52 protein-coding genes (2 of these 52 only partly in view) are annotated in these 57,671 nt (G+C 36.2%); 32 read left to right on the top strand and 20 right to left on the bottom strand.

Features of this window, described 5'->3' with window-relative positions:
• Nucleotides 1-2,002, bottom strand: the 5' portion of a protein-coding gene (gene fusA / locus JOE44_RS12980; protein WP_245169782.1) for an elongation factor G. 65 nt of this gene lie to the left of the window's left edge; 2,002 of the gene's 2,067 nt are visible here — the first part of the coding sequence; the start codon lies at nucleotides 2,000-2,002; its stop codon lies beyond the left edge, outside the window.
• A 626-nt stretch (nucleotides 2,003-2,628) separates the two neighbouring features.
• On the opposite strand from fusA, the gene JOE44_RS12975 reads away from it, so the two are divergent.
• From JOE44_RS12975 to JOE44_RS12935, 9 genes are all read left to right on the top strand, one after another.
• Nucleotides 2,629-3,297: an HAD-IA family hydrolase gene (locus JOE44_RS12975; RefSeq protein ID WP_209785912.1), complete on the top strand. Its 669-nt coding sequence runs from the start codon at nucleotides 2,629-2,631 to the stop codon at nucleotides 3,295-3,297.
• Between the two features lie 8 nt (nucleotides 3,298-3,305).
• Nucleotides 3,306-4,130: a phosphoribosyltransferase family protein gene (locus JOE44_RS12970; protein ID WP_209785911.1), complete on the top strand. Its 825-nt coding sequence runs from the start codon at nucleotides 3,306-3,308 to the stop codon at nucleotides 4,128-4,130.
• Nucleotides 4,120-4,677: a TerD family protein gene (locus JOE44_RS12965; protein WP_047377805.1), complete on the top strand. Its 558-nt coding sequence runs from the start codon at nucleotides 4,120-4,122 to the stop codon at nucleotides 4,675-4,677. Before JOE44_RS12970 ends, JOE44_RS12965 begins: the two co-directional genes overlap by 11 nt.
• A 2-nt stretch (nucleotides 4,678-4,679) precedes the next feature.
• The gene (locus JOE44_RS12960; protein WP_209785910.1) at nucleotides 4,680-5,855 is read left to right on the top strand and encodes a toxic anion resistance protein; all 1,176 of its coding nucleotides are present in this window, start codon (nucleotides 4,680-4,682) and stop codon (nucleotides 5,853-5,855) included.
• A gap of 16 nt (nucleotides 5,856-5,871) precedes the next feature.
• Entirely contained in the window at nucleotides 5,872-6,819 is a 948-nt protein-coding gene (locus JOE44_RS12955) for a hypothetical protein (protein ID WP_209785909.1), read from the top strand.
• Nucleotides 6,820-6,887: 68 nt separating this feature from the next.
• Entirely contained in the window at nucleotides 6,888-7,496 is a 609-nt protein-coding gene (locus tag JOE44_RS12950; RefSeq protein WP_209785908.1) for a TerD family protein, read from the top strand.
• An 85-nt stretch (nucleotides 7,497-7,581) separates the two neighbouring features.
• Complete coding sequence (locus JOE44_RS12945; protein ID WP_209785907.1) at nucleotides 7,582-8,625, top strand: TerC/Alx family metal homeostasis membrane protein; 1,044 nt, start codon at nucleotides 7,582-7,584, stop codon at nucleotides 8,623-8,625.
• A gap of 381 nt (nucleotides 8,626-9,006) precedes the next feature.
• Entirely contained in the window at nucleotides 9,007-9,534 is a 528-nt protein-coding gene (locus JOE44_RS12940) for a TetR/AcrR family transcriptional regulator (RefSeq protein WP_209785906.1), read from the top strand.
• A gap of 3 nt (nucleotides 9,535-9,537) precedes the next feature.
• Nucleotides 9,538-9,951, top strand: a complete 414-nt coding sequence (locus tag JOE44_RS12935) for a nuclear transport factor 2 family protein (RefSeq protein ID WP_209785905.1) — start codon at nucleotides 9,538-9,540, stop codon at nucleotides 9,949-9,951.
• 176 nt (nucleotides 9,952-10,127) lie between these two features.
• Here the strand turns inward: JOE44_RS12935 and JOE44_RS12930 are convergent, their stop codons facing one another.
• Nucleotides 10,128-11,135 (bottom strand): catalase, encoded by a 1,008-nt coding sequence (locus JOE44_RS12930; protein WP_209785904.1) that lies wholly within the window; start codon nucleotides 11,133-11,135, stop codon nucleotides 10,128-10,130.
• 287 nt (nucleotides 11,136-11,422) lie between these two features.
• On the opposite strand from JOE44_RS12930, the gene JOE44_RS12925 reads away from it, so the two are divergent.
• From JOE44_RS12925 to JOE44_RS12905, 5 genes are all read left to right on the top strand, one after another.
• Complete coding sequence (locus tag JOE44_RS12925) at nucleotides 11,423-11,857, top strand: FKBP-type peptidyl-prolyl cis-trans isomerase (RefSeq protein ID WP_105684271.1); 435 nt, start codon at nucleotides 11,423-11,425, stop codon at nucleotides 11,855-11,857.
• A gap of 141 nt (nucleotides 11,858-11,998) precedes the next feature.
• Entirely contained in the window at nucleotides 11,999-12,949 is a 951-nt protein-coding gene (locus tag JOE44_RS12920) for a hypothetical protein (RefSeq protein ID WP_209785903.1), read from the top strand.
• Between the two features lie 65 nt (nucleotides 12,950-13,014).
• Nucleotides 13,015-13,425 carry an Rrf2 family transcriptional regulator gene (locus tag JOE44_RS12915; RefSeq protein WP_209785902.1) on the top strand — a complete coding sequence of 137 codons (411 nt, stop codon included), beginning with the start codon at nucleotides 13,015-13,017 and terminating at the stop codon, nucleotides 13,423-13,425.
• Between the two features lie 58 nt (nucleotides 13,426-13,483).
• A complete protein-coding gene (locus JOE44_RS12910) occupies nucleotides 13,484-14,137 on the top strand; it encodes an NAD(P)H-binding protein (protein ID WP_105684268.1) in 654 nt (217 codons plus the stop codon).
• 15 nt (nucleotides 14,138-14,152) lie between these two features.
• On the top strand, nucleotides 14,153-15,328 hold the full coding sequence (locus tag JOE44_RS12905) for an MBL fold metallo-hydrolase (RefSeq protein ID WP_209785901.1): 1,176 nt from the start codon (nucleotides 14,153-14,155) through the stop codon (nucleotides 15,326-15,328).
• Nucleotides 15,329-15,487: 159 nt separating this feature from the next.
• Here the strand turns inward: JOE44_RS12905 and JOE44_RS12900 are convergent, their stop codons facing one another.
• On the bottom strand, nucleotides 15,488-16,516 hold the full coding sequence (locus tag JOE44_RS12900; protein WP_209785900.1) for a M23 family metallopeptidase: 1,029 nt from the start codon (nucleotides 16,514-16,516) through the stop codon (nucleotides 15,488-15,490).
• 224 nt (nucleotides 16,517-16,740) lie between these two features.
• On the opposite strand from JOE44_RS12900, the gene JOE44_RS12895 reads away from it, so the two are divergent.
• Nucleotides 16,741-17,781 carry an NAD(P)H-dependent glycerol-3-phosphate dehydrogenase gene (locus JOE44_RS12895; RefSeq protein ID WP_209785899.1) on the top strand — a complete coding sequence of 347 codons (1,041 nt, stop codon included), beginning with the start codon at nucleotides 16,741-16,743 and terminating at the stop codon, nucleotides 17,779-17,781.
• A gap of 76 nt (nucleotides 17,782-17,857) precedes the next feature.
• Here JOE44_RS12895 and JOE44_RS12890 read toward each other — a convergent pair whose 3' ends face one another.
• From JOE44_RS12890 to JOE44_RS12880, 3 genes are read right to left on the bottom strand one after another with little or no spacing between them, the layout of a single operon-like run.
• Nucleotides 17,858-18,628, bottom strand: coding sequence for a hypothetical protein (locus JOE44_RS12890; protein WP_209785898.1), 771 nt, complete (start codon nucleotides 18,626-18,628; stop codon nucleotides 17,858-17,860).
• 11 nt (nucleotides 18,629-18,639) lie between these two features.
• Nucleotides 18,640-19,461 carry a hypothetical protein gene (locus tag JOE44_RS12885; RefSeq protein WP_209785897.1) on the bottom strand — a complete coding sequence of 274 codons (822 nt, stop codon included), beginning with the start codon at nucleotides 19,459-19,461 and terminating at the stop codon, nucleotides 18,640-18,642.
• A 10-nt stretch (nucleotides 19,462-19,471) separates the two neighbouring features.
• Nucleotides 19,472-20,575: a hypothetical protein gene (locus JOE44_RS12880; RefSeq protein WP_209785896.1), complete on the bottom strand. Its 1,104-nt coding sequence runs from the start codon at nucleotides 20,573-20,575 to the stop codon at nucleotides 19,472-19,474.
• Nucleotides 20,576-21,087: 512 nt separating this feature from the next.
• Here JOE44_RS12880 and mqo point away from each other — a divergent pair.
• The 3 genes from mqo to JOE44_RS12865 all read left to right on the top strand — a co-directional run bounded on the left by mqo (nucleotide 21,088) and on the right by JOE44_RS12865 (nucleotide 23,930).
• The gene (gene mqo, locus JOE44_RS12875) at nucleotides 21,088-22,593 is read left to right on the top strand and encodes a malate dehydrogenase (quinone) (RefSeq protein ID WP_105684261.1); all 1,506 of its coding nucleotides are present in this window, start codon (nucleotides 21,088-21,090) and stop codon (nucleotides 22,591-22,593) included.
• A 67-nt stretch (nucleotides 22,594-22,660) separates the two neighbouring features.
• Nucleotides 22,661-23,062: a hypothetical protein gene (locus JOE44_RS12870; RefSeq protein WP_105684260.1), complete on the top strand. Its 402-nt coding sequence runs from the start codon at nucleotides 22,661-22,663 to the stop codon at nucleotides 23,060-23,062.
• A 1-nt stretch (nucleotide 23,063) separates the two neighbouring features.
• Nucleotides 23,064-23,930 (top strand): AadS family aminoglycoside 6-adenylyltransferase, encoded by an 867-nt coding sequence (locus tag JOE44_RS12865; protein WP_209785895.1) that lies wholly within the window; start codon nucleotides 23,064-23,066, stop codon nucleotides 23,928-23,930.
• Between the two features lie 2 nt (nucleotides 23,931-23,932).
• On the opposite strand, the gene JOE44_RS12860 is transcribed toward JOE44_RS12865, so the two are convergent.
• Nucleotides 23,933-25,513, bottom strand: coding sequence for a GMC oxidoreductase (locus tag JOE44_RS12860; protein ID WP_209785894.1), 1,581 nt, complete (start codon nucleotides 25,511-25,513; stop codon nucleotides 23,933-23,935).
• Nucleotides 25,514-25,643: 130 nt separating this feature from the next.
• Here JOE44_RS12860 and JOE44_RS12855 point away from each other — a divergent pair, with 130 nt between their 5' ends.
• From JOE44_RS12855 to JOE44_RS12840, 4 genes are all read left to right on the top strand, one after another.
• On the top strand, nucleotides 25,644-26,261 hold the full coding sequence (locus JOE44_RS12855) for a DUF1684 domain-containing protein (protein ID WP_209785893.1): 618 nt from the start codon (nucleotides 25,644-25,646) through the stop codon (nucleotides 26,259-26,261).
• A 4-nt stretch (nucleotides 26,262-26,265) separates the two neighbouring features.
• Complete coding sequence (locus JOE44_RS12850) at nucleotides 26,266-26,739, top strand: GNAT family N-acetyltransferase (RefSeq protein WP_245169781.1); 474 nt, start codon at nucleotides 26,266-26,268, stop codon at nucleotides 26,737-26,739.
• 73 nt (nucleotides 26,740-26,812) lie between these two features.
• Nucleotides 26,813-27,622: a glucose 1-dehydrogenase gene (locus tag JOE44_RS12845; protein ID WP_105684255.1), complete on the top strand. Its 810-nt coding sequence runs from the start codon at nucleotides 26,813-26,815 to the stop codon at nucleotides 27,620-27,622.
• 117 nt (nucleotides 27,623-27,739) lie between these two features.
• Entirely contained in the window at nucleotides 27,740-30,409 is a 2,670-nt protein-coding gene (locus JOE44_RS12840) for a glucosidase (protein ID WP_209785891.1), read from the top strand.
• A gap of 15 nt (nucleotides 30,410-30,424) precedes the next feature.
• Here JOE44_RS12840 and recO read toward each other — a convergent pair whose 3' ends face one another.
• Genes recO through JOE44_RS12820 form a run of 4 tightly spaced genes read right to left on the bottom strand, consistent with a single transcriptional unit; the run spans nucleotide 30,425 to nucleotide 35,073 of the window.
• Nucleotides 30,425-31,111, bottom strand: a complete 687-nt coding sequence (gene recO / locus JOE44_RS12835) for a DNA repair protein RecO (protein WP_105684253.1) — start codon at nucleotides 31,109-31,111, stop codon at nucleotides 30,425-30,427.
• Nucleotides 31,111-33,363, bottom strand: a complete 2,253-nt coding sequence (locus JOE44_RS12830; protein WP_209785890.1) for a T9SS type A sorting domain-containing protein — start codon at nucleotides 33,361-33,363, stop codon at nucleotides 31,111-31,113. The genes recO and JOE44_RS12830 overlap by 1 nt, the downstream gene beginning before the upstream one ends.
• Nucleotide 33,364: 1 nt before the next feature.
• Entirely contained in the window at nucleotides 33,365-34,315 is a 951-nt protein-coding gene (locus tag JOE44_RS12825) for a metallophosphatase (protein ID WP_105684251.1), read from the bottom strand.
• Nucleotides 34,315-35,073: a 5'-nucleotidase C-terminal domain-containing protein gene (locus JOE44_RS12820; RefSeq protein ID WP_209785889.1), complete on the bottom strand. Its 759-nt coding sequence runs from the start codon at nucleotides 35,071-35,073 to the stop codon at nucleotides 34,315-34,317. The genes JOE44_RS12825 and JOE44_RS12820 overlap by 1 nt, the downstream gene beginning before the upstream one ends.
• A gap of 107 nt (nucleotides 35,074-35,180) precedes the next feature.
• On the opposite strand from JOE44_RS12820, the gene dapA reads away from it, so the two are divergent.
• The 4 genes from dapA (at nucleotide 35,181) to JOE44_RS12800 (ending at nucleotide 37,994) form a co-directional block, all read left to right on the top strand.
• Nucleotides 35,181-36,053: a 4-hydroxy-tetrahydrodipicolinate synthase gene (dapA, locus tag JOE44_RS12815; RefSeq protein ID WP_105684249.1), complete on the top strand. Its 873-nt coding sequence runs from the start codon at nucleotides 35,181-35,183 to the stop codon at nucleotides 36,051-36,053.
• Between the two features lie 120 nt (nucleotides 36,054-36,173).
• The gene (locus tag JOE44_RS12810) at nucleotides 36,174-36,677 is read left to right on the top strand and encodes a GNAT family N-acetyltransferase (protein ID WP_209785888.1); all 504 of its coding nucleotides are present in this window, start codon (nucleotides 36,174-36,176) and stop codon (nucleotides 36,675-36,677) included.
• 296 nt (nucleotides 36,678-36,973) lie between these two features.
• Nucleotides 36,974-37,555, top strand: a complete 582-nt coding sequence (locus JOE44_RS12805) for an AraC family transcriptional regulator (RefSeq protein WP_105684247.1) — start codon at nucleotides 36,974-36,976, stop codon at nucleotides 37,553-37,555.
• Entirely contained in the window at nucleotides 37,548-37,994 is a 447-nt protein-coding gene (locus JOE44_RS12800) for a response regulator (RefSeq protein WP_209785887.1), read from the top strand. Before JOE44_RS12805 ends, JOE44_RS12800 begins: the two co-directional genes overlap by 8 nt.
• Nucleotides 37,995-38,616: 622 nt before the next feature.
• On the opposite strand, the gene recG is transcribed toward JOE44_RS12800, so the two are convergent.
• The 6 genes from recG to JOE44_RS12770 all read right to left on the bottom strand — a co-directional run bounded on the left by recG (nucleotide 38,617) and on the right by JOE44_RS12770 (nucleotide 47,567).
• Nucleotides 38,617-40,716, bottom strand: a complete 2,100-nt coding sequence (gene recG / locus JOE44_RS12795) for an ATP-dependent DNA helicase RecG (protein WP_348635072.1) — start codon at nucleotides 40,714-40,716, stop codon at nucleotides 38,617-38,619.
• Between the two features lie 144 nt (nucleotides 40,717-40,860).
• Nucleotides 40,861-41,394 (bottom strand): thioredoxin fold domain-containing protein, encoded by a 534-nt coding sequence (locus tag JOE44_RS12790; protein WP_105684245.1) that lies wholly within the window; start codon nucleotides 41,392-41,394, stop codon nucleotides 40,861-40,863.
• Nucleotides 41,395-41,435: 41 nt separating this feature from the next.
• Nucleotides 41,436-42,947 carry a peptide MFS transporter gene (locus JOE44_RS12785; protein WP_209785885.1) on the bottom strand — a complete coding sequence of 504 codons (1,512 nt, stop codon included), beginning with the start codon at nucleotides 42,945-42,947 and terminating at the stop codon, nucleotides 41,436-41,438.
• 23 nt (nucleotides 42,948-42,970) lie between these two features.
• The gene (locus tag JOE44_RS12780; RefSeq protein WP_209785884.1) at nucleotides 42,971-43,960 is read right to left on the bottom strand and encodes a PDDEXK nuclease domain-containing protein; all 990 of its coding nucleotides are present in this window, start codon (nucleotides 43,958-43,960) and stop codon (nucleotides 42,971-42,973) included.
• 62 nt (nucleotides 43,961-44,022) lie between these two features.
• The gene (locus JOE44_RS12775) at nucleotides 44,023-45,777 is read right to left on the bottom strand and encodes a peptide MFS transporter (RefSeq protein WP_209785883.1); all 1,755 of its coding nucleotides are present in this window, start codon (nucleotides 45,775-45,777) and stop codon (nucleotides 44,023-44,025) included.
• Between the two features lie 134 nt (nucleotides 45,778-45,911).
• Nucleotides 45,912-47,567 (bottom strand): peptide MFS transporter, encoded by a 1,656-nt coding sequence (locus JOE44_RS12770; protein ID WP_105684241.1) that lies wholly within the window; start codon nucleotides 47,565-47,567, stop codon nucleotides 45,912-45,914.
• Nucleotides 47,568-47,711: 144 nt separating this feature from the next.
• Here JOE44_RS12770 and JOE44_RS12765 point away from each other — a divergent pair, with 144 nt between their 5' ends.
• Nucleotides 47,712-48,536, top strand: coding sequence for a GLPGLI family protein (locus tag JOE44_RS12765; protein WP_209785882.1), 825 nt, complete (start codon nucleotides 47,712-47,714; stop codon nucleotides 48,534-48,536).
• A gap of 38 nt (nucleotides 48,537-48,574) precedes the next feature.
• On the opposite strand, the gene JOE44_RS12760 is transcribed toward JOE44_RS12765, so the two are convergent.
• Nucleotides 48,575-49,285: a hypothetical protein gene (locus JOE44_RS12760; RefSeq protein ID WP_209785881.1), complete on the bottom strand. Its 711-nt coding sequence runs from the start codon at nucleotides 49,283-49,285 to the stop codon at nucleotides 48,575-48,577.
• Between the two features lie 8 nt (nucleotides 49,286-49,293).
• Entirely contained in the window at nucleotides 49,294-51,423 is a 2,130-nt protein-coding gene (locus JOE44_RS12755) for a S9 family peptidase (RefSeq protein ID WP_209785880.1), read from the bottom strand.
• A 136-nt stretch (nucleotides 51,424-51,559) separates the two neighbouring features.
• Here JOE44_RS12755 and JOE44_RS12750 point away from each other — a divergent pair, with 136 nt between their 5' ends.
• The 4 genes from JOE44_RS12750 to JOE44_RS12735 all read left to right on the top strand — a co-directional run bounded on the left by JOE44_RS12750 (nucleotide 51,560) and on the right by JOE44_RS12735 (nucleotide 55,342).
• On the top strand, nucleotides 51,560-52,033 hold the full coding sequence (locus tag JOE44_RS12750; RefSeq protein ID WP_209785879.1) for a hypothetical protein: 474 nt from the start codon (nucleotides 51,560-51,562) through the stop codon (nucleotides 52,031-52,033).
• 12 nt (nucleotides 52,034-52,045) lie between these two features.
• The gene (locus tag JOE44_RS12745) at nucleotides 52,046-52,234 is read left to right on the top strand and encodes a DUF6496 domain-containing protein (protein ID WP_209785878.1); all 189 of its coding nucleotides are present in this window, start codon (nucleotides 52,046-52,048) and stop codon (nucleotides 52,232-52,234) included.
• A 364-nt stretch (nucleotides 52,235-52,598) separates the two neighbouring features.
• Complete coding sequence (locus JOE44_RS12740) at nucleotides 52,599-54,203, top strand: sulfatase (RefSeq protein ID WP_209785877.1); 1,605 nt, start codon at nucleotides 52,599-52,601, stop codon at nucleotides 54,201-54,203.
• 23 nt (nucleotides 54,204-54,226) lie between these two features.
• Entirely contained in the window at nucleotides 54,227-55,342 is a 1,116-nt protein-coding gene (locus JOE44_RS12735; protein WP_209785876.1) for a formylglycine-generating enzyme family protein, read from the top strand.
• Nucleotides 55,343-55,344: 2 nt separating this feature from the next.
• Here the strand turns inward: JOE44_RS12735 and glgP are convergent, their stop codons facing one another.
• Nucleotides 55,345-57,009: an alpha-glucan family phosphorylase gene (gene glgP / locus JOE44_RS12730; RefSeq protein WP_209785875.1), complete on the bottom strand. Its 1,665-nt coding sequence runs from the start codon at nucleotides 57,007-57,009 to the stop codon at nucleotides 55,345-55,347.
• A gap of 204 nt (nucleotides 57,010-57,213) precedes the next feature.
• Between glgP and JOE44_RS12725 the strand changes: the two genes are divergently transcribed.
• A protein-coding gene (locus tag JOE44_RS12725; protein WP_105684235.1) for a hypothetical protein crosses the window boundary here: on the top strand, nucleotides 57,214-57,671 show its 5' portion. The gene runs 340 nt beyond the window's last position; only the first 458 of its 798 coding nucleotides appear in the window; its start codon is at nucleotides 57,214-57,216; its stop codon lies off the right edge, out of view.

The raw sequence follows: 57,671 nt of genomic DNA, 5'->3' as shown, positions 1-57,671 counted from the left end.
TGGAAGCTCTTCCGCTTGTCAGCGTTCTCAGATCAGAAATATATCCGAAAGTTGAAGCTAACGGAACTTCCGCTGCAAAAATCTTTCTTCCTGATTTTTCATCAATAGAAGTAATTATTCCTCTTCTTCTGTTGATATCCGCTGTGACAGCTCCCGTATATTCCTCAATACTTTGGATCTCAACCTGCATGATAGGTTCCAAAAATTTAGGACTGCATCCTTTTGCAGCTGCTTTGAAACCTTCTCTCGCTGCAATTTCAAAATCAAATGCTGCAGAATCCTGAGCGTGGAAAGAACCGTCCAGAAGAGTGATCTTCATATTTTCAAGAGGATATCCCTTCAATGGCCCGTGTTCCATGGCTTCTCTGAATCCTTTTTCAACAGAAGGAATAAATTCAGTAGGGATAACTCCTCCTTTGATCATGTTGATGAATTCCAATCCATATTCATGATCATCCCTTGGTCCTATTTCAAAAGTGATATCAGCAAACTGACCGCTTCCTCCGTTTTGTTTGGAAAGCTTTTCCCTGTAAATTCTGGTTTCCGTTAAGACCTCACGGTAAGAAACTTTTGGTTTTCCCTGATTAATTTCAATACCATGGTTCAGACGGATTTTCTCCAAAGTAACCTCAAGATGAAGTTCTCCCAATCCACTTAATAAAGTTTCTCCGGTCTGCGGATCTCTTTCAACCACCAAAGAAGGATCTTCTTCCTGAATTTTTGCCAGCACCAAACCGAAAGATTTCTCATCACCATTGGTTTTCGGTTCAATAGCGACTCTAATAACGGGAGTTGGAATCGTAATCGCTTCCAGTAATATCGGTTGGTCCGAAGAAGATAAAGAATCTCCGGTTTTGGCATCCTTTATTCCTGTTAAAGCAACAATATCTCCTGCTTTAGCTTCTTCCATGGATAATGTTTTATCGGACTGCATTTGTAAAATTCTGGAAATCCTGAAACTTTCACCCGTTCTTACATTCAGTAAGGTATCTCCGGATTGTATCGCTCCGGAATATACACGAAGCATAGCCAGTCTTCCCATATGTTTATCGATCACGACTTTAAAAACAAGTCCTGAAAAAGCAGCAGCTTCATTTCTTTCCAATGTTACCGTTTCTTCCGTATAAGGATCCGTTCCCTGTAGGGCAGCAAGCTGATCAGGAGCCGGAAGATAAGTTACGACAGCATCAAGAAGAGGCTGAATCCCTTTGTTTTTAAAGGCAGAACCACAGAGAACAGGTACAGCTGATCCGGATCTGCAGACTCTTTGTATAGCTCCTGAGATCATTTCAACGGTGATACTTTGTTCATCATCCATAAAGATCTCGAAAAAAGTCTCATCATATTCTGCCAAAGTTTCCAGTAATATCGTTCTGTATTCCTCTGCTTCAGCAATAGAATGATCTGGGATTTCTTTTTCCACGATGGTTTCTCCGTTTTCATCTGTCCAGTTTAATGCTTTCATTTTGACCAAATCAATGACCCCTTCAAAATGTACTTCAGCTCCAATCGGAATCTGAAGAGCAAGAGGAACGGCATTCAGTTTAGTTCTTATCTCATGAAGAACAGCGAAGAAATCGGCTCCAATTCTGTCCATTTTATTGATGAAGCAAATTTTGGATGTTCCGTGTTTTTCAGCCTGGAACCAAACATTCTCAGTCTGTGGCTGTACTCCTGAAGAAGCACAGAAAACAGCAACAACGCTATCCAGAACTCTTAGAGAACGTTCCACTTCCACGGCAAAATCAATGTGTCCAGGAGTATCAATAATGTTGATATTATACACATTATTATCTTTTTTCCATTGAGTAGAAATGGCAGCAGAAGAAATTGTAATCCCTCTGCTTCTTTCCTGAATATCCTTATCCATGGTGGTATTTCCATCATCTACATTACCAATTTTATGAATGAGTCCTGTGTAATAAAGAATTCGTTCCGATAAAGTTGTTTTTCCTGCATCTACATGTGCTATGATCCCTATATTTCGTGTGTTGTATTTCATTTTGTTTGATTTAAATTGTTGATTTTTAGATCTGTGTTGAGAAAAGATTCTGAAAAAAATGAGCACAAAATACACTCCGGACTTATGAAGCCGGCAAAACATTTTTGTATTTTGTATCAAAGGGAAATTTTCAGAGATCTTAACAAAAAACAGAAGTTCTTTGAATTGTTAAAGTCTGAAAATAGGGCAGCAAAAAAGACCTATCCGAATAGACAGGTCTTCAATATATTTTTGGGTATAAAAGATCTATAGAACTATTCAGATAAATATTCAGTGCTGCCAAAGAACACAGCTCTGACAGGATTACTTAAGTTTATAATATTTATCATTTTTGTTGACATTGTTGATTGTTAATCGGTTGCGAAATTATAATTTTTTTTTGATTTTCAAAGAATTTTTAAAAATATTTTTTGTGGATTGATAGTAAACACTTCGTCAATCAACTTCTGTGAACCTGTCAAAATCATGGGATTTCATAAAAATATCTTAAAACAGATATGTAACGTAATGCTTTTATGATAAATATTTTATCTTTGGGAAGAATAGTATTGTAAACACTTTTTGATTATTAAAAAATTTTAAATCTTTTTCAAGAAGCTAAATAAAAACTTTTAACTTAAAACCTATTGAAAACAGATATCGACATCCACAACCACTGTCATTTTTCCTTTGACCTGTGGCTCACTTTAATCAAATCTCATCCTGAATTTAAGGCAAAAAGAGTTGAGCTGTTCTCCTCATTTTTCAACGTAGAAAAACCGATAGAGGAAGTTGCGAAAACCGTAAAATATTATGATGATCTTTGTAATACCATCAATGAAGTTACTGGAGGGAATATAGATACTTTTGAAATCTATCTGATGATTCTTGGTGCTCTGGATGTAGATGTAAAACGATTGAATAAGGAAAAACTTAATGCGTTTTACAGTAAAAGCGAAGATTTATTTCTGGAATATAAGCCGGTTGTAATTTTTGAAAATATCCACGATTTTTTTGAGGATATCAAAAATCAAGGAAAGACAATTAATATTCTGAGTAATACAGGCTTTATCAAAGGAAAAACAATGAGGAAATTTCTGATCCATGAAAATCTGGATCAGTACATAGATTTTCATATCTATTCTGATGAAATCAACTGTTCCAAACCGAATCCGCTTATTTTCCAGGAAGTGAAGAATAAGCTTAAAGATCAGGATTTGCCGCTGCATCAGATCCTGCATATCGGAGACAATCCGGTGGCAGACTATCAGGGAGCAAAAGACTTCGGTTTCAGTGCACATTTACTTAAACACTAAAAATAAACATGAATAAAAGATACAGCTTACACCACATTCATTCGGCGGATGAGTTCACTTTCTCCCCTGCGGAATACAGCTATTTCAAATATGGCGATAAGTCGTATGCTGAAAAATTTGCCAAAGAATTATTCGATGGATTTATTTCTGAAAATGAGGAACTTTTAAATACCGATAAAGAGATTGTTGTGCTGCCAAGCCCTTATATGGCTATTCCTACGGCATCCAACTTTTTATGCTTTTACTTTAAAAAACACCTGGATTTTTATCTGTTTCAGAAAGGAAAGAAGTCAAGTATTTTATCTAAGATCAATCGTAATCATACGTATATCACAGATTACGGCAATCTTAATTTTGAAGATCGTAAAAATCTGATCGCAAATGATACTTATTACATCGATAAAGATTTTTTGAGAGGAAAACTTTGTATTTTTATAGACGATATAAAAATCACTGGAAGTCATGAATATACGGTCAACAGAATTTTGAATGAATATGATGTGGAGGCGGACTTTATGTTCATGTATTATGCTGAACTGATGAATTTTGACCTTGATCCTAAAATTGAAAACTTTTTCAATTACTATGCAGTAAAAAATGTGAACCATGTTGCAGAAGTGATGAATAAAGAAAGTTTTCAGTTCAATACAAGGATTGTAAAATATATTTTAGGACTGGAATCAAGTAATTTTGATTATCTTACGTCTAAAGTAAAAAGAGAACAGATGGACCTGCTTTTGGAGCTGGCGATCAGTAACAATTATCATTTAATAAAAGAATACGAAAATAACATCAATACTTTAACACAAACGGAATTATATTATGGCTATTAACTTACAAAAAGGACAAAGAGAAAATATTAACGCACCTAAATTCACTGTAGGTTTAGGATGGGATATCAATAATACTTCTACAGGAACAGGGTTTGACCTTGATGCCTCTTTATTTTTGCTTGGGGACGACAAAAAATTAGTTTCAGATAATCACTTTATTTTCTATAACAACCTTGAGTCTCCGGACAAATCTGTAATCCATACAGGAGATAACCTTACAGGAGAAGGAGCAGGTGACGATGAGCAGATCAAAATTGATCTTACAAAAATTGATGATGCGATTAAAGAAATTACAGTAGTAGTAACTATTCACGAAGCAGATTCAAGAAAACAAAACTTTGGACAGGTAAGAAATTCTTTCATCAGAATTTTCAATACAGATACGAATGAAGAGATCTTAAAGTATGAATTAGATGAAGATTTCTCAATCGAAACGGCTGTAGAATTCGGAAGAATCTACAACAGAAACGGAGAATGGAAATTTGAGGCTGTAGGTGCAGGACAGAGAGACGGCCTTGAGAAGTTTGTATCAATTTATCAGAAGTAATCATGGACAATCAGGAAAATCAACCCATAGATCCGCTGGGATCAATAGAACCTCTTAAAACCTTTGAACCTACTCCAATGGTTCCGCCAACACCGGCTCAGCCTGTTCAAAATGCAGCGCCGGCAGTGCTTGTGGATAGAGAAGGGAATGTAAATCTGACTCAGCTGCAGTCAGAAGAACGTGAGAAATATGAAGTTCTTGCAAACTCTATTGACGAAGCCAATCCAGGTTCTATCGTGAATTTCGGGGCAGAACTTCAGAAAACATTAACCAATCAGAGTGACAGCTTCTTAGGAAATGTAAGAAGATCCAACTCAGGAGAAGTAGGAGGGCTTATCAATGATCTTTTGGTGGAGCTTAACTATGTAGATGTAGAAGAACTTAACGGAAATAAAGTAAAAAGTTTCCTGAGCAAATTACCCTTCATGAAAAAGGTAATGACTCAGGTAGAAAACCTGTTTGCTAAATACGATAAGATCATCAACAATATCGAACAGATTTCTTATAAAGTAAATGCAGGAATCATTACTTCTACAAAAGATAATGCTGTCCTTCAGACCATCTTTGAAAGCAATGTGAATTCTATTAAGCAGATTGAAGGTCTTGTGATTGCAGGAAATATAAGAATGGAAAGAGCTGCTGCAGAACTTGCACAGATGGAAACGAATCCTCAGAATTTTCAGGATTATCAGATTGCTGATAAGAGAGATTTCATTGCAAGATTAGACAGAAGAATGGCCGATCTTAAAGTGGTGCGTGTGATCATGATGCAGTCGCTTCCACAGATCAGACTGGTACAGAATAACAACGTTTCTATTGCTGAAAAAGCACAGACTATTCTTACCACTACACTTCCTGTTTGGAAAAACCAGCTTTCACTGGCTGTAGCAATGTACAGACAACAGCAGAATATTGAGATCCAGCAGAAAGTATCTTCTACTACAGAAGAAATCTTAAGAAAGAATGCAGAGCGTCTTGGCCAGAATTCAGTGAATGTTGCCAGAGCAAACGAACAAACTATTGTATCTGTAGAAACATTGAAAGAAACAACGTCAATGCTTATCAATACACTGAATGAAGTGAAACAAATCCAGAAACAGGGAGCAGATAACAGAAGAAAACTGGATCAGGATCTTCAGACATTGGAGCATGAACTTAAAGCGAATGTCAGAGGTTAATTTATAGAATACTAAGGTGGGGGATGATGCAGCAACCATATTGTCGCAAAGCAAAAGAAGATTAACAAAGCTTAAGCTTCTCGCTAATTTTTTTGAACATATTGATATCATATCAATTTATATCAAAACAGATATTATCCACAATCTGTTCCAGGAAAATACGGCTTTGGATTACAATAAACTGGAACTTTTCCACCTGCAGTATACGGACAGCCTCATAGAACTTCTGACTAAAATTAAAAAGCAGAAGGAAAATGATATGCTGGCGGTCATCAATGAAATTAACATCAACAGTAAATATATTTCAGGTTTTGAAGAAAGACAGGTAGACAGTTTTCAGACCGACAGGAAAATGTACAGCGGTGTATTTTCCCAACATCTGAAAACGTTGTATAAAGATCTTACGGAAGATAGTTTTACAGCCAATTGGGATAATGTATTATACTTTCATAAAAAATATGCTCAGGAATTTTACAGAACGGAAGCAGATGAAACACTGTTGAAATCCGATTCATTTCCCGCATATCAGTATAAAGATTACTCTATTGAAAGAAAACTGTTAGGAAGGCTTAATATACAAGGGTTTAAAGTCCGTTTTGTATGTGGTTACCTCATTGGAACCCATGATTATGAACTTTTCAAAATCTTTCAGTCTGATGATCATTTTATTTTCAGTGTTGACGAAAAGAAATTGTATCTTTTTGACAAAGAACTGGACAAGCTGGATATTTCTGAAAATCAATCGAATCAGAGTTCCATTATTGATCAGCTGAAAAGTAAAAATGAACTGCTGGAACACAGTATGAACGAAAGAAAACGTACGTTGCCGGCAGAAGTGGAAGGGGTTTTGAAAGACTATATCAAAAACCTGGAAAATATGGATATTATGAGCAAAATATTTGATTTTGACGAAGAAACAAATATTCTGCGGGCAATGCTTAATTTGAATTTGAACAATAACTAAGACGAAATTTGAAAAGCAAAGAAGATTCACTTTTTTGCAAAATGTAAATAATAACTAAACATAAAAAGATGGCTATCAACTTACAAAAAGGTCAGAGAATTAACCTTAAAAAAGAAAATGGTGCTGAACTTTCCCAGGCTTGTGTAGGAATCAACTGGGGAGCAATTGAAAAGAAAGGATTTTTTGGAACTAAAAAAGAAGCAGTAGACTTAGATGGAAGCTGTATTTTATATGATTCAAACAAAAACGTTACTGAAGTAATCTATTTTGGAAATCTTAAATCCAGAAATGGATCTGTAAAACACAGTGGAGACGACCTTACTGGTGACGTAGATGGAGATGACGGATTGGATAACGAAGTAATCACAGTAGACTTCAGCCAGCTGGAGCCCAATGTAGAACATGTGGCAATGGTTTTGAACAGCTACAGAGGTCAGGATTTCGGAACTATTCCTTTTGCTTCTATCCGTATCTATGAAGGAACGCCTACCAATGTGAGAGAAGTTTTTGCAAAATATGATATTGCCAATGATGCTTCTTTCAACGGGCATGTTGCCATGGTAATGGGTGTTTTCTATAAGAGAAACGGAGAATGGAAATTCAACGCTATAGGAGATCCTACAGCAGATAAAAAACTGGAGCAGACGATCCAGACGGTGCAGATGAATTATCTATAATCAATTGTAAATCAAAAGATAAATAAAATAGCAATATTTGTACTCTGTACATCTATTGCTTTTATCATATAATAACATAACTCAAGTGGAACATCAAAGTATTTTAGAACTGCACCCAGGTCTGGTGTGGGGATTTGCAGTAACAGTCGTTATCATGCTGCTCCTGGACTTAGGGGTATTTAATAAAAAAAGTCACGAAGTATCTTCCAAAGAAGCTACCATATGGTCTATCGTGTGGATCTCGCTTTCAATGGTTTTCTCAGGAGTGGTATATTGGGTATTCAATACCGATGGAAGCCCGGAAAGCCATGCTTTGGCAATAGAAAAATTCACACAGTATCAGGCTGCCTATTGGATTGAAAAAGCCTTGTCTGTGGATAATTTATTTGTATTTATCCTTGTTTTCGGGTTCTTTAAAGTTCCGAAATACCTTCATCACAAAGTTCTTTTCTGGGGAATCATTGGAGCTTTGATCTTCAGAGCTATTTTCATCTTTGCTGGAGTTGGATTGATCAATCTGACTTATCTTCCTGAGATGAACATCTTCGGTGAAGCCGTAAAAATCAACGTTGTAATGACATTATTCGGATTGTTCCTGGTTTATGCGGGAATCAAATCATGGGGTGATGGCGGCGATGATGACGATGAAGACTATAGCAACACAGCAGGAGCAAGACTGATCAAGAGTTTCTGGAAAGTTTCCGATAACTATGATGGAGATAAATTCTTTACCATTCAGAACGGAATCAAAATGGCAACTCCTCTTTTAGTGGTAGTAGGTGTTATTGAATTTACTGACGTTCTTTTTGCGGTAGACTCTATTCCGGCTATTTTTGCAATTTCAAATGATCCATTCATCCTTTATACATCGAATATCTTTGCTATTTTAGGATTAAGATCATTATATTTCCTGTTAGCAAACTTTATCCACATGTTCAGCAAACTTCCATATGGATTGGCCATTATCCTTTCCTTCATTGGAGTTAAAATGCTTATTGCACCATGGATTCACATTCCATCTCCGGTTTCGTTGGGAATTGTAGGAGGAGTATTAGTGATCTCTGTTCTCTTATCGATCATCTTCCCTGAAAAAGAAGAAGAGAAGAAAGAAGAATTAGAAGAAAAATAATTCTATTTAAAAATATATAGAAAGCCTCCTGAATTGAATTCCGGAGGCTTTTTTTGTTTTGCAATTTTTTTGTTAGAAGAACGCAAAGGCGCAAAGAAGATAAAAATTATGCTGCTTTTTAAGACGCAAGAAAATCAAAGATTTTCAGCAAGGATAATTACTTATATTAATTATTTGCATTATTCAAAGCCATATTATTAGCGGTATTCAATTTTATCGAAGATGAAATCCTTGCGCCTTTAATATGTGATATTTATAAAAATTTAGCGCCTTTGCGTTTTCCAATCTTACTCCCAATAAAAATATTTTAAAAATAAAAACAGACAGACTGGTCTGTATGTTGTTTTTTTTCATACATTTGTTCCAGAAAAGAAAAGCAATATGAAATCTCCAAGAGAAAGAATTATAGAAACCACATTTCAATTGTTTGCAAGACAAGGCTATAATTCTACAGGAATCAATCAGATTATTTCCGAAGCAGAAGTTGCCAAGGCAAGTTTCTATCAGTATTTTAAATCCAAAGAAGACCTATGTGTGGAATTTCTGAATGTGAGACATGACTATTGGTTCAATGAACTCAATATTTTTTTAGCAAAAGAAAAAGATGCAAAATCCAAAACCATCAAAGCTTTCGATTTTTTAGTTTATATGAATGAAAAGGAAAGCTTCCGGGGATGCAGCTTCCTGAATATTCTGTCAGAAATCCCAATGGATAATAGTAAAATCCTAAGTGTTATTCAATCCCATAAAGCAGACCTGAGAAATTTCTTTTTAGAATTATTGAATGATGATGAGCTTTCAGATCATATTTATATGCTTTTTGAGAGCAGTATAATAGAAAGCCAGCTTTTTAAATCAAATGAATTAATTGTAAAATCAAAAAAAATAGTCACCAATTTAATACAATAAATCATGGAACAGAAACATCCGCTTCCGCCTTTCACCCTTGAAACGGCACTGGAAAAAATTCAATTGGCAGAAGATGCCTGGAACAGTCAGGATCCTGAAAAGGTTTCCAAAGCCTATACCATCAACAGTGAATGGAGGAACAGAGACACCTTCGTGAATGGAAGAGAAGATATTGTAGCATTTCTCCAGAAAAAATGGGAAAGAGAGTTTAATTATAAGCTTAAGAAAGAATATTGGGCTCACACAGAAAATCGTATTGCTGTTCGTTTTGAGTATGAATATCAAACCAAAGATGGAAGCTGGTTCAGGGCATATGGAAATGAAAACTGGGAGTTTGATGAAAACGGTCTGATGGCAAAAAGATATGCAAGCATCAATGACCTTGCTATCAAAGAAGAAGACCGAAAGTTGAGATAAAATAGAGCAGGCTGTCTTAAAAGTGTCATTCTTCCTTCGTCAGAAATCAAAGATTCGACGTAGTCAATGACATAGACCAAATTATTTGACTTTTGAGACAACCTCTTTTATTTGAGAACAAAACCTTTACATCTGCATGTAAATTCATCACTCATGATTTATAATTCATCATTACTTTAACTGTTTTTCCCATGCAGCAGTTTGTTAATCTTCCTCCTCGTCTGCACGGAAACTTTATAAGCTTCATCGCGGAGTTTCTGTATTTTTCCTACAGGCTGGAAGAATATTTTACTTTCAAAAGGATTGAATGAAAGTAGCTCAGTCGTACAATTATGTGAATCCAACAATGAATTTTTATTGATTCTGACTTCGCCGATTTTGATAAATGGAGAGTTTTTCCATTCAACATTCAGCCTGTTGATGGGTTGGTCTTTTAAATCATTGCAAATCTGTATCAAAACATCTGCTGCAAAATCATTCGTTTGCAGATAATTTTTTAAAGAATCCTTGACCTTCTGCTTTCTTCCAAAATTTTTATCCACAGATTGAGGACATAGCTTTATTTTGATAATCTGGTCTCCCAAACGGTAGGCACCTACAGAATAATAATCAAAGGACAGAATAAAATCATTTCTCTTCCCGATAAGTTTTATCATATTGCGGAGTATATCCCCAGTGAATAAAGAAGGAATCATTTTAACCATCTGAATACACAAAGGGAATACTTTTCTCCATTGCTTCATATAAAGCTGGTTAATTGCTGTAAACAACTTCAAAAATGTAGAAACAGAATTAATAGGGAACAAAGGAAAATTGACCAATGGATAATTGGCAAGCAATCCACCGTTCTCATCCTTGATCTGTACAGCAAACCCATAAGCCGGAATATCTTTCTTTGAGTTTTTGATTTTCAGCTGAGCATTAGAGAAACGTATGGTAAGGTCAAACTTTTCCTTATCGAAAAAATATTGCAGCGATTCCGGAATATCGGGTTCTATCCAGAATGTTCCCTTTGCTACCGCATACGTTTTAGCATGGGCATTTCTGGTCGCATAATTGACATCACTGATGGAAGAGGATTGTTCAACAAAATCCGCAATTGTTTTTTTATTGATTTCCAGAAGTTTTTTTTCCTCCTCATTCAGTTCATCAAACTTCTTATTATATTTTAATGGATTTGGCATTTAGTTTTTAAAATTCAATTATAACGCCAAGTTTTGAAATCTGTGTTAAGCAAGTATTACAATTATTTGAATTTTGTGGAAAAGAAGATTGTTAATAAAAAATTATAAGTCAATATGATTGTATAATTTTAACTGATAATTCATTTAAGTTGTTGATTAATAGTGTTTAATAAGAATGAATTAATAAGATCTTGTTTGATGTTGAAAGACTTGATTTTTTGAGTTTCCATCCTCGAGCTTCCATCTTCCAAGCTTAAAAAAGCCTTATCTTTGTAAAAAATTATAATATGGGAGTAGCAGATATGTTATTTAAACGTAAAAAAGAATTAGCAGAAAAGAACCTGAAAGATGGTAAAGAATATATGGAAGAGTATGGTAAAAGAGAAAGCGTTGTGCAGTTACCAAGCGGCTTGCAATATGAAATTATTACTGAAGGTGATGGAGCAAAACCAGGTCCTAAATCTACTGTAAAATGCCACTATCACGGAACTACCATTTCCGGTAAAGTGTTCGATAGCTCTGTAAAAAGAGGTACACCTGCATCTTTTCCTTTAAACAGAGTAATTTCAGGTTGGACAGAAGCACTTCAGTTAATGCCGGTTGGAAGTAAGTGGAGATTGATTATTCCACCGCATTTAGCCTATGGAGATCAGGAAATCAGCAAAGAAATCGGACCCAACAGTACTCTTATTTTTGAAGTTGAATTGCTGGATATTAAATAATCCTTCTTAAAAATAGATTAAAAATTTACCTGATTTCAGGTAAATTTTTTTATTTGTGTTATATTCGTATTGATAATTGTAAAGAAGAAGAGGAAAATGAAGGAGATACAATATATCAATCCTGCACAAAAAAATGACTGAATGAAAAAACTTTTTTACCTTTTGATTGTTTTCGGGCTTCTTACTTCCTGCGTTTCCAGGAAGAATCAGGCTATTCAGCAGAATATTCTTACGTTGAAAGACAGCTACTGCAAGGCTCCGTTCAAATATAACTACAGTAATAAAGTTCCCTCTCACAATTCTGATTCCATTTTAGCGGCCAATAAAGAATTAAAAGAGATTTTTTCCGATCAGAGTATCCTGATATTAAATGCACTGGATAACCTGGATGAGGTTCATGAAATTATTGATCTTAAAAAAGACTCGTCCCTTGCTTCCCAGATTAAAGTTTTACAGCTAAAGACAAAAATAAACAGTAAAATAACGATTGCTCTTACGGAATTGGATGCTGTGGCCGCAGAATTTGACTGTGAAGGAGAAAGAGTAGCACAGATCGGAAATTATGTGGATAACCTAAATTCGTCAAGAAATAATAAACTGATCCTTTATTCCATTATTGCCGGAGCAGCAGCTTCCATAGCGGGAGGAATTGTACATGATGAGGGCTGGAGTAATGCTATTGACATCGGCGGAGGGGTTCTGGGAGCGGGTTTTGGTCTGGCGACCCTTAATCCAAAAGGGAAAAAAGTGGAGTTTATCCATCAGAGAAATCTTTTGAGAGATATCTGGAGAGAAAAGTTAGAATCTCCCAATTTTCCTCCTTTCATCTGGTATATGTACACAGAGAAAAAATTTTCGAACAGAGAAGAACATTCCATTATCGGGAATATGAAAATGAGATGGCTTCACTATCAGTTTGATGACAATAAAGAAACGGCAGATACATCTGTTATTTTCAGTGATGGCGGATTTTACAGGGCAGATGATCTTCATAACCGTGCGGCCATGCTTAATCAGATGCAGTCTGCAACACGTACCATCAATCAGAACATCAATTATTTATTACTTGATCTGGATAAATTAATCCTTTAAGAAAAATTTAACTGTAATAAATTTTGTTACAATTAAAAAATGTGTATATTTGCACTGTAATTACAATGAACAATACAAGATTTGCTACGGCAGTACATATTATGACCTTATTGGCCAAAAGTCCTCAGGAGTGGCTTACTTCTGACTGGATGGCGGGTAGTATCAATGTGAATCCGGTGATCGTCCGAAAGGAGATCAGTGTGTTGAAAGAAGCAGGCCTGATTATCAGCAGACAGGGAAAAGAGGGAGGAAGCCAGCTTGCAAAAAATGCAGATGTGATTACAATTTCTGAGATCTATAAAGCCGTAAAAAATACAGAAGTATTAGGGAAAAAAAATCAGAATCCTAATCCGGCATGCAGTGTTGGAAAAGAGATTAACAATCATTTAAATACTTTATTTGAAGAAACAGATCGTTTGGTGGTAAACTTTTTAGGAGACAAGTCATTACAAGAATTCACTGACCAGTTCGGATAAAATTTTTTATCTTTAAATGTAACAAAATTTATTACAATTTAATTAAAAATAAAACATTATGAAAAAAGTAGCAGTAATCGGTGCAACAGGATTTGTAGGAGCACACGTGGTATCAGAATTAGCAGACAGAGGATATGCTGTAGAAGCATTGGTAAGAGATGCATCCAAAGTAAAAACACAGGAAAATGTAACCGCAAAAAGCATTGATGTCAACAACGTAGATGAATTGGCTGAAGCACTGAAAGGAAGCGATGCCGTAATCAGTACATTCAATGCAGGATGGACGAATCCTAATCTTTACAACGATTTTTTAAATGGTTCTGAAAATATTCAAAAAGCAGTAGAACAATCAGGAGTAAAAAGACTGATCGTAGTAGGAGGAGCAGGAAGCCTTTATACACCGGATCATGTACAAATTGTAGATACTCCGGATTTCCCTGAAGCTTACAAGCCGGGTGCAACAGCAGCAAGAGATTATTTAAACAAAATCAAAGAAAATAATACGTTGGACTGGACCTTTTTCAGCCCAGCTGTAGAAATGAATCAGGCGAACGTAGGGGAAAGAACAGGAAAATACAGAACTTCACTGGAAACTCCGGTATTTGATGAAAACGGAAGAAGCCGTCTATCTGTAGAAGATGTAGCTGTAGTTTTGGTAGATGAATTAGAGCAGAACAATCACATCCGTGAACGTTTTACAGCAGCTTACTAACATAAAAAGACAGAAATGATACAAAAGAAATTATGGTCGTTATTGGCCTTATTAGGATTTATCAGCATTTTCGCAGGGAATCTTAAAGTGAAAGTTTATAATCCGGGAACCAAAGCTATTTTTCCTATTACTTCTACCATTATTTATGGAGATAAAGATGCCATACTTGTAGATGCTCAGTTTCAGAAGCAGTATGCCGAGCAGCTCGTGAAAGAAATAAAGGCAACAGGGAAAAATCTGAAAACCATTTTTATTTCTCACAGTGATCCTGATTTTTATTTTGGACTGGATGTTATCAAAAAAGCCTTTCCTAGCGCAAAGATTATCTCAACTGCTCAGACAGCCTATTTGATCTCAGCTTCAAAAGATGATAAAATGGGCGTGTGGAAACCACAGTTGAAAGCAGATGCTCCATCAGAAATTATTGTTCCTGAAGCAGCTGTTGCAATTCCTGATCTTGAAGGTCATACAATTGAAATCAGACAAAATCCGGAAGATCCGGCACACAGTTTTCTTTGGATTCCTTCCATTAAAACTATTGCAGGCGGAATTTCAGTTTCGGTAGGTTCACATCTTTGGATGGCAGATACACAGAATGTAAAAGCAATTGATCAATGGATCGGGCAGATTGATGCTATGAAAGCATTGAAACCGGAGCAAGTTATTCCTTCCCACTTTGCAGAACTTTCTACGTCACCAAAATCTCTTGATTTTGTGAAAAGCTATCTGGAAAACTATAAACAGGCAGTCACTGAAAACAAAACGTCTTCTGCTGTTGTAGATTTTATGGTTAAAAAATATCCTGATCTCCATGGAAAAGATGAGTTGGGAATGGGAGCAAAAGTTTTCTTTGGCGAAATGGCTTGGGATCTGAGATCTCCATATCCGGCAATCGGACATCAAGTGGAAGTGGATTTTGGAGCTGTAAAATTCCTTCTTGATTTTAAAGATAACAAAACAATGACGTTTACAGGAACAGCCGGAAGTTCAAAAAACAGTACTGATACTGTAGAATATACGGCTGTAGAAGTAGCAAAAAATGTTTTTATGGTCTATTGGCATGAGCCACACCTTGGTTTTAATGTAACCCATATTCAGGATTATAATAAAAATATTATCTATTCAAATATTGCAGGTCCTGATGGTACTTTTACCCATCCGAAAGGAACTCTTAAGATTTTGAACCATTAAGATTTTTTGAATGATTGAAGCTGATTTAAGGAAAATAAAAGAAAGACTCTGCTTAAAGCGAAGCTCATCTTAATATTCTTACAACCTTAATAGAACCTTAATGGTTTAAAAATTTCATCATCAACAAAAAAGGCCGTTCTATGTGAACAGCCTTTCTTTTTATAAATTCATAAACAATTTCGGATTAATCGGAGTATTGTTTTTGTGTACTTCATAATGCAGATGAGGTCCTGTAGATCGTCCTGAATTTCCGGATTTGGCTATTACCTGACCTACTTTTACTTTATCATTTACCTTAGAAACAAGTTGTGATAAATGTCCGTATAGCGTAGCCAATCCATTTCCGTGAGAAACAATCACGCAGTTTCCATAACCTCCTTTCTGTCCGGAAAAAATAATGGTTCCGGCGGCGGCGGCTCTTACATCAGAGCCATAGGCAACAGCAATGTCCAATCCTTTGTGGAACTGCATCTGATCAGCTTCAGCAGGGGCATTGTTTTTTTCAGCAACCGCTGTTTTGGTTGTTGTGGCTCCGGCAACCGCTTTTGTTGTAGTAGAAGCTGGGGCAGCAGCCACTGGAGCCGCTTTTGGAGTAACCATCACTTTTACTTCCCTTTTGTTTCCATAGCTGTCGGTAAGCTCGATAATTTTCTCAACAGGTTCAGCTTTTACTTCAGGTTTTGGAGCTGCAGCAACTGCCGGTTTAGCTTCCGTTGCAATACTTGTTTTTACAGAAGCAAAAACAGTTTTGAATGGAATAGGATTTTTTCTCACTCCGAAATTGGAAGAAATATATCCGTCAGTAGGCATTCCTAATGGAACCTGCATCAGTTTTTTCTGAAGATCCATCAGATACTGGCTGTATCGGTTAGCTTGTTTGGAAAGATAAATAGAATTTGAAATACTGTCCTGGTTGAGCATCATCAGTTTTTCATTGGTAATGTCTTTGGACTTCAGGAAGGAGTTGAGTTGAGCAACAGTCTGATCTACAAGGGTAAGATCAGTTTTCATTTTTAAATAATCTACACTGTCTTTTTCAGTGTTTATTTTTACAAGGTTCACTTCGTAGGTTTTGTCATCTCTTTCGGAAAAGAGCTTTGCAATGAATACACCTTGTGCAAAAACTACTAGTAAAAGTCCTCCCAGGAGAATGTTTACGTTCTTCTTGCTGTTTAGAAATTTTTTCATATTTCTTCTCTTAGTAAGTTAAAACGGTTTTGAAGCTGCAAATTTAATTAAAAATAACCTTTGTGAGTTATTTTTAATTAAAATTCAGTTTTTTCTGTATTTAACGGCTAATTAGCTATTTAATTGTGTTGAAGTGTTAATTTTTTCAGAAAATGGCTTTTATCATAGTTTCAAAGCCCGCGTTACGTCTTTGTTTTAATATCTTTGCAGTTCACATTCCAATTATGGCTAAAAAGAAAATTATTTCAGAATCTTCGAATCCAAAAAAGAATAAAAAGGATATTTCTGTAGGAGTTGTAGGGAGCGGAAGTTTTGCAACCGCTATCGTAAAAATGCTTGTTGAAAACTGCAAAATAGTACACTGGTGTGTAAGAAGTGAATTTGTAAAGGGAGCCATTGAGCTTCGCGGACATAACCCAACTTATCTTACAGCAGCACATTTTAATCTTAAAAGTTTAAAACTGACAACAGATATTAATGAACTGGTTTCTGCCTGTGACGTTATTGTGCTGGCAACTCCGTCTATCTATCTGTCTGATACACTGGATAAGATGACCTGTGATTATTCAGATAAGATCTTTATTTCTGCAATTAAAGGGATTATTCCTAAAGTAAATGATGTGGTAGCGCATTATCTGCGTGATGAATTTAAAATTGGTTTTAGAAACCAGGCCGTTATTGCAGGCCCTTGTCATGCTGAAGAGGTGGCTATGGAAAGACTTTCTTATCTTACTATTGCGACAGTAGAAGATGAGATTGTTGAAAAACTTGAAGGAATCTTCAGTTCAGACTTTATCAAGGTACACACAAGCAAAGATATTTTAGGAAATGAATACAGTGCAATCCTTAAGAATATTTTTGCCATCGGGGCGGGAATAGCAAGTGGATTAGGGTATGGGGACAACTTTACAGCAGTATTTGTTTCCAATGCTATCCGTGAAATGGAAACTTTCCTTGAAGCAATCTACGAAGCACCTAGAGATGTGAATGAAAGCGCTTATCTGGGTGACCTTTTGGTAACAGCCTATTCACTTTTCTCAAGAAACAGAAACCTTGGAAACCTGATTGGAAAAGGATATACGGTAAAATCTGCTATTCAGTCTATGAACATGGTAGCAGAAGGATATTACGCTGCTGATTCCATTTATCAAACAGCGAAACAAAAAAATCTTAAACTCCCGATTATCGATACAGTCTATGCTATTCTGTATGAAGGTAAAAATGCTGAAAAGCAGTTTAAAAAGCTGACTGCAAAATTGAATTAAAAAACAGGACCTTAGAATTAAGGTCCTGTTAAACATAAATAATTAAACTTAAGCATTTCCCATGCTTAAGTTTTTTTTATAGACTCATCTTAGTAATGACAAGTGCTAATGATGATCTCACATTCAGATTGCTGGCTGTAAAGCCGTTTCCTGAATCAAATTCAAATTTCTGACGAATAGTGGTTGGAGAAGCTAAGACTAAAAAATAACTTCCCTGATAAAATGTAAAAGAACTGGATAGCTGACACATTCTGTTGGTTTCCGTGATGGTTGCGCTGGTAGCAGAATTAATCAGATAAGATCTTGTACAGGTGAAATTCTGGCCAAGATACTGGGTATTAGCTGTTCCGTTGTTGTTATTTGCATTACTGGAATCCACAGAATACCGTACAATATAAGTTCCGGCGGGCAGCGTAATCGTGGAGTTATCTGCACCTAGTGAAGCTCCTGTAATTTTATTTGAAGTTACCGTAAAGTTCCCTAATGTATTATTCGTGCTTCCGGTAGGGATAAGTACTCCCGAACTGATAAGCAGAGACATGATCTGAGGTTCAGAACCTGAAACGATAATACGCTGCCATTGATTTCTTACCCAAACATAATATCCTTTGGGAAAAGTAGATGCTCCTCCGCTATTGTAGATGATAAGTCCATCTGCAGGATTGGCGATAGGAGTTGAAGTACTGTTCAGAGCAAGCAGGTCATATTGCGGAAAAAGAACCCCTTTATTGGAAGAATTAATGTCCAGAACGCTGCTGGCATTCGGTGTATTTGTATTGATACCAACTTGTGCATTTGAGAAAATACTCAACAGTATCATACAGGCTATGTAAATAGATGTTTTCATTGTGCAATAGATTATTGATTAAGTGCTGATCTTTGAATGTCAACTTTAGCATTCGTAATGATTATTTCTCCGTTATTAGGAGCTGTTCCTCCTGATCCGTTCTGATAAGTTCCTCCTGCATCATGAGCAATGGCAGGAACTAAAAGAATTGGAGCTGTTGAAGTAGTTACAAAGGAGAAGCTCATATTCAGCGTATGAGTCTTATTACTGGCAATCGATTGTGCATTAATGCTAATGGTTTTCCCATACTGATTTCCGGTAGACGGGTCAATAAGTTTTACAAGATACTGATGCAGATGAACAGAAGTTCCCCCGATTCCGGCAGTACTGCTCTCAAGAGCTGTTCTGATGTTCAGGCATACATTCACCAGATAACCACTGTTTCCGGGAAGAGTGATGACTCCTGTAGAGGTATTGTATAAAGCTCCGATATCATTGGATACTACAGTAAAAGCAGCATCATTGAAATTTTTGTAAGTCCCGTTGGCAAGGCCTCCCAATACAGCATAATCAGTAGTACGCTGAAGCATCATATAACTTACCAGATTATAAGTATCGGAAAGCTGGGTCCATCTGCTGTTTTTCCAGATATAAAGACCTGGACTGATAGAATTTCCTTTATTGTACACAACCAGTCCTTCTGCCGGATTATTTACCGGTGAAGTATTACTCAATATGTCTACAATATCCACTCTTGGAAGAAGCACTCCCTTGTTGGTAGATTGTGAAACTTCAAGAACCGCAGAGCTGTTCACTGAAGATTTCCCAATAGCAACCTGTGCATATATGGTCTGAGCTATAATCAATAATAGCAGCATGTAATATTTTTTCATATTCATTCTTTTAAAGCTGAGATATTTTAATATAAGAACCGGTTGGGATCACATTCACAAGATCGTAGAATGTACTGTTCTGCATTCTTCCAAGGTTTAATCTGAGCCCTCCTATAATATTGGCATTGGCATTAGCAGGAACCGTGTAATAATAAGACCAGGTGGCAAGATGATTGGTATTGATCTTAGAAACAATAGGAACTTCTTTTCTAGTAGCCCCTCCTCCGGTAAAGGTATTCGTTGTATTATTATAGGTATCGTTGATAAAATCTATAAAATATCCCATCAGGTAATAAGAGCTTCCTGAAAGTGGAGCTGTCCCTCCCTGTCCCGATGGATTTTCCTGAGGTGAATTTAAATTCAGGTTAACCTCTACCAGATAATTTCCTTGTGGAAGAATCAGGGAATATCCTCCGGCAGTGTTCGGAAGAACTTTGAATCCGCTAATGTTTGAAACTCCGGAAACGGCTGGATTATTAACCATAAGCTGAGTGCTGGCACCGGCTATAGCATTGTCTAGAGCAGATAAAGATCCGGTAAAATCAAGATAGGCAACCTTTGGCGTATTTTGAGCATCAATGGTGCTTTGCCATGTATTGTTTGTCCCATTAAAAAAATGAAGAGCCTTGTTGTTGCTGTTGGTCCCTCCATTAAATCCAATGAGCGCATTGGCAGGAGAGGCAACAGGACTCGTTGTGCTGCTTAGGTTAGCAATATTCAGGTTGGGAAATAATAATCCTTTATTACCTCCGGAAACGGTTACTGTAGGAGCTGTAGTGTAGCCACTGCCTCCGTTGTTAATGGTGATACCTGTAACCTGACCATTGGAAATGGTCGCTGTAGCACGGGCTTTTGATCCTCCGTTAACAATAGATCCTCCTCCAAAGAAATTGATTGTTGGTACAGCAGTATAGCCACTGCCTCCGTTGCTGATGGTAATCCCGGTAACTGCTCCTCCTGAAATGGTGGCTGTAGCTGTGGCTGGGGTTCCATTGAAGTTCTCAATGTGCAGAATAGCACTGGGGTCTGGTGTGGACGTGTTAATTCCTACACTTCCGCTTTGGGCAAAAGCCACTGTCGCGAATAGTGTACTCACGAAGTTAATGATTTTCATCTTTAGTATGTTTACGAAATAATTTTAATTAAATACTTATTGGAATATGTATTAAATCAATTGAAAGGTACGTAAAAAAATCAGCCATGCAATATGTTATGTATAGAATTATATCTATAATATTATGTATTTATCAATCAATAGTGAGATTATTTAAATTTAATGTAATGATTTATCACTTATTGTTGATAAAGTGTGATGGCGTAAATGGTTATGGTTATAGTGTTTAATATGATGAACTTAAATAAACTTAAATTTTTATAAAATTTCATCCCTGAAAAAACAATCAATTAGTTACCATTCAGTGAATTAAAAAAAATAAAAATTTAACATTTTTGTAAACAAATGTTTTACATTATCAATCATTTCAATAATAGTTTATTGAAATTTTCCATTGTTTTTTGTTGTGTGTTAAAGAAGTATTTTTGAGTGAAAAAATAACGTGTTAAAATCGTTAAACGCGTTCTGGTTTTTAAAACTTTTCCCGAAATTTGAAGTAAAATTTTAAAATTATGTCACAATCGCTTACAAGCAGAACACCGAAACCTAAATACGACGTTGTACTGATAGGCGGAGGAATCATGAGCGCCACTTTAGCAACGCTGCTTCATGAATTTGATCCAAATCTGGAAATTGCAATCTTTGAAAGACTTGGAAGGTTTGCCAAAGAAAGTACTGCAGCATGGAACAATGCCGGAACAGGGCACTCCGCATTTTGTGAGCTAAATTATACGCCGGAAAAACCGGATGGATCTATTGATATCACCAAGGCAGAAAGCATTGCAGAACAGTTTGAAATTTCAAAACAATTCTGGGCTTATCTGATCACCAAAGGGTATATTCATGAGCCGAAAGAGTTTATCAATTCATGTGCCCATATGAGCCTGGTATTCGGAGAAAAAGATGCTGAATATCTTAGAAAACGTCATGATAAAATGGCAGAATCTGTACTCTTCTCAGGAATGGAATTTTCTACAGATCATGATAAACTGAGGGAATGGATTCCTTTGGTGATGAGTAAAAGAAATCAGTCTGAAGTAATGGCAGCAACGAAGATGGATATGGGAACGGATGTTAACTTCGGAACATTGACAAGAAAAATGGGAAGACACCTTCTGGAAGATTCTAACGTAGAGGTTTTCTTATATCATGAAGTAAAAGACATCAGCCCCAGAGAAAGTGGTAAATGGGAAATGAAAGTGAAAGACAGGATTCATAGCCATAAACAAGAGGTCGTTGCTGACTTTGTATTTATCGGGGCAGGAGGATATGCACTTCCGTTACTGGACAGTTCAGATATTAAAGAAAGTGAAGGATATGGAGGTTTCCCGGTTTCAGGGCAATGGCTGGTAAGTCATAATCAGGAGCTGGTAGAAAAACACCATGCTAAAGTATATACACAGGCTACGGTGGATGCTCCGCCAATGTCAGTTCCACACCTTGATCTTAGAATCATTGATGGTAAGAAAGCTCTTCTTTTCGGACCTTTTGCAGGGTTCTCAACCAAATTTTTAAGAGAGGGAAGCTATCTCGATCTTCCTGAAAGTGTGAACACCAAAAATTTAAAATCACTTTTCGGAGCATGGTGGCATAATATCCCTCTTACGAAATATCTTATCCAGCAGGTTGCGATGACGAAATCTCAGAGAATGCAGCATTTAAGAGAATTTATCAAAGATGCCAAGGAAGAGGACTGGGAATTGAAAGTAGCAGGACAAAGAGTTCAGATCATCAAAAAAGATGAAAAAGATGGTGGTAAACTGGAATTCGGGACTGAAGTGGTTGTGAATAAGAGCGGAACGATTGCGTCTTTATTAGGCGCTTCACCGGGAGCATCTACAGCAGTATATGCCATGCTGAATGTGCTGGAAAAATGTTTCCCGGAAAAACTGAATGGAGAATGGAAAGAGAAATTGCTTGAAATGATTCCTTCCTACGGACAAAAACTGGCCGCAAACCCGGAACTGACCCATGAAGTAAGGCATTATACAAAAGAAAAATTAGAATTAGAATATTAACATCACTAATGAGCAATGAGGAATAAAGGCTATTACTCATTGCTCATTACTTATTACTCATAAAAAGGTGGAAGAAATAATTGTAAAACCAGTTATTGCAAAGGAAATCCTGGAATCTCTTCAGGCGAAAACAGAAGAGGAGAAACAGGTTATTGTACACTGTTGTTTTCCCGCATCACCATTTTTAGGAAACCTGATCAGGATCTGGCATTCAACCTATCTTTTTGATAACCAGTCTGAGCATAGAAGCAAGCTGATTCATGCGGAAAATATTTCAATTTCTCCCTACTGGACACCGGTTCCTTTTATGAAAGACTTTTGGTTTACCCTTATATTTTCCGGGCTTCCTAAAGACTGTAAAAGTTTTGATCTGAAAGAAGTTATTCATGAGGAAGGAGGCTTTTTTGTAGAATCAATCAAAAGAAATTCTTCTGATGTGTATCGTGTGAAAATATCAGAATCCTATTAATATGAAAGTAAGGGAAGAAAAATTAGAACAGATTATTCATTGGGCTGAAAACAATCCGGATATCCGTGTTGTTCTCCTGACCAGTTCATTGGTAAACCCTTACGCTCCTGTAGATGATTTTAGTGACCTTGATATAGAACTTGTTTTTGAAAACAGAACAACCTATGAATCCGGAAATGAATGGATAAAACTTTTTGGTGATCCTATTTCCATGATTGAAGAAGATGATCGTGTTTTTGAAGGAAAGCATGCAATGAAAATGGTTTTGTATAAAGATCATGTGAAAGTTGACTTTAAGCTGTATCAGGTAGCAGAATTTATAGAAGAAATCAATCAAGAAACTCTTCCCGAAGATTGGGATGTAGGGTATAAAGTTTTACTGGATAAAGATAACCTGACTGAAAACCTGAAGTCCCCGACATATCAGTCAGTCATGATTCAGAAGCCAACGGAAAAAGAGTTCCGGCAGCTGATCAATGACTTCTGGTGGGATACAACCTACGTTGCAAAGTGTTTGAAGCGCGGAGATATTTTTTATGCTAAATTTATGTCTGAAAATATTCTTCGTACAGATTATCTCGTCCCTTTAATTGAATGGTTTATTGCAGGAAATCATAACTGGAATACTATCACAACCAATAAACACGGAAGACTTTTCAAAAAATACTTATCTCAGGAACTATGGAGTACGATAGAAGCTACTTTCTCTGATAGCAATATTGAAAAAAACTGGCAGGCCTTGTCTGCATATGCAGATCTGGTACATGAGCTGGGAACTTCACTGGCTGAAAAGTTTCATTTTATCTATCCGGAAAAGCTGGAAAATGAGATCAGAAACTATCTTAAGGAAGTACAGACAAAGTCTTAATTTCAGGCAAATTCATTCTGTCTGATAAGGTTTTCAATACAGTATTCTGCAATAGCTGTAATGGTAACAAACGGATTGACACCAATAGTTCCCGGAATTAAAGACCCATCCAGAACATACAGATTCTCATGATCTTTTAGTTTTCCATATTCGTTGGTAGCTTCACCTAAAACGCACCCGCCAAGCGGATGATAACAAATATCTGCACCAAAGCCGTTATTGAAAAGTAAATGACTTCTGGTTCCTCCATTAGCCTTATTCATTTTTCTGATAAAGTATTGAGCATTTTCTTTCATTTTGGCAGTATTGCTTTCATTCCAGTTCAAGGTAAGAGATTTGTTGGCTGTATTGTAAGCAACTTCTCCCTTTTTATCAACCCTGTTGATCAGCAGATACAAAGCTGTAGCGACATCCATTCCCATAGGTAAAGGAGCAATTTCCGTGAAAAACGGATGCTCAGGATCATCCCAGTTATCAATTCCTCCCACAGGAATTGTGGATTGCTTAGCTCCCGTGCCTCCTGATAAAGGTTTTACCCAATTTCGTCCCGTCATAAAGTTTCCGTTATTTCCCCAGTTTTTACCAATCTTTTCATGGACAGGAAATCCGTTCTCTGCATGGGATTGCAACAGAAGCTGTAATGTTCCCATGGTTCCTGCGGAAAGAATCAGTTTTTTACAGTTGAAAACTTTCTGAGCAACCAGAGCTCCGGAGGTATCAATCTGCTGCACATTTAATGTATAGCTTTTATCATCATTCATTTGAATAGTCTGCACACAGTGAAGATCAAGAATCTCCAGATTTCCGGTCTCAAGAGCTTTTCTGAGATAGGTTTTATCTAAACTGTTTTTCCCATAGTTGTTTCCGTAGATCACTTCAGTATTAAGAGCAGAACGCGGGACTTCATTCCTGAATTCTTTTTCCATATACTTAAAATCATACACATTGGGAACTCTTATCGTCTTGAAACCAGCCTTGTGAGCCTCTTCTTCACCTACCCGTGTGAACTTATAATAAGGACAGTCTTTCAGAAACTGTTCATCAATAACATTTACTTTAAGTTCTTCCCGTACCAGAGGGAAGTAATGATGGTAAAACTTTTCCGCATCAAGATCTGGGAAAACTTCTTTGAAATAACTTTCTTTGGGAGTAACGGCCATTCCTCCATTCACCAGAGAACCTCCGCCAACACCTCTTCCTACCCAGATATTAATATGATCAAAATCCAGACGGTCCAGTATTCCTGTAAAAGGAGTCAGAGAGAAAATATTCATAAAAGGAGCAATGCTTTTCTTTTTCAGCCATGCAGAACTTTTCCCGGGTTTCAGCAGATTGGAAAAGGGAATTCCTGCTTTTTCCCAGTTAAGACCCATTTCAAGGATGATTACTTTTTTTCCGGCTTCACAAAGACGCAGGGCAGATACAGCACCTCCGTAGCCACTGCCAATAATGATAATCGGAACATCATCGTATTCCTTTATCTCATTGTTTGTTCTTGCTTTAGCGTGAAGTAATTCGGATTGAAGAAAATAAAATCCTGATATCGCCAAAGCACTGGTCTTAATGAAGCTTTTTCTGTCCATGAGCTTTGTTTTTCAAAAAGTATGCTAGAGGTGCAGGCTCGTATTTTATTTATTACAGATTATATTTTTTATTACAATTTTAACTTTTATTGTTTCGGAAATTCATAGTTTTACTTATAATTTTAAATTCATGAAAAAATATATAATACTCTTTTTACTGCTTCCGTTATGGGCTTTTTCTCAAAAAAAGATATCAAAAGAAGAAAAAGAGGTACAGAAATTTCAGAAAGAACTGAATGCAGAATATTTCAATCCAAAAGAAACTCCATTAAGAGAAGATAACCTTAAAAACTTTAAAGGACATCCTTTCTTTCCTTTTGATGCCAAATACAGAGTTACGGCACAATTTGTCCAATCAAAAGATACCCAACCCTTCGATCTTCCTACGTCTTCAGGAAAAACAAAGTCGTATCAGGAATATGGAAAAGCAACATTTACACTGGATGGAAAGCCTTATACCGTTACTTTATACCAGAGTCTGGATTTGATCAAACAGGACAAATACAAAGATTATCTTTTTCTTCCTTTCCGTGATGCTACCAATGAAAAAGAAACCTATGGAGGAGGGAAATATATGGATTTAAAAATTCCGAAAGGAAATACGATAGTGCTTGATTTTAACCAGTCATATCATCCTTTCTGTGCCTATAACGCTTACGATTACAATTGCCCTATTGTTCCTGAGGAAAATAAACTTCCCGTGGAAATCCGTGCCGGGGTAATGTATGAAGATGTCTACCATCACTAATATTATGATACACTTAGAATTCTTTAAACAGGAAGATCTCTCTGGGATAAGCTATGCTCTGGATGAAAATCAGATGCGCTTTACTGCAACTGCCCAACAGGCTTTACAAAGCATCAGTGAACGTAATGATGAAGACGCATTTCCGGTGACCATATTTGAAAATGATGCAGCCGTTGGTTTTTTTGTCCTTGATTTTGGGAATGATAAACTTGAGCTTACCGATAATAAAAATTCAGTTTTATTACGCTCTCTATCTGTGAATCCTCAGATGCAGGGAAAGGGAATTGGGAAAGCTGCCATGCTGGAAGTAGGTGATTTTGTCAGAAAGCACTTCAATACCTGTGATGAAATTGTATTGGCAGTAAACCAGAAAAACAATTCTGCTTATCATATTTATCTTCAGGCTGGATACATTTATGATGGCAAAACCAGAATCGGAAGAAGTGGTCCCCAATACCTGATGTACAAAAAACTTTAATAAAATTTTAAAATCATAATTTTTTATCTGCTGATATCTTTCCATAACTTTGAGTAACATCAAATTACAAAACATGGAAATATCACTTCAAAATCAGGTGGCTGTAGTTACAGGAGCTTCCAGTGGAATTGGTTCAGGGATTGCAAAATCATTAGCATCAGCTGGGGCAACAGTCATTGTTAATCATTCTTCGGAGAGATCTGCTGAAGAAGCTAAAACCGTTTTAAAAGAAATAACGGATGCAGGAGGAAAAGGAATGACCTATCAGTGTGATGTATCCAAGGAAGATCAGGTGGTCAGAATGTTTCAGGATGTTGTTTCTGAGTTTCAAACCGTTGATATCCTGATCAATAATGCAGGGATTCAAAAAGATGCAAAATTTACTGAAATGACTTTGGATCAATGGAATGCTGTCATAGGCGTTAATCTGACGGGACAGTTTCTATGCGCAAGAGAAGCCATTAAAGAGTTTCTTAGGAGAGGAATAGATCCTTCACGTTCTGTGGCTTGTGGAAAAATCATTCATATCAGTTCAGTACACGAAATTATCCCTTGGGCCGGACATGCTAATTATGCATCCAGTAAAGGCGCCGTAAGAATGCTCATGCAAACCCTTGCTCAGGAATATGGAGCAGATAAAATCCGTGTGAATTCTATTTGTCCGGGTGCCATCCAGACTCCTATTAATCAAAATGCATGGAGTACTCCGGAAGCCCTCAATTCCCTTCTTACTCTGATTCCTTATAACCGAATCGGACAGCCGCAGGATATCGGAAACCTGGCAGCATTTCTTGCCAGTGATCTTGCCGATTATATAACGGGAGCCAGTATTTTTGTGGATGGTGGAATGACCACGTTTGAAAGTTTTTCTACGGGAGGGTAGAGGAATTCAAAGTTCAAAGTTCAAAATTTAAAGTTTAAAGTTTTGAGGTTGTTCTCAGAGCTTGAATCAAATGTATAGTACTCATTGCTCATTATTCATTACTTATAATTATCGCTTATGTCAGAAAAACAGAGAATTTCAGATGTTTCATGGAAAAAATGGGGCCCCTATGTCAGTAACCGTGAATGGGGACTTGTTCGTGAAGACTATAGTGAAAACGGAGATGCCTGGAATTATACTGGTCATGATACGGCAGAAGCCAAAACTTACCGCTGGGGCGAGGAAGGAATATGCGGAATCTGTGATGATCTCCAGAAGCTGATATTTTCTGTGGGATTCTGGAACAAAAAGGATAAGATGGTCAAAGAACGGTTCTTTGGACTGACGAACGGGCAGGGAAACCATGGTGAAGATGTAAAAGAATACTTTTATTACATAGATTCCACTCCTACGCATTCCTATATGAAAATGCTGTATAAGTATCCTCAAAATACTTTCCCCTATGAAGAGCTGATAAAAACAAATGCAGCAAGAGGAAAAGAAGAACCGGAATATGAATTGATTGATACAGGGATTTTTGATCACAATGAATATTTTGACATCTTTATTGAATATGCAAAGGAAAGCCAGAATGATATTCTTGTCAGAATAACAATAGTCAATAAATCTGAAAAAGAAGCTCCTCTTTTACTATTGCCGACAGTTTGGTTCAGAAATACATGGAATTGGGGATATGATGACTACAAGCCTCAATTGTCTGCTGAAGATTCTGATCATATTAATGTCAGCCATAAGGATATTGAGATAAAAAATGTGTATGCAAAACAATCTTTAAAGACCCTGTTTTGTAACAATGAAACCAATAATGAAAGGCTTTACCAGTCTTCCAATGAATCAAAATACTGTAAAGACGGGATTAATAATTTTGTGATGACAGGAAATTCCCAGTCGGTCAATCCTCAGAATACCGGAACAAAAGCTTCTTTTTTCATTGATGAGGATTTTCAGGCCGGAGAATCTAAAATATTTGAATTCAGACTTACAGATAAGGATATAAGAGAACCCTTTAAAGATTTCGATGCTCTTTTTGAACAAAGACAGAAAGAAGCAGATGAATTTTATGCAGAAATCCAGAAAGGTATTTCTTCCGAAGATGAAAAACTGGTACAAAGACAAGCTTTTGCAGGAATGTTGTGGAACAAAATGTTTTACCACTATAATGTTGAAAAATGGCTGAAAGGAGATCCTGCAGAAATGCCTCCTCCAAAGTCCAGAGAGAAAATAAGAAACTACGACTGGAAGCATCTTAATAATGAACATATTATTTCCATGCCTGATAAATGGGAATATCCGTGGTATGCCACCTGGGATCTGGCGTTTCATACCATCAGTTTTTCACTGATAGATCCGGATTTTGCAAAACATCAGCTTAAACTTTTCCTGTTTGAATGGTATATGCATCCTAACGGACAGCTTCCTGCTTACGAGTGGAATTTCAGTGATGTGAATCCTCCGGTACATGCATGGGCCGTATTCAGAGTATTCAAAATTGATGAATACTTAAAAGACAAACCTGATCTGGAATTTTTGGAAAGTGCTTTCCAGAAGCTGTTGATGAATTTCACCTGGTGGGTTAACAAAAAAGACCTTAATGGCAACAATATCTTTGAAGGCGGCTTTTTAGGGCTTGATAATATTGGTGTTTTTGACCGGAATACTGTTTTACCAAACGGAGAACAGCTGGAGCAGTCGGACGGTACGAGCTGGATGGCGATGTTTGCCCTGAATATGATGAGAATTGCTTTGGAACTGGCTCTCTATAACAATGTGTATGAGGAAATGGCGATGAAGTTTTTCGAACACTTTCTGGCTATTGCCCATTCACTGGACAATATGGGTGATGAAAATTTCAGCCTTTGGGATGAACAGGATGAATTTTTTTACGATGCCATAGCTTCCAATGATGGAACACATATGTACCTGAAGTTAAGAACCATTGTAGGATTGATTCCAATGTTTGCCGTTGAGGTTATCGATGATGAAATGATTGAAAACCTTCCCAATTTCAAGAAAAGAATGAAATGGGTACTGGATAATAAACCGGAACTTGCCTCTTTGGTTTCAAGATGGGAAGTGAAAGGGCAGGATTCCAAACACCTTTTATCTTTACTTCGGGGACACCGTTTGAAAAGACTGCTAAGCCGGATGTTGAATCCGGATGAGTTTTTAAGCGATTATGGGGTGAGGGCTTTGTCCAAGGAATATGAAAACAATCCTTATACATTACTGCTGAATGACACGAATTATAGTGTAAAATATACACCTGCAGAAAGTGATAGCGGACTTTTTGGAGGGAACAGCAACTGGCGCGGTCCGGTATGGTTTCCTATCAATTTTCTTATTATTGATAGTCTTCAGCGTTTTTTCTTTTACTATAGCCCTGATTTTTTAGTGGAATATCCTACGGGAAGCGGAAACTATTCAAATCTGGATCAGATTGCAGATGCTTTAAACAAGAGGCTTGCCAAGATATTTTTGAAAGATGAAAATGGAAAAAGACCCGTTCATGGCCAGTATGAAAGATTTCAGACAGATCCGGATTTCAAAGATTATATCCTGTTCTATGAATATTTTCACGGTGATAACGGTCGTGGAGTAGGAGCTTCCCATCAGACAGGATGGACAGGACTTATTGCCAAAATTCTACAACCCCGGTTTTCCAAAAAAGAAATGGCAGAATCCGAAACGGAAATGCCGGATGATGTTGAAAAAACAAAAGAAAAGTAAGAAGACTAATGGGGCTTATTCAAATATCTGTTGTATAACCTCCAGTGAGGCGGGAGTTTTGAAATCCGTAATATGATAATGATAGTATACCAAAAGACTGTCAAGGAAATCTTTTCTTAAAGACGAATGGATTTTTGTGGAGTAAAAATCCTCTGCACAAAGGGCTTTTTTCCACAGCGTGGAAATTTCCTCATTGAAAAGCTGATGACATATTCCCGGGGAAAAAGTTCCCGTTTCAGGATCTAAAAACCTGCCTTCACTCAGCAAAGGAGCAACGCCCTGTATTTTTAAAAAAGCCAGCAAAAACAGAAGGTGTGCCTGATAATTTTTATGAGTCAGTTCACTGATAAAATGATTGATACCGGAATAGATCGGAATATTTTTATTCTCATACTTCAGAATATGACTTAGAAAATCTGAGATAAAGAAAATCACAGTATTGACCCTTATATCGGTGTAAATATCATTGTTTTTTACCAGTTCAAACTTTGAAACAGACGGTATACCGTTGCCTCTTGATGGATTTACAGAAAAATTAAGCTGGCTCAATGGCTGAAGCAGGGCTTTCTTTTTATTCTTTTTGGAATAAATTCCTTTCAGAAAATAGCTTTGAAAACCCTCTTCTTCTGTAAAACAATGCAATACAGCATCATTTTCTCCATATTTTATAAACGAAAGTAAAAAACCGTTTTGTGAATTCATTAATTAACCACTCCTATTTTGGCGGTAGCTTTATCAGACCCGTCTTCATTTGTCATCAGGACAAAATAAATCCCTGATGCTACTCTTGTTCCTTTCTGGTTATTAAGATCCCATTCATAATAACCTCCTCTTGCTACTGCAGAGTGAACTACATTTCCTGCAGCATCCACAATTCTTATATTGGTTTTTTCTGCCAGACCTTTAATCGTAACTTTTCCTTTGAAATTGGAATAAACAACAGGATTAGGGTACACCATAACGTCCCCGAAATTAGAGGTCACATCCGCAACATCTCCCTGATAGGTTACAATACCATTATATGTTACAAAATATACTTTCCCTGTTTTTTTATCAACTTTTATATCAGTAACACTATTTGTAGGAAGAGGTGAATTTTCCTTTGTAAAATGCTTTATGGTTCTCTGACCATCGGCAGAAAGGTAATAAACTCCACCGCCGTCAACAGATACCCATTTATAATCACCGGCATCTACTGCAATCTGCAGAATTGCTGATTCTCTGAAAAGTTCTTCACCCAAACCATTCTGCTCTATAACTATAGGCTCCACTTTAGGCTGGGCGCTTTTTATTTCTGATGCTGCATTAGGCATAACCCTTAGACCTCCATCTGTACCAATCCAGGCATCACCAGACTTATCAAATGCTACAGATAAAATCCCTCCTGAACTGTTAAATCCATTAGCTGTTCCCAGGATATAATCATTGTCGTCAGAAAGATTATTGGCATTTTTATAGTCATATACCCAGAAATTATTAGATCTCGGTAGTGGAGTCCATAACATATTTTCGTAGAAAACCGGTTTTTGTGTACCATCACTGGCAAGAACTATTTTCTTGATAAGAAAATCATCAGCTAATTTATCGTAGATTCCTATAGAAGGATTTCCATCATTGAAACCAAAAGACACAAAAAGATTACTCTGGGAGTCTGTAGCAAAACCTACAGGGCGTCTGTAATAAGGCTGTGCCCCGAGATTATAATACTTTACCATTTCAAAATCTTTGCTGGAAGCATTATATTTCATTTTGTACACCCCGTTATCAAACATCGTATAATTGGTGAAAAATACTTCATTATTACTAAGTGGACTTAACGTAGCATCTAGTACATTGATGGACTGTGGGTTATTAATGAAAAAAGAAGGATAGATCCATTCTGTACCGTTGAAATAATAAAATCCAGGTTTTTTAGGATTAATAGCCGGCTCGTTATAATTATTCGCTCTTGCTCCGGTAGAAACAAGGAGTTGGTTATTATCAAAAAGATTGATATTATACGCCAAATTGAAGTAAGGACCGGAAGGTTTATAAGTATTGTTACCTTCATCCTTGATTCCCGATAATACAGTTCCACCTAGAATTTTTCCACCGGCTGTTAGTGCAGTATTACATTCTTCACCAAGGCTTACCGCATTTTGTGATACTCCATTAATCCCATAGGTATATACTCTGTTATCGGTAACGGTAATACTATTGGAACTAATCACCACATCCCTGATTTTTTCAAAAGTAGTAGGAAGTTGTGTTGGGCTACCATTATTATAAATATAAGCTGCTGTAGCCGTTGAGAAAACCAGTTCTGATTCTGAATCTATATGTTTGAAAACTCCGGGAGCTTCCGTTGTCCAGGTAGAATATACCGGAAATGTAGTATTCATTTGATGGCTTTTCAATCCTGTATCTGTTACAGAATATACTTTATTTCCGAATATTGTGGCTTCATTACTTGCCTGGTAAACCCCGCCAGACAGGAAAAATGCTGAATCACCAAATTCTTTATTCTGCAGATTAAATATGGATAGCCCATATCCTACAGAAATTACCGCCTGATCTCCGGTTATGGAAATATGATTGATTTTTTTATTCCCGTTATATCCTGTAGCAATAGGAATATCAACAATATATTTGATCTCTTGTGGCGTGATCACATCCATAGATCCGTTTTCATAACCGATAAGCCCGGTTTTAGTCTGTGGATTATAATCAAAGGCTGTGATTCCGATATTGTGCAGACCATTGGCCTTGGATAACTTCGTAATTTCTCCTGTTGATATGGTATAATAGAATATTCCGTTTTCTGTAGCTGCAATGATTTTTCCATTGTCTTCTTTCATTGCTAAGATCTTGTTGTAAGAAAAAAGATCAGCCCATTTTTTGGATGAAATAACCTGAGCCTTTATCAGCTGCAGGGATGCTAAAATACCAAGAGAAATTATAGAGAGTTTTTTCATATTATGCGGTTATGCTGCTATCTATTACCTGATTGTTCCAGGAAATATGCTGTACGTTTTTGTTTGTATCAAAATAAAAATCTATTCTGCCCAAAAGAAGTCCTGCCCATCCAACCTGGTTGACAAGAACATTTTTGCCCTGTCTGTTGGTAAAAGATTGAGGTTCTGGTAAGAATGTATGAGTATGGCCTCCTAAGATAATATCAATATTTTCTGTATTGGCGGCTAAAATTTTATCGCTTATTTTATTAGGTTCATCTCTGTAGTCGTAGCCAATGTGTGAAAGGCAAATTACCAGATCACATTTCTGATCTTTTTTCAGGAAATCTGAATAATGCTGTGCTACATCAATAGGATTGGAATACACGGTTTCTCCATACTGTTTTTTGCCCACAAGACCATCCAGCTGGATTCCCACTCCGAAAATTCCTACTTTGATGCCATTCTTGTTGAAGATCTGATAAGGGGAAGTTTTCCCATCAAGAACGGTATTTTTAAAATCATAATTGGAACAGATAAAAGGAAACTTCGCATTAGGAAGCACTTTTAAAAACCCATCAAGACCATTGTCGAAATCATGATTTCCCATGGTAGAGGCATCATATTTCATCATGGACATTAATTTGAACTCCAGTTCTCCTCCGAAGAAATTAAAATAAGGAGTTCCCTGGAAAATATCTCCCGAATCAAGAAGAAGAACATTATTTTCCTGATTTCTGATTTGTTGAATTAAATTCGCTCTTCTTGCAAAGCCTCCCTGATTGGGATTTTTTGTATAGCTTGCATCAAAAGGCTCTATTCTGCTATGTTGGTCATTGGTATGAAGAATGGTCAGTTTATTTGCTGATTTTACATTTAGGATTTTTAATTCTTCCGCCATCATCATATTGGGAGCTAAAGCCATTGCTAAAGATCCACCGCCTATTGCTTTTAAAAAACTTTTTCTATCCATTATTTCTTCCCGATAAAATTTAAACGAACCTCAGAATTTGCCACAACTTCAGGGGATTTCTTAAAATAATCAATAAATAAATCTCTCATTTTAATCCCTGTTGCAATAGATTCTCCTTTTGCGAAGAACTTCATATTGTCTCCTCCCAGCGCAAGATAGTCTGAAGTGGCAATATAATAATCTTTTGCCGGATCTACTGTTTTTCCGTTGATTAAGGTTTTGATTACCTGTCCGTTATTTGTTTCAATGTATAAATGAGAAACAGGATTGTTGACCTGCGTTTTTGCATAATACTCAAAAAGCCCCTGTAAATCTGCTCCTTTCATTTTTACAATGACCACCTCATTTTCGAAAGGCATTACTTCAAATACATTTTTAAGTAAAATATCTCCTTTTCCGATAGTGGTACGGATTCCTCCGATATTGATCAGCGCAGCATCTACGTTTTGCTTAAGATGAGTTTTAATCCATTCATTACCTCCTTCAAACGTATAGTCAGCTAAAAGATTTCCCAGATTGCTGTTATCACCCTGCTTGGTAAGATCCACATTCGTGTGTGAGATCTTCTGGTTCATTTCTTTGTCCAGTTTCTGCTTATAAGGCTCAATAAATTTTACAAACTCCTCATCATTCTTTAGCTCATTATTAATAGAAATATTTTTCTGGGTCTTTACATTCACAAGCATCGGTGCAGAAGCCGTTTTGCATGCTGTAAGGGACGCCAGAGCAATTCCTAGTAACAAGAATTTATTTTTCATAATCTCTTTTAGTATATGCAAATATAACTATATGTATAATAAAACATTATTATTTATTACAAATTCTTACTGTAAATTATTAAATTTGGCAAAAATAATTCTAACAGATGAGCATTTTAAAAGGAGTAGGTGTTGCATTGGTAACACCCTTTAATGAAGATTTATCCGTTGACTTCGATAGTTTAACAAAACTTGTGGAGTACAATATCGACAACGGGACCAATTATTTGGTTGTATTGGGAACAACGGCAGAAGCCGCAACGCTTTCTGCTGAGGAGAAGAAACAGGTAATTGAGCATATCATTAAGGTAAATAATAAACGTCTTCCTTTAGTGTTGGGAATTGGCGGTAACGATACTCTTGATGTCAAGAAACAGATTGAAGAAGCAGACCTTTCTGCATTTGAAGCAGTACTTTCTGTATCTCCATATTATAATAAACCTAACCAGGAAGGTCTTTATCAGCATTATAAAGCGTTAGCTTCCACAGGAAAAAATATTATCATTTATAATGTTCCTTCAAGAACCGGGCAGAATGTAGAAGCAGATACCACGATTCGTCTTGCAAAAGAATTCCCTAATTTGTTTTTGATTAAGGAAGCTGCACCTAATATTTTACAGTACTTTGATATTCTGAGAAAGAAGCCTGAAGGTTTTTCCTTAGTTTCCGGAGATGATGAATATACATTACCTGTAACATTAGCGGGAGGTGATGGTGTAATTTCCGTAATCGGGCAGGCGTATCCTAAAGAATTTTCTACTATGGTACAACTTGCTTTTGAAGGAAAGGTAAAAGAAGCTTATGAAATCCACAATAAGCTGGTAGATATTACCCGTCTGATTTTTGCAGAAGGAAACCCTTGCGGTATTAAAGTAATATTGACAGAAAAAGGGATTATTAAGAATTATCTGAGACTTCCTTTGGTAAAGGCTTCAGAAGGTCTTCATGCAAAAATTAAGGCTGAAATGGCAAACCTTTAATAATGAACTGACAGGATGAATTTTAATCATGTTTTAAGACTCATCAGTCATCATTGAACAATATAAAGAGTGAAAAGTTTAGGCTTTTCACTTTTTTTAATCATCATAGTATAACAAATCATGAAATTAAAACAGGCAACAGCTGCAGATATCCCGTTGATTCAGGATCTTGCGCGAAGATCATGGGAAAATGCTTATGCAGATATTCTTTCGAAGGAGCAGATGGAATTCATGCTTTCTGAAATGTATTCTGAAACTGAAATTCTCAATCATTTCCAAAATCCGCATTATCACTATTACCTTATTCAGGATGAAGATAATGATTGCTATGAAGGCTTTATCGGATACGAGCATCATTATGAAGAAAAAACCACCAAGTTGCATCGCATTTATCTGGTTCCGGAGAGCAAAGGAAAAGGGTTCGGGAAAGAAGCACTCCAGTTTCTCAATGAGAAGGTTTATGAAAACGAAAACGATAGAATTATTTTAAATGTCAATAAATACAATTCTGCCAGAAACTTCTATGAATCCCAAGGATACAGGGTTTATGATGAAGGTGTTTTTGACATCGGGAACGGGTTTGTAATGGATGATTTTCTGATGGAATTTCTAATTCACAGATGAATGACTTAAAATTTTGTAACTTTATCCTGTAATTCTATAACAAGTGATTTCTTTTTTTAATTCATCTTTGCTTCAGAACCAAATCACTTATTACAATACATTCATATGCTTGGTTTTGAGCTGAATCAGCTTTTTATCAGTATATTTTTTTCATCCTTAGTGTTTAAATTCCTGTATTCAATAATACAGGAGTTTTTTCGTATATATCGCAAAAGTAAAAAAAATAATGCTATTTCACTTTTAAATGAAATAAATTATTATATTTACTAAATAAAACTGGCTTTATATCTACTAGGATGAAAATGTATGTTAAATTTGATTTCAATGCCCTCTGCAAAAAGGTATTGGACGAGAAACTAAAAGAACACGGGCTGAAGTACAGGTTACTGAACTTCGGTGAAGTGGAATTCTATGAGCCCCTTACCCAAGAACAGCACAATCTTTTTAAGAAAAATCTTGAAGATTATGGTATCGAGATCATAGAAAGCCAAAAAACTGCTTTGGTACAGAAAATAAAAGATGCCATTGTAGAACTGGTCTTTTCTGATGAGATTATTCCGGTAAAAGCATCGATCTATATTTCTGAGAAGCTGAATCACAGCTACGGATACCTTTCCAATCTATTTTCAGAAGTAGCTTATACCTCTATAGAGAACTTTATTATTCTGCAAAAGATAGAGCATGCAAAAGCCCTGATTATAAGAAACAAGCAAAGCCTTACAGAAATTGCCCACAAGCTGAATTACTCCAGTGTGGCACATTTGAGTACCCAGTTTAAAAATACAACAGGAATCACTCCATCCCAGTTTCAAAAGATTATTGGCAGGCGAAGAAGAGTACAAAGCATGGTAATAAACCCTAAAATGCAGTATGAATAAAGAATTTCTGAACGTAATAGTAGCAGATAGCGATGACAATACATTGATTTTTTTTAAAAACATTCTAAAAGAGTTGAAAATCTCTGTAAAAGTTCAATGTTTCAGTAACGGAAAAAACCTGATGGAATATCTCAATAATGATGATGCTGTAGTTCCGGAAATTGTTTTTATCAACTACGCTATTCCTGGAAAGACAAGCATGGAATGCCTGGAAGATATCACTTCAAATTCAAAATTCAAGAATATGGTGACGGCTATTTTTTCTGAACCGATTCCGGAAAATGAAATAGAAGATATTTTCGTAAAAGGAGCTCACATTTTTATGAAAAAACAGGATTGTTTTGATAAGCTTAAAAAGGTGCTTACGGAAGTTATTACCATCAATTGGCAGTATCACACCTCAGGATTGAATAAAGATAATTTAATCCTGAAAGTATGATGAATAAAGGATTTACTAATTTAATATTAAGAAATCCTGAATCATATTTATTGCATACTATTCACAAATAAGTGATAATTTTATAACGAATAATTAAAATAATATAAAAGGCATCTGAATTAATATACTGACATTTGTAAAAGTAAACTCAGACACAAATTTCATTATATAGTAGAAGATACAGATGAATGAAAGGTAATTGTTTCTAAAAATAAAGAATTATATAAATCACGATGTTAGTTAACAAAATGAATTATAATAATTTTCCAATTTTAAAGCATAGAAGATCTTTAAACAAAACGGTACAATCATGAAAACTCAATAAGTAGTTGGAGGTATTTTTATTCGTTTCATTCCCTCATCTCCACCGAAAAACAGTTAGTTTTTATAATAAGCAAGTTGGAAAAAAATAATTCATTTTGTTTTTTATAATTTATTTTAATAGTTAGGTCTTAGACTATTTATCTATTATATTGTTATATAAATATTTTTTCACACCACACCACATCACAAAATATTAAGCCTAACTATTAAAATAAATTTATTTTGAACAGACCAAAAGTAATTTCTTCTAAATAACAGTTTTATAAGGGGGCCGCAGGAAAATTTTCTGCGGTTTTTTTTATGATATTTTACTCCATTTATTTTTCCCTTTGTAGTACCTGATATAATAGTTTTTAATAATCAGATTATCCTGTCTGGAAAGCATTGGATCTGCTTCCAGTATTCTTTCTACTATATTTTTTGTAGTTTTAATGATTGCCGAATCATTAATAAGATCCAGTCTTTTAAAATCTACCACGCCACTTTGCTGGGTACCCAGAATATCTCCCGGACCGCGAAGCTGCATGTCTACTTCAGAAATTTTAAAACCATCATTGGTCTCAGTCATGGTCTTGATACGTGTTCTGCTTTCTTTGGATAATTTATCGGAAGTCATCAGGATACAGTAACTCTGTTCGGCACCTCTTCCCACACGTCCTCTGAGCTGGTGAAGCTGTGATAGCCCGAACCTTTCTGAACTTTCAATCACCATTACAGAAGCATTGGGAACATTTACCCCCACTTCAATGACCGTAGTTGCCACCATAATTTCTGCCTTACCCGAAGCAAAATAAGCCATTGCAGCATCTTTTTCGTCAGGTTTCATCTTACCATGCAGCATGGTTACATTGTACTCTGAAAAATATTCCATGACATGCTCCAGGCCTTCCATCAGGTTTTTATAATCTAAGGTTTCAGATTCCTCAATAAGAGGATATACGAAATAAACCTGTCTGCCTTTCTTAATTTCATCTTTGCAGAAATTATATACATACAATCTGTCTTTTTCACGTCTGTGAGCAGTAATAATAGGCTTTCTTCCTACAGGCATTTCATCAATAACGGAAACATCAAGATCAGAATAAAAACTCATAGCGAGAGTTCTGGGAATCGGTGTAGCGGTCATCACAAGAATGTGCGGCGGAATTTTATTTTTAGCCCAAAGTTTAGCCCGCTGAGCAACTCCAAATCTATGCTGCTCATCAATGATGGCTAATCCCAGGTTTTTAAATTTAACCTTGTCTTCTAAAACCGCATGAGTTCCCACCAAAATAGAAAGGGTACCATTTTCCAGTTCTTCATGGATAATTCTTCTTTCCGCTGCTTTGGTTGAACCTGTCAGGAGACGGATATTGATTCCTGTTTTTTCTAAAAGTTCTTTAATTCCATTATAATGCTGCTGGGCGAGAATTTCCGTAGGTGCCATCAAACAGCTCTGAAAACCATTGTCCATAGCGATAAGCATGGTAAGAAGGGCTACCATTGTTTTTCCTGATCCTACATCACCCTGTAAAAGCCTGTTCATCTGAATAGGCCTCTTCATATCCACTCTGATTTCCTTTAAAACTCTTTTCTGTGCATTGGTAAGTTCAAAAGGAAGATGGTTTTCATAAAAATCATTGAAATGATCTCCAATAATTGGAAAAGGATTACCGTGAGACTGCGTTTTATGATGTAATTTCTTTAAACCATATCCTAACTGAAAGAAGAATGATTCTTCAAATTTCAACCGGTAGTCCGCTTTATCAAAATGTTCCTGATCTTTTGGAAAATGAACATTCAGAAAAGCATGTTGTCTGGACATAAATTTAAAGGTTTTCATCAGATACTCCGGAAAATTCTCTTCAATAAGATTCGAAATCTCTTTGCAGATATTTCTTAAAGCATTCTGAAAAAATCGTTGATTTAAACCTCTTTTAGTCAATTTTTCAGAACTTGGATAAATCGGTTTAAGACGCGTTTCACCTTCTTTTTTTTCTTCTGCTTCTATTTCCGGATGAGGCATAGAAAACTGTCGGTTGAAAACATTGATTTTTCCAAAAATATAAACCTCTTTATTGATGGGAAGCTGTTCTTTCAGCCATTTGGAATACTGAAACCACACCAGATCCATACTGCCGGTATCGTCATTGAATTTTGCAGATAACCTCTTGGTTTTCCCCGTTTGGATTTCCTGTACCTGAGTAATTTTTCCTCTTAGCTGGATTTCCTGACTACTTTCTTCCTGAAGCTGGGATATTTTATAAATTTTGCTTTTATCCAGATAACGGATAGGGTAGAAGTTCAACAGGTCTTCAACAGTTGATAATCCCAACACACTTTTGATGAGTTTGGCTCTTTCCGGACCTATTCCTTTTACGTATTCTATGGAAGTTTCTAAAGTCATTTTTGATTTGATATCTGGTTTCAATATCTCCAGATCTGTATGAAAAAACAAAGGTTCGAATTTCGGTAAAATAAAAAAGACTTCCAAAAAAATTGGAAGTCTGTATAGTAAATTTTTAGAATTGAACCCGAAAATTGGGGTTTTTGAAGTTCTAAATTACTCTTTGATTTTAGATTTGAACTTTTTTTGGTAGTCTTCCCACTGTTCTCTGGTTTTAATCTTTTTGAACAAATCTTTTGAGATCAGTTCCAGATAAGGTTCCAGTTCTTTAGCGGATAATTCTCCCTGAAGAATGGTAATAGGATCTCCGTGCTCATCCAGAAATACAGTACTCGGAACAGCTCCTACATTCATGTATTGTGTAAACTCGTGCAGGGAATTCTTTCCTTTTTTGTGCTCACTGTTCGGATTGGAAAATGTTCTTCCAAAGATTTCAATGCTCTTTTTTTCTTCTGCATTAAACTTTACCGGATAGTAATTCTCATTGAGAATCTGAGCAATGACAGGATGTCCATATGTTTTTTTATCCATGATTTTGCATGGGCCACACCAGTCTGCATAAAAATCAATCAGTATTTTCTTGGGATTTTCTTTTTGGGCTTTTAAGGCTTCTTCAATGGTCATCCACTTTACTTGAGCAAAACTGAAATTTAATAAAAGTAAGAGGATTATGCTTAAAATTTTCTTCATATTGTGATATTTAGGTAAAAATAAGCATAATTACTTATTTTTTATTTTACATCTTGCATTAATTTTTTCACGTACGGAGATATCAAAATTAATACCACTCCGGCAATTATCGCATATAATCCCAATTGTTTATATCCATCAGTATAAGTGATCAATTCATCATAGTTGGTAGAACCTTCTTTTGAAGTGGCAAGACTGGCTCCGATAATCCCCGCAACATACTGTCCGTAAGCTGAAGCAAGAAACCACATTCCCATCATCATCCCCTGAAGATTTTTGGTAGAAAGCTTTGTCATGATGGATAATCCGATAGGAGAGAGACATAATTCCCCGAGAGTAATGATTAATAAGGCCAGAGTGAAGAAATTCAATGAAGTAATTCCCTGAAGGTCTGCAAATAAACGGGTAGCAAATAAGACATAATATCCTAATCCCAGGAAAATGAATCCTAATCCGAATTTGATAATGGTGTTGGGTTCAATTTTTCTTTTATTCAACCAGATCCAAAGAAGTCCGATTATTGGGGCAAGGAATATAATGAAGAATGCACCACCTGAGTTATTCACACCATTTGGGTCTAACCCGAAAAGATCTTTGTTCAGGTTCTTAGCCGCAAAAATACTTAAAGAACCTCCACTTTGTTCATAGATTCCCCAGAAGATGATGGAGAATATAATGAAAACCAATGCTGCCCAAAGTTTTTTACGCTCGGAAGCTGTTACTTTAGACATTTCATAGAATAAATAGATTAAAGTCAATGGCCCGATTGTCCACATAAAATAATCCGTGTATTCTGTTTTGGCAACCATGGTCATAATAATGGGTACAAAAACCAATGACAAAACATATACTCCATATTCTTTCCATTTTGGTATGGGAGCTGTTTTTTCTTCTGCTAAAGGATGTCCCGGCTGTAGACCAATAGTTCCCAGTGTTCTTTGGGTGAATACAAAGTTAATCAGGCTTATTACCATTACTATTGAAGCCAATCCAAAAGCAATATGCCATCTCATCTCTTCTGGGATAATATTACTTAGAAATTCTCCTTTTCCAATAGCAATACATAGATAACCTCCCAGTAAAGCACCTAGGTTAATACCTGCATAGAAGAGTGAAAATCCTGCATCGGCTCTTGAATCATTAGGTTTGTAAAGTTGTCCTACCATAGATGAAATATTAGGTTTGAAGAAACCTGTACCTACTACGGTAAATGCTATTCCTAAGAAAAAGAATTTGTGTGGATCAGTAGCAAGGATTAAACTCCCTACGATCATCAGGAGACCACCCCAGAACAGGGATTTTCGGAATCCTAAAATTTTATCGGCAAAAAGACCACCTATAAAAGTAAAGGCATATACGAAAGCCTGGGTGGCACCGTATTGAAGGTTGGCTTCTTTTTCATGGAAATTAAGTTGGGAGATCATAAAGAAAACCAACATTCCACGCATTCCGTAGAAACAGAAACGTTCCCACATTTCAGAGAAAAACAGACTCCAGATTTGTCTGGGATACTTTCCTTTGAAATTTTGTATTTCATCTAAAGTTAAGCTCATAATGATATATGATTAAGTTCTAATTAAGGGTTTTTATCTTTCTGATCCAGTTCAAAACGGATTCTGTCCTGGTCAATAATTTGTTTTAATTCTTCTTCTTTTGGGAGGTACAGCAGGTATTTGCTGGCAAATAAATTGTTTTTATCATTCAAAATGGAATATTTTACAATAGTTTCATCCTTTTCTGAACATAATAAAATTCCGATGGTTGGGTTATCTCCTTCACCGCGTTTTAGATCATCATACATTCTTACATACATATCAATCTGCCCGATATCCTGATGAGAAAGTTCTCCGGTTTTTAAATCAATTATGACAAAGCATTTTAAGATGTAATTGTAGAAAACAAGATCAATGTAGAAGTCCGATGTATCTGTTGAGATATGTTGTTGCCTGGCTACAAAAGCGAACCCTTTCCCGAATTCCAATAAAAACTTCTGGATATGGTCAATAATGGCTGTTTCAATTTCTTTTTCAGAGAATTGTTCATCAGCTTTTAACCCAAGAAATTCAAAAATATAAGGATCTTTTAAAACACTGTGAATACTTTCCGAAGAAGACTTTTTATGTTCTAAAACCCTTTCGTAAGCTAGCGAATTGATTTGTCTTTTGAGATCTCTTACGTTCCAGTTATTTTGTACGGATTCATTTAGATAATAATGTCTTTTGTCTTTATTATCCTGACTTGAAAGTAATCTGTAATGTGACCAGCTCAATTGTTGAGACAATGTGTCAACAATTGGAAATGCAGTGTAAAACTTTCGCATATTGGATAAGTTGGTATAATCAAACCCTTTTCCAAATTCTAAGGTAAGCTTCTGAGAAAGTTTTTTCAGCGTATATTTTCCATATTCTGCACGTTCTTTTCCCTGTTGTTCATCTTCAACAATAAGTTTTCCAATTTGCCAGTAGGTAAGCAGTAAAGTAGAATTCGCTATTCGAAAAACTTTTTCGCGCGACTGTCTAATGATTTCCTTTACGGATTGGAATAAAGAATCTTCGGAAATTTCCATCGTACGAAAATAAAAAAAACCTCTGACTTAGCAGAGGTTTTATTCATATTTTGTTAATGCAGTTAGTTTACACCATGCATCATTTTCTTTAAGATAGGTGAAATTAAACCTAAGATGACAGAAGCAATACCACAAAGTACTACGAATACCATGAAGAATTCAAATAAGTTGTGGATTTCAAATCCTACAAACGTAGGGTTGTGTAATGGAAGCTGAGCCTTATCAAAAGCCGCTACCTGATCTGCAGTTAAAGTCACTTTTTTATCTAGTACATCCTGAAGATTTACTCCTATTTCTTCTGCTTTTTTAAATTTATCACCTGTTGCAGGGATAAGTGCTCCCAATGAACCTGCCAATGCATAACCAGCAGCGTTAGAAATGAAGAAAACACCATATAATAATGAAGCAAATCTTTTCGGAGCAAGCTTACCTACTAGTGATAAACCGATTGGAGAAAGACAAAGCTCACCACAAGTCTGAATGAAATAAAGTAACATTAACCATTTGATTGCTAATAAACCTGAGTTTCCAAGATCCTTTACATTGTGTGCAATGATGAAATAAGAAAGAGCGATCAATGCTAATCCCATTGCTTGTTTGAAAGGAGATACCGGCTCTTTTCCTTTTGCTCTCAGTTTATCCCAACATAAACTGAAAGGAACTGCTAAAAGAACTACGAAAATTCCGTTGAAGATCTGAACCATTGAAGGAGGCATATTCCATCCGAAAATGTTTCTGTCTGTTTGGTTGTCTGCAATAAATGTTAATGAAGATCCTGCCTGTTCAAATGCTGCCCAGAAGAAAATAATAAAGAATGATACGATATAGATTACCCAGATTCTTTGTCTTTCAATTTTATTTTCTGCAGAAGACATAATCAGGAAGGCAAGGGAAATACCTGCGGAATAGATAAAAGGATAAATAATTCCTTTGATCATTTGACCCATTTCCACTGAGTTAAACCCAAGTTCTCCTACAAGTAAATATCTAAATACAAAGAATAGAACAACAAATATAGCTACCGTAATTCCTAAGAATGTACCAGAGAATTTTGCTGTTTGCGTTTCTCCTTCTTCGAAATCTGCACTTGTATTATTTTTAGGTAATCCTCCTATAGGTCTTCCTTCCGGAGTTACTACATATTTGTTTTTAAGAATAAAGAATGTTATCGTTCCGATTACCATGGCAATAGAAGCCGCCAAGAATCCCCATTTGAAAGCAAAAATATCTCTTACTCCAGTGGTCGCATCTTTTACGTCTCCTACGTATGGACAGATGAACTGACCTAAGAACGCCCCAATGTTAATCCCCATATAGAAAATGGTGAAAGCAGAATCCAGTTTAGATTTTTCCTGCTTTGGATAAAGGCTTCCTACCATTGAGGAAATATTCGGTTTGAAGAATCCATTACCGAAAATAATAACGAATAATGCCAGCCACATAATAAGTTTGGCACTTCCGATATCTGCGGAGAAAGTAGAGGCACTGATGAATAATAGGAACTGACCAATCGCCATTAATGATCCACCAATGATGATGGCATATCTGTTTCCGATGTATTTATCAGCAATAAATCCTCCCAAAAGAGGGGTTAGATAACATAAAGCTAGAAATCCACCATAGATGATCGCTGCATCGGCTTCTTTTATTAATAAGGAATTTACCATGAAGAGCGTCAAAAGAGCTCTCATTCCATAAAAGTTGAAACGCTCCCACATTTCTGTTCCGAAAAGAACCCATAATCCTTTAGGATGCCTGGAATTCTTATTCTCTACAAATTCATCCGGCTTCGGACTCAATGCTTCAATATTATCCATTTCTATTGTTAATTTTTGTTAAGACTGACAAATATAGTTTATTTTGGGTTTTTGGCAAGGTTTTAATTTTATTTTTAAATAAAAAAGCTGCGGAAGGATTCCGCAGCTTACTTATCTTTATAATAATAAGGATTTTAATGCCCTTTTTCAGTCATAATTTTATTCAGTCTTTTTAACATAGAAAGACCTAAAAGTGTAGCAAATATTAACAAGGCAAAGTTAACAAGGAAATAATTCGTTTTGTTTTCATAATTATACCATGTACTTGCCAGGATACCTGAAAGTTTATTTCCCACAGAGTTAGCCAGGAAGAATCCTCCCATCATCAATGCGGTAATCCTTGCAGGAGAAAGTTTAGAGACAAAAGAAAGTCCCATTGGAGATAAACATAGTTCCCCGATAGTAATTACTCCATAACTGGCAACAAGCCATAATGGTGAAACTTTTACAGATCCATTTTCTCCGGCCATCACCGCTAAAACCATTACCAGACAGGAAAGACCGGAAATAAATAATCCTAAAACAATCTTGGTAGGCGTTAAAGGTTCTTTTCCTTTTCTTCTCAATAATGCCCAGAATCCTACGATAACAGGCGTAAGAGCAATAACCCAGAATGGATTGATAGACTGGAATAATTCTGTATTGTATAAATATACTTTGTTTTCAGGGTTTTTCTCAAGGGCAGCACGCTGTTCCGGGGATATATTTTTAAAATAAACATCTTTTCCCATTTCCTTTTTAGTTTCCCCGTTGTCGTCTTTCTGAGAACGGAACTGGTTGTCATAAACAGGGGTTTCTTTGTCCTCATAACTTTTCCCTTCTACCATATAGATTCCTTCTAATGGCTTTTCAAGAGAGGCAGGAACACTTCTGTCTGTATAATAATTTGCCCATCTTGTCAAAGCTGTTCCGTTTTGTTTGAAAACAGCCCAGAAGAACATACTGATAAGAAATACAGAAAGTAAAGCTCCAATAGGTGCTTTTTCGTCCGGTTTAGCTTTGAAATAAAGAGATGCGTAGAAGTAGATTACAGGGACACATGCGAAAATAAAGGCATCTGTACTGTCGCTTCCAAAAATATTATTAGGAATAAACCAACCTATTGCTCCGGCAACGATAGCAGGAACGAAAACTTTAAGCATAATTTCAGAAAGCTTCGTATCTCCTTCCTGTACAGGTTTCATCTGAGCAGCGTGGATATAATGCTTTCTTCCTATGGTGAAAATAACCATACCGATAAGCATTCCTACACCCGCAGTGATGAAAGCTTCACCCCAACCGAATTTATTACGCATAAAAGCGGCAATAATATTACAGATAAATGCTCCGATATTGATTCCCATATAGAAAATATTATATCCGGAGTCCTTGTTAGCTTTATAAGGTTCTTCAGAATAAAGATTTCCTAATAGGGTTGAAATAGTGGGTTTAAAGAACCCGTTTCCTATTATAATTAATGCCAGAGAAGTATAAAATAAAGGTAAATCTTTAAAAACACCCATTCCTATATATCCTGCAGCCATTAAAAAACCTCCAAGATAAATAGATTTAATATATCCTAATACCCTGTCTGCCAGGAATCCTCCAATGAAGGGTGTAAGATAGGTTAAGGCAATATACGTTCCGAAAATGTCATCAGCAGTTTTATCCGGAAGTCCAAGTCCACCTTTCATGCCCGTAGGCTCAATAACATACAGAACAAAGATTCCAAGAATCAGGTAATACCCGAAACGCTCCCACATTTCTGTAAAAAAGAGATAGGGCAGCCCTTTAGGATGTTTAGTCTTCATATTTTCAATTTTCAAATTCCTCAAAAATAAGTTTTTAATTTCAATTGATAAAATAAATAATACTTGCCCTAAATGATTAATGAAATAAATATAAAATTGCTTTGACTGAAATAATAAGTTTTTTTAAATTGACCCAATTAAACTATGAAAAAGCTATTATTTTTATTACTGGGAACGTTTATTTGTTTTTCACAGAGTAACAGATTTATTTATGAAGTCACTTCTAAGAAGGATTCTGCTTCTCAAAACTTGATGAAAGAAAATTTTAATCTTGACACTACGCCCGATGATATTGCCTATTACAATAGGTTCTATTATATCAATGATTCATTATTTGCTGCCAAAAATCAATACGGATATAAAGGCTATAAGCTGACTTCGTTTCTGATAAAGAAAAATAACAGCAATGAATATCAGAACTATGAATATATAGGAGATGTGAATTTTTATAAAATCAACGAAAAGTCAGAGCAGCACTGGAAAATCTCAGACAGTACCAAAACATTTGGAGGCTATCAGGTTCAAAAAGCAACCACTCAATTTGGAGGAAGAAACTGGGTAGCATGGTTTTCCAAAGATATTCCTATTCCTTACGGACCTTATAAGTTTAATGGTCTGCCCGGACTTATTATGGAGCTGTATGATGGGAAAAAGGACTATTACTTTAAAGTTATTAAAAGTGAAAAAATCCAGGATTCCTATAAACGGATTTCATTAGAAAATTCTGTTTCCAGAGCAATCTCTACTAATCAGGCTAAACTGGATAAATTGAAGTTGGAATTATATGATAGTCCTTTTAAATATATATTGAATGGAAGACTTGTTTTAACTGAAGGGAAAAAATTAGAACTTGAAGACGGTACCATTCTCACCAAAGAACAGTTGAAACCAGCTGAAGCTAACGAAAGAAAAAAAATAAAGTCTTTTAATAATCCAATAGAGTTGGATAAGGCTGTAAAATATCCTTAATAAAAATCCCTTTCAAAATATTTTGAAAGGGATTTTTATTATTTTGCTTTTTGGGGAGCCATTGGAGGAGGTGGCACCTCTTTACCCTCTACCGTTGCTGTTTTTGCTTTTTCTGATTTTACAATGCCATTCACAAAATTTTCCATTTCGTTTTTATTAGCATCAAACTGATTGGCATAAGTATGAGTGGATATACTGCAATAACCTCCGCTGGTAAGATAAAGATTTGCAATATATTCAAAATCCAATCCTTTAACATTGGCACTGTATTCTAAATGAAGTACCTTGATTCCGTTAACGGTTCTATACTCAGATTTTTTTAATTTAAAATAATCTGAATTTCTTTGGATAATAGGAAGCAGAATATCTTTCAGATTCTTTAGGGTCTGGATAGGCATAATTTCACTTCCAAACAGTGCATACACAGTAGAATTTGAAGTGTTATTAAACGCATATTCTACAAAGGTTGAATTTTCCGGAGCTTTTACAACTTTCCATTTTTTAGGATCATAATAAAAACCTCCATCAACATTTTTACTTTTTACCAGAAAAGTAGACTCCTTTGTTTTTTCGAATAATTCTTCATTGGTTGTAATTGTTTCGAGAATCTTTTCGTCACTTTCGTTTACAAATTTCCAGGTCTTATTATCTAAAAGAACAACTTCTTTTCCATCCTCTGTTAATGCCTTTATTTGAGACTGAACAGAAAGAGAAAACAGAATACAGGCGGATAAAATAATTTTTCTCATTGTGAATATTATAAATTATTCAGAATAAAATCTGTCATTTTCTGATACAACTGAGGTCTTGTCTGTCCACCATTAATTCCGTGGTTTTTATCTGGATAAGCCATGAAATCAAACTGTTTTTTGTTTTGAATCAAAGCTTCAGAGAACTGCATAGAGTTTTGGAAGTGAACATTGTCATCAGCCGTTCCGTGAATTAATAAGAATTTTCCTTTCAATAGGTTTGCGTATTCTGTAGGAGAGTTTTTATCATATCCATCAGGGTTTTCCTGAGGTGTTCTCATAAATCTTTCGGTATATACAGAGTCATAATATCTCCAGTTGGTTACCGGTGCTACTGCGATTCCCACTTTGAAAACATCGGCGCCTTTAGTCATGGCTAAACTGGTCATATAACCTCCAAAGCTCCATCCGAACATTCCGATTCTGCTTTTATCAACATAAGATTGGTTTCCGAACCACTTTGCTGCAGTGATCTGATCCTCAATCTCATATTTTCCTAAATTCATATAGGTTACTTTCTTGTATTTAGCTCCTTTATATCCGGTTCCACGTCCGTCTACACAAGCCACAATATATCCTTTTTGTACAAGATGGTTGAACCACATTGCATTTCCGTTGTCCCATGAATTGGCAACCTGCTGAGATCCTGGTCCGGAATATTGGAACATAAATAGAGGATACTTCTTATTGGGATCAAAGTTTTTAGGCTTCATAATCCAGGCATTCATCTGATCGCCTACCGCATTTGGAATGGTGATGAATTCTTTTTCAACAAAATTATCGGTCTTTAGCTTCTGTAGCTGATCATTATTGTTCTGAAGTTCTTTTACCGTTTTTCCATTACCGTCTTTTAAAACATATGTATAAGGTTTTGCTGCTGTAGAAGAGGTTTCGATGAAATAATTATAGTTCTTGCTGAAATTGGCAGAATTATTTCCTTCCGCATTGGAGATCAGCTGAGTTTTTCCGTTTTCGATATTCACTTTGGAAATCACTTTATTAATGCTCCCTTTTTCAGTAGTCTGAATGTAAATTTCTTTAGATTTAGGATTAAATCCATAATAATCGGTTACTTCCCAGTTTCCTTTTGTGATCTGCTTTTTGAGCTTACCATCCTTGTCATACCAGTAAAGGTGACGGTTTCCATCTCTTTCAGATGACCAAAGGAAAGAATCATCTTCAAGGAATTCCAATGTTGGGCTGTCTGTATCAATCCATTTATCATCAGTTTCAGTGAATAATTTCTGAACAGCTCCTGTTTTGGTATTTACTTTTAAAATATCTGAAGCATTCTGGATTCTTTCAGAAGTAATTAAAACAATTTCATCTGGTTTTGCAGTTTGGAATACATTCGGGATGTAATAATTTTTAAAAGAACCTAAGTTCAGCTGCATTGTTTTTCCATTGTCAAGACGGTAGAGCTGTGCTGAAACCACAGAATTCTTTTCACCTGCTTTCGGGTATTTATAACGCATTTCAGCCGGATAAAGAGTTTTTCCATAGATGGGAATGTAGATTTCCGGAACCTGGCTTTCATCAGATTTTACAAATACGATGGCATCAGAATTCTTTGTCCACTCATATTGTTTTGCATGTCCGAATTCTTCTTCATACACCCAATCAGCCAAACCATTCAGGATAGAGTTTTTCTTACCATCTGTAGTAATCTGTGTAATTTTTCCTGAACTAAGATCCTGATAGAAAAGATTATTGTCAACAATAAAAGCTACTTTCGTAGCGTCTGGCGAAAATGTTGGTTCCTGAACCGGTTTTCCTTCATTCAAACTGATTGTTTTCCCGGATTTTAAATCTTTTACCTCAAATTTTCCAAGAAAAGAATGCCTGTAAATAGGCTGACTTCCAACCTGTAAAAGAATTTTAGATTCATCATCAGAAAAAATATAGCTTTCAAATCTTCCGTCCACAAGGTTTCCTTCTTTTTGTGAGGTTTTGTAAGAATATTTTGCAATTCCTGACGGTTCAATGACAAGATAGTTCTCTCCGTTTTTCATGGAAGTGATTCCTGCGATCCCTTTTCCACGGTAGTATCCTGAATATATTTTATCTAAAGTGATTTCCTGTGCTGATACATTTTGAAATACCGCAGCTACAGTAAGAGTTAAGAGTAGTTTTTTCATTTCTAGCATTAATGGATTTCAAAGATAATAATTTTATTAAAATGTGTAAAAAAGCTTTTCAAATAAGCCTTTTGGCAAAAAAATTGAATATCATTACTTATAATCAAATCAAATCAAATCAAATCAAATAATAATTATGGAAACGAATGCATACAACCAGAAACTGAACCGTTATGTATTAAACGACCAGATTGTTTATACAGGTTTTTCCAGCTTTACTGACGCTGAAGAATGCGCTCGTAAAAAAGGCGGAACATTGGTGGAAGTGGTGTTTAAAGACGGAAATGATAATCCCGAAATTACAGATGAGGCGGGGTTGATAGAGAAAAAAATTCATTACTATGTGTATGCAGGCGATGAGTATAAATTTATCCATTCCTCAGATCCGGGATTTAGAAAATATGCAGATGAGCTGCAGAAAATAAAAGCAAGAAATGATAAAACCAGTCCGGATGAACGTTATTTTGCCAATTTTGAAATTGAAAATATAGAAGACCCGATTATTGTGATCAAGAATGATCATTTTGAATCGGTAACATCAAGAGAGCGTTCAAAATATTTGAAACATGCCTGCGTTTATGAATTAGGGGTATCCCTGCCAAAATCTTAAAAAAATCTGATCATGAGCAAGACTAAATATTCAGAAAAAGCTCAGGACAAAGTAGGAAAAGTGATGCACGAATTCAAGGAAGGAAAACTGAAATCTTCTTCCGGAAAGAAAGTGACAAACAGAAAACAAGCTATTGCTATAGGCATTTCTGAAGCAAAAGAAGAAGGTTTAAAGGTACCTCCAAAGAAAAAAAGTAAATAAACTTCAATAAAAGAGCCTGGAAATTTTTTCCGGGCATTTTTATTGAAAAGTGAAATCATAAACCTATAAAATTGCTAATTAAATAGATGAACCTCCAGATCGAATCTATGCTTTTTGTTAGTGTGTTTTAATGTATTGTTTTTAAAGCCAGTGAATTATGTTTATTGACGTATATATGATGTATGTCTTTACCATTGAGTTTATCCTTTTTTATTGCAAATTCGTATTACTTATTTTTTTTTTACTTAAAAACCAGAGTAATCATTAGTGTATACTATAAAAATTGTCCATTGCCTATATAATAAAGATGCCTCCATTGGTCCGAATTTCTAACGGGATAGAGGCTTTAAAAAACAAATTCCATATGTTCAAAATTTTAAGATCCATATTAGTCATTATATCAATTTGCAATTGCATAGCGGTAAACGGTGGAAGTTTCCATAAAGAAAATCCCAGACCTAAAAAAAGCGTGAGATCCGGTATAAAGCAAAAAAGACCTAATATCTTATTTATTCCTATTGATGATTTAAGACCTGAAACGGGCTCTTATGGGAATACGGTGATTAAAACACCTAATATGGACAAACTTGCGGCAAGAGGAGTTGTTTTTAAAAGAACATATTGCCAGCAGGCAGTATGTAATCCGTCAAGAGCCAGTCTTCTAACTGGTTTGAGGCCTGACTCTGTTCGTGTGTGGGATCTTCAGACAGATTTGAGGAAAAACCTGCCAGATGTAGTAACGCTTCCGCAGATCTTTAAGAATAATGGTTATTATACGGTGGGTATCGGAAAAACCTTTCATAATATTTTTCCTGATGAGAAGTCGTGGAATGAAGATCTTCATGTAGACGGATATCCTTTTGATCCGGATGCAGTGTATCTGCTGGAGAAAAACAAGATGATTCAGAAGGAAAAAGAACTTAGTCTTCAGAAAAGCGGAAGAGGCAAGCCGGATGTCTATGGTTTTGTCTATACAAAGGCTAATTCCGTTGAAATGGCAGATGTTGATGATGATGCTTATTATGATGGTGCACAAACAATTATGGCTATTAAAAAACTTAAAGAATTAAAAGAAAAAAATCAGCCTTTCTTTTTTTCAGTAGGATATTATCGTCCGCATTTACCATTTAACGCTCCAAAAAAATACTGGGATTTATATAACAGAAACGACATTCCTCTTGCTAAAAATCAATTCATGCCCGAGAATGCTCCGGAATTTGCCGTACATGGTGATGCGGAATTAAGAACTTATAATGATCGGTCTGATTTACCTTTACCTTGGGAAGAACCTTATGATATTAAAAAGCAGCGGGAGCTACTTCATGCGTATTATGCATCTGTATCTTATATAGACGCTCAGATAGGAAGATTGTTAAAAACACTGGATGAATTAGGGTTGAGTGAAAATACCATTATTGTATTGTGGGGAGATCATGGCTGGAAACTGGGAGAGCATAACGGTTGGTGCAAGCAGAGCAACTATGAGATTGATACCAGAGTGCCGCTTATTATCAGTGGAGCAGGAGTAAAGGCAAAAGGAAAAACAAGCAATGCTCTCACAGAGTTTGTTGATATTTATCCTACCTTATGTGATATGGCAGGTATTAAAATTCCTGAATATCTTCAGGGAAGCAGCATGAAGCCTTTGCTTACTAACCCTGCACATACGTGGAAGACAGCTGCCTACAGTCAATTTTTATTAGGGAGGTTTGGAGCAAAAAAAGAAGGGCAAAATGTAGAAAGAATGGGATATGCCATCAGGACAGACCGATACCGTTACGTGGAATGGTTTGAATGGGACAAGGAAGCCGAGAAGCCAGGAAACTATCTTGCAAGAGAGCTTTATGATCATAAAAAAGATCCTGATGAAAATGTCAATATAGCTGAAGAAGTTTCTTCTAAAAAACTGGTAAACCAGCTTTCTCTTCAGTTGAAAAAAGGGTGGCGGTATAGTAAGCCCAAGTTTTAAAACCTAAAATAAACAGATAAATAATGTTCTCTGTAATAAAGATGATGATATGCACAGGTGCATTAAGTGTTGTATGTACCTGTAATAAAGCTAAAATCTCAAAACCGCCGAAAGAGAAACCAGGGCATACCTGCATGAATATACCCGCGCGGTTGAGAACTGCGGACTCATCTTCAATTAGTTTTAGTGGGGATACTTCTCTGGAAGGAATGATATTGATTCCGGGAGGTGAATTTGATATGGGAGGTGATAGCAGCCAGGCTGATCCAGATGAATTTCCTAAACATAGAGTAAAAGTTTCTCCGTTTTATATGGATATAACAGAAGTGACAAATGCACAGTTCCGTAAATTTGTAGATGCTACAGGTTATATCACAACTGCAGAACGTAAACCTGATTGGAACGAATTAAGAAAAAATCTGCCTGAGGGTACTCCGAAACCTCCGGATAGCTTATTGGTAGCTGCTTCATTAGTATTTAAACCTACAAATAAACCTGTGAATCTGAATGATTTCAGCCAATGGTGGAAATGGGTAAAAGGAGCTGACTGGAAGCATCCGCAAGGGCCGGCTAGCAATATCGAAGGAAAAGACAACTATCCTGTAGTACACATAAGCTGGGATGATGCACAGGCTTATTGTAAATGGTCCGGTAAGCGTTTGCCCACAGAAGCAGAATGGGAATTTGCAGCACGGGGTGGATTAAAAAATAATATTTACCCATGGGGAAATGAATCCATCAATACAGGAGTTCCTAAAGCGAACAGTTGGGAAGGAAAATTTCCTTACCTTAATGATAAGAAAGACGGATATATTACCCTTGCGCCTGTACAATCATTTAAAGCCAACGGATATGGTCTGTATGATATGGCCGGAAATGTTTGGGAATGGTGCAGCGATTTATACAACTACGATTACTATAAAAAGCTGGAAGGCAGACTGGTTCTAAATCCTCAGGGTGCCGACAGGTCTTATGACCCTCAGGAACCGTATAGTGTAAAACGCAGCCTGCGTGGAGGAAGCTTTTTATGTAATGATAGCTATTGCAGTGGATACAGGGTTGCCCGACGTATGAAAAGCAGTCCAGATACAAGTCTTGAACATACCGGATTCAGGTGTGTTCAAGACATTATTAATTAATTCTATTTCTGATTATTATAGAGGATTCGGTAATATTCATCAGCCATCCTGTCGCTGTTGAAATGATCTTTTACATCATTCATGGCATTGTACTGGATTTTTCTCCATTGATCAGGGTGATCATAATAGGTGGGAAGAATTTCGTTTTCAAGGATTTCATATAAGGTGTTCAAATCATAATTATCCTGTTCGTAGATGCTCATATTCTGATAATCGGCTTTTGGAACAACGAAAGAGTTTTCTCCATGTTTGGCAAATTCCGGAATCCAGCCGTCATCTGTGGATAAGTTGATTGAACCGTTCATAGCAGCCGTCATCCCTGAAGTTCCTGAAGCTTCCCTTGGAACTCTTGGGTTATTAAGCCATACATCGGAACCTTGTTTTAAAGATTTACTTAAAGACAGTTCATAGCCTGTAAGAACGGCAATGTTTTTATGATATTTACTTTCTTCAACCAAGGTATTGAAGGTAGAAATTGCGGAGTAATCCATTGGGTAAGGCTTTCCTGCCCAGATGATTTGTACCGGATATTTTGGATGGTTCAGAAGTTTGTAGAATCTTTCTTTGTCATGTAAAAGAAGCTCTGCTCTTTTATAACCCGCAAATCTTCTGGCCCAGACCATGGTAAAAACATTAGGATTAAATAAATTACCTGTTTGATCGGCAACAATACTGAACAGTTTTTTCTTTAGATACTTTTTACGGTAATCAAAAACAGTGGCATCATTCTCGTCTTTTGCATTGTAAAGAGGTTTGTCTGCCCAGTATTTAAATTCCTGAGCGTTGGTAATTGACGTGATTTCGCAGATTCCCTGATATTTACTCCACATCGCCCTGGAAACTACACCGTGAAGCTGGGAAACTCCATTGGCGATTCTTGCCATTCTCAATGCACAAAGAGAATGATTAAAACGGTCATCATCAGAACCCTCAATCTTTTTTACCTCTTCCATACTGTAGCCTGAAAAATAGGACATATCATAACATAATCTGAAACTATGTTTTTCATTTCCTGCTTCTTCAGGTGTGTGCGTTGTAAAAACGAGTTTTTCTTTAACTTTATTAAGATCTCCGTTGTATTTTTTTAGAAGATAGAATGCCGCCGGAAGTCCATGCGCCTCATTAAGATGGTAAACTTCCCTTTCAATATTCATTTCGTCCAGTAACTTGGCGCCTCCTTTTCCGAGTAAAATATATTGTGCAAGTTTTGTAGATTCATTGGCATCATACAACTTGTGACAGATTGTTTTGGAAACGTGATCATTTTCCGGAACATCTGTGGAAAGAAAAAACATAGGTGCTGTATTGAAAATTTCAGGATCAAGGTACCATACCTTTACCCAAACCGGAGCACTGTGGATTTCGATTTGAAATTTTATTCCGGTGTCTTCAAGAAAACTGTACATTTTTCTCGTCCATACAGGTTGTAAGGTCTGATCATGATTTCTTGCCTGGTCATAATAACCGAACTTCCATAGGATACCGATTCCAATAAGATCCTGCTTAAGGTTATAGGCACTTCGCATGTGAGATCCTGCCAGAAAGCCCAGCCCTCCCGAATATATTTTCAGTACCTGCTCAAGAGCAAATTCCATTGAGAAATAGACGGTTTTTTTGGAATATTGAGGATTGATAGTGTAGGGTATTTTGAAATTCCTAAAATCCATAAATGTGCGTTTGTGTTAGAAAAGGCAAAGGTATACATTATGAAAATAAATTTTACATTAATTAATCGATAAATTAATTTAAAAACTAAATATCGGATTGTTTTTTTGCTTACCTTTAAGAGTGTAAATTTTTGATTATCAAAAACTTTTAATGATGAAAGCCCAGGGCTGCATGTGTTCTTTAATTAAATAAAAAAATCACACATGAAAAAGACTTTTTCTGAAGAAGATCTGATAAAGAATCTGAGTTTATATTACCTGAACCGGCATTTGAAAAAAAAGCCCATAGAGAAGTATCACCGTACCATAGACGAATCTCCGCTGCATGACCGTGAAAAGTACAGAAAGAAATCTGAGATTCTTCTTCTTAATTCTTTTATGCATCACTTCCCCGAAGTTAAATTTGAAAATCTTACCTGTGAGAGTCCAGACTTTATCGCAAAACTCAACGACAAAAAAATTGGAATAGAACTGACTGAAGTAATCAACCATCTGGAAATGAAGAAAGTGGAAAGTACTTTGAATAAAATGTTCCGTCAGGCAGAAATAATATTAGAACAGGAAGACACTACGAAATATCGTGGTGTTTATTTTTTAGAATTCCATCCGGAAACGAAATTTGATACCCTGGAAGTACAGCAGGAAAATATCATCAGCATTTA

Origin of the sequence: Chryseobacterium sp. PvR013, from assembly GCF_017833095.1 — a bacterium.
In the GTDB taxonomy this organism is placed as follows: Bacteria; Bacteroidota; Bacteroidia; order Flavobacteriales; family Weeksellaceae; genus Chryseobacterium; species Chryseobacterium culicis_A.
Note: the sequence above shows the minus strand (reverse complement) of the source record. Positions and strands in the feature narration are given on the sequence as shown.

Excerpts from the sequence above, each read along its gene's own strand:
- JOE44_RS12970 (WP_209785911.1), top strand. The coding sequence starts at position 3,306 with ATGAATAAAAGATACAGCTTACACCACATTCATTCGGCGGATGAGTTC.
- JOE44_RS12965 (WP_047377805.1), top strand. The coding sequence starts at position 4,120 with ATGGCTATTAACTTACAAAAAGGACAAAGAGAAAATATTAACGCACCT.
- JOE44_RS12960 (WP_209785910.1), top strand. The coding sequence starts at position 4,680 with ATGGACAATCAGGAAAATCAACCCATAGATCCGCTGGGATCAATAGAA.
- JOE44_RS12950 (WP_209785908.1), top strand. The coding sequence starts at position 6,888 with ATGGCTATCAACTTACAAAAAGGTCAGAGAATTAACCTTAAAAAAGAA.
- JOE44_RS12940 (WP_209785906.1), top strand. The coding sequence starts at position 9,007 with ATGAAATCTCCAAGAGAAAGAATTATAGAAACCACATTTCAATTGTTT.
- JOE44_RS12935 (WP_209785905.1), top strand. The coding sequence starts at position 9,538 with ATGGAACAGAAACATCCGCTTCCGCCTTTCACCCTTGAAACGGCACTG.
- JOE44_RS12930 (WP_209785904.1), bottom strand. The coding sequence starts at position 11,135 with ATGCCAAATCCATTAAAATATAATAAGAAGTTTGATGAACTGAATGAG.
- JOE44_RS12925 (WP_105684271.1), top strand. The coding sequence starts at position 11,423 with ATGGGAGTAGCAGATATGTTATTTAAACGTAAAAAAGAATTAGCAGAA.
- JOE44_RS12920 (WP_209785903.1), top strand. The coding sequence starts at position 11,999 with ATGAAAAAACTTTTTTACCTTTTGATTGTTTTCGGGCTTCTTACTTCC.
- JOE44_RS12915 (WP_209785902.1), top strand. The coding sequence starts at position 13,015 with ATGAACAATACAAGATTTGCTACGGCAGTACATATTATGACCTTATTG.
- JOE44_RS12910 (WP_105684268.1), top strand. The coding sequence starts at position 13,484 with ATGAAAAAAGTAGCAGTAATCGGTGCAACAGGATTTGTAGGAGCACAC.
- JOE44_RS12905 (WP_209785901.1), top strand. The coding sequence starts at position 14,153 with ATGATACAAAAGAAATTATGGTCGTTATTGGCCTTATTAGGATTTATC.
- JOE44_RS12900 (WP_209785900.1), bottom strand. The coding sequence starts at position 16,516 with ATGAAAAAATTTCTAAACAGCAAGAAGAACGTAAACATTCTCCTGGGA.
- JOE44_RS12895 (WP_209785899.1), top strand. The coding sequence starts at position 16,741 with ATGGCTAAAAAGAAAATTATTTCAGAATCTTCGAATCCAAAAAAGAAT.
- JOE44_RS12890 (WP_209785898.1), bottom strand. The coding sequence starts at position 18,628 with ATGAAAACATCTATTTACATAGCCTGTATGATACTGTTGAGTATTTTC.
- JOE44_RS12885 (WP_209785897.1), bottom strand. The coding sequence starts at position 19,461 with ATGAAAAAATATTACATGCTGCTATTATTGATTATAGCTCAGACCATA.
- JOE44_RS12880 (WP_209785896.1), bottom strand. The coding sequence starts at position 20,575 with ATGAAAATCATTAACTTCGTGAGTACACTATTCGCGACAGTGGCTTTT.
- mqo (WP_105684261.1), top strand. The coding sequence starts at position 21,088 with ATGTCACAATCGCTTACAAGCAGAACACCGAAACCTAAATACGACGTT.
- JOE44_RS12865 (WP_209785895.1), top strand. The coding sequence starts at position 23,064 with ATGAAAGTAAGGGAAGAAAAATTAGAACAGATTATTCATTGGGCTGAA.
- JOE44_RS12860 (WP_209785894.1), bottom strand. The coding sequence starts at position 25,513 with ATGGACAGAAAAAGCTTCATTAAGACCAGTGCTTTGGCGATATCAGGA.
- JOE44_RS12855 (WP_209785893.1), top strand. The coding sequence starts at position 25,644 with ATGAAAAAATATATAATACTCTTTTTACTGCTTCCGTTATGGGCTTTT.
- JOE44_RS12850 (WP_245169781.1), top strand. The coding sequence starts at position 26,266 with ATGATACACTTAGAATTCTTTAAACAGGAAGATCTCTCTGGGATAAGC.
- JOE44_RS12845 (WP_105684255.1), top strand. The coding sequence starts at position 26,813 with ATGGAAATATCACTTCAAAATCAGGTGGCTGTAGTTACAGGAGCTTCC.
- JOE44_RS12840 (WP_209785891.1), top strand. The coding sequence starts at position 27,740 with ATGTCAGAAAAACAGAGAATTTCAGATGTTTCATGGAAAAAATGGGGC.
- recO (WP_105684253.1), bottom strand. The coding sequence starts at position 31,111 with ATGAATTCACAAAACGGTTTTTTACTTTCGTTTATAAAATATGGAGAA.
- JOE44_RS12830 (WP_209785890.1), bottom strand. The coding sequence starts at position 33,363 with ATGAAAAAACTCTCTATAATTTCTCTTGGTATTTTAGCATCCCTGCAG.
- JOE44_RS12825 (WP_105684251.1), bottom strand. The coding sequence starts at position 34,315 with ATGGATAGAAAAAGTTTTTTAAAAGCAATAGGCGGTGGATCTTTAGCA.
- JOE44_RS12820 (WP_209785889.1), bottom strand. The coding sequence starts at position 35,073 with ATGAAAAATAAATTCTTGTTACTAGGAATTGCTCTGGCGTCCCTTACA.
- dapA (WP_105684249.1), top strand. The coding sequence starts at position 35,181 with ATGAGCATTTTAAAAGGAGTAGGTGTTGCATTGGTAACACCCTTTAAT.
- JOE44_RS12810 (WP_209785888.1), top strand. The coding sequence starts at position 36,174 with ATGAAATTAAAACAGGCAACAGCTGCAGATATCCCGTTGATTCAGGAT.
- JOE44_RS12805 (WP_105684247.1), top strand. The coding sequence starts at position 36,974 with ATGAAAATGTATGTTAAATTTGATTTCAATGCCCTCTGCAAAAAGGTA.
- JOE44_RS12800 (WP_209785887.1), top strand. The coding sequence starts at position 37,548 with ATGAATAAAGAATTTCTGAACGTAATAGTAGCAGATAGCGATGACAAT.
- JOE44_RS12790 (WP_105684245.1), bottom strand. The coding sequence starts at position 41,394 with ATGAAGAAAATTTTAAGCATAATCCTCTTACTTTTATTAAATTTCAGT.
- JOE44_RS12785 (WP_209785885.1), bottom strand. The coding sequence starts at position 42,947 with ATGAGCTTAACTTTAGATGAAATACAAAATTTCAAAGGAAAGTATCCC.
- JOE44_RS12780 (WP_209785884.1), bottom strand. The coding sequence starts at position 43,960 with ATGGAAATTTCCGAAGATTCTTTATTCCAATCCGTAAAGGAAATCATT.
- JOE44_RS12775 (WP_209785883.1), bottom strand. The coding sequence starts at position 45,777 with ATGGATAATATTGAAGCATTGAGTCCGAAGCCGGATGAATTTGTAGAG.
- JOE44_RS12770 (WP_105684241.1), bottom strand. The coding sequence starts at position 47,567 with ATGAAGACTAAACATCCTAAAGGGCTGCCCTATCTCTTTTTTACAGAA.
- JOE44_RS12765 (WP_209785882.1), top strand. The coding sequence starts at position 47,712 with ATGAAAAAGCTATTATTTTTATTACTGGGAACGTTTATTTGTTTTTCA.
- JOE44_RS12760 (WP_209785881.1), bottom strand. The coding sequence starts at position 49,285 with ATGAGAAAAATTATTTTATCCGCCTGTATTCTGTTTTCTCTTTCTGTT.
- JOE44_RS12755 (WP_209785880.1), bottom strand. The coding sequence starts at position 51,423 with ATGAAAAAACTACTCTTAACTCTTACTGTAGCTGCGGTATTTCAAAAT.
- JOE44_RS12750 (WP_209785879.1), top strand. The coding sequence starts at position 51,560 with ATGGAAACGAATGCATACAACCAGAAACTGAACCGTTATGTATTAAAC.
- JOE44_RS12745 (WP_209785878.1), top strand. The coding sequence starts at position 52,046 with ATGAGCAAGACTAAATATTCAGAAAAAGCTCAGGACAAAGTAGGAAAA.
- JOE44_RS12740 (WP_209785877.1), top strand. The coding sequence starts at position 52,599 with ATGTTCAAAATTTTAAGATCCATATTAGTCATTATATCAATTTGCAAT.
- JOE44_RS12735 (WP_209785876.1), top strand. The coding sequence starts at position 54,227 with ATGTTCTCTGTAATAAAGATGATGATATGCACAGGTGCATTAAGTGTT.
- glgP (WP_209785875.1), bottom strand. The coding sequence starts at position 57,009 with ATGGATTTTAGGAATTTCAAAATACCCTACACTATCAATCCTCAATAT.